A 57,671-nucleotide genomic window follows, 5' to 3' on the forward strand; every position below is an offset into this window, starting at 1 on the left:
CGGCGCCACACGAGAATTCAGCTACAACCCCTACGGCAAAATCATCGCCGAACGCGACGAACTCGGCCACGTCACCCGCTATGAATACGCCGACGGCCTGCACCTGATCAGCCGCCGTCTCAACGCCGACGGCACCCAGGTCAAGTACCGCTACGACAACGCCCGGCTGCTGCTCACCGAGATCGAAAACGAAGCCGGCGAAACCTACCAACTCGACTACCACCCCAACGGTCTGATCCGCCAGGAAACCGGCTTCGACGGCCAACGCACCGCGTATGCCTACGACCTCAACGGCCACCTGCTGGAAAAGACCGAATACGGCGACGATAACAGTCAGCTAATCACTCGATACGAGCGCGACCACGCCGGTCGCCTCGTCCGAAAAATCCTGCCCGGTGCCAGCGTTGTCGACTATGCCTACGACCGCCAGGGCAACCTCCTCAGCGTCGAAGACGGTCACTGGGCGTTGGCCTACGAATACGACCGCCAAAACCGCCTCACCGCCGAACACCAAGGCTGGGGCACCCTGCGCTACGGCTACGACGCCTGCGGGCAACTGAAAAACCTGTGCCTGCCGGATAATAACCGCGTCACCTTCAACCACGACAAAGGCGGCCACCTCGCCACCGTCGAACTCAACGGTGAAGTGCTTACCTCGCACCTATTCAAGAGCGGTCGAGAGCATCAGCGCCAGCAAGGCCAAGTGCTCAGCCACTACCACTACGACGACCAACACCGCCTGCACGCCCACGCGGTAACGCAGCAACAAAACCACCTCTACCAACGCCAATACGACTACGACAAAAGCGGCAACCTCACCCGCCTGCTCGACACCCGCAAAGGCGAACACCTTTACCGCTACGACCCGCTAAACCGCCTGACCCACGCCGACCACTCCCAAGACGTACAGGAACGCTTCGCCCACAACCCCGCCGGCAACCTGCTGATGCAAGACCGCCCCGGCCCGGACATCGTCGCGGCCAACCGCCTGATGATCCAGGGCGACCGGCACTATGACTACGACGCCTTCGGCAACCTCATCCGCGAACGGCGCGGCAAAGGCCAGCAACTCGTCACCGAATATCACTACGACTGCCAGCATCGGTTAATCAGCATCACAAAGCCGAACGGCGAAACCGCCAGCTATCGCTATGACCCATTTGGACGCCGCATCAGCAAGACCGTAGACGGCAAGACCACCGAGTTTTTCTGGCAAGGCGAAAAGCTGATAGCCGAACACCGTGCAGAGCGCCATCGCAGCTACCTCTACGAACCCGACAGCTTCCGCCCCTTGGCTCTGTTGGAAGGTTTCGGCCCAAAAGAAACCAAGCCCTACCACTACCAACTCGACCACCTCGGCACCCCGCAAGAACTGACCCGCCCCGAGGGCGAAATCGTCTGGTCCGCCCACTACCGCGCCTACGGCCAGATCGCCCGGCTCGACGTGGGCAAAGTCGACAATCCACTACGGTTTCAAGGGCAGTATTTCGATGCGGAAAGCGGCCTGCACTACAACCGCCATCGCTACTACAATCCGGATATTGGTCGCTACCTGACGCCGGACCCGGTGAGGTTGGCGGGTGGGATCAACGGGTACCAATATGTGCCCAACCCTACGGGGTGGGTTGATCCTCTAGGGTTGAGCGCAAATTGTCCTGGCTCAGGAAAGAAAAAACCGATCTGCTCTTTGCCTGCAGAACCGGATATACCTGATGTCTCTCGTAAAGGGGCGTTCAGGCAAGCAAAAAGGGATGCCAATGTACCTATGACTCAAAACCCCGATGTGATGACACACCCGAGCTCAGGAAGAACGACACAGTACAAAATAGAAAAAATGACTGATTTGAATGATGACAATATATTGGATGAAAGCGGTAGAACCATAAATTCAAGGGTTTATCAATTCACGAGAGCAGACGGCTCGAAGGTTCTTATTCAGGACCATTCTGCCGGGCATAAATTCGGCAGACCAGACGGCATAGGTGACCAAAAAGCGCATTTCAATTTGCGACCAATAGACAAGCCTCGAAACGGAACCGTAGACGGCGGCAAGGACCATTACAACTTTAGGAGAAGTCGATGAAATACTGGAACGAACTTGATCATAATATTTTTTTTGAAAAAATTTTTAGCACGCCTGTAGAAATCGGCCAAATTGCTCTTTTTTCTTTGCAAATAGAAAATGATCGACCTTCTGTGGGATTAGGATTCGACATACCCGAATTTCCAGATACTTTGCCAAAAAAATGGGAAGGGAAAGGCTATAACACCTGCAGAATGGGCATCGATTGTCATGGCATTCGCGAATTAAAAATACACAACATCCCCATTAAAGAGGTGTTTCTTGTTGATATCACTAAGCAAAATGATCTTTTTCATTTCCAAGCAAAGAATGAAAATTCTCTAATTGAATTCAAGGCTAAATTCATTTCACTTTGCGATCCGAATGTATACATAAATGGTCCAGACGATTATTTTTTCTAGATAGAGCAAAAATCGCATAATTACTATGAGCCCCATAGCCAGCCCCAATTCGCCACCTCGCCCACCTCCACCTAAACTCTGTCCAAGTTGTTTCAACGGACAGAGGATTCACCACCATGGGCAAACGTCACCCCAATCTCCCCGCCTGGCAATGGCGTCAGTACCCACAGAACCATCAGCACCCAACCAACCTGGCGTTGCACCTGATTGCCGTGCCGCTGTTTATCGTCGGTTTTCTGCTGATCGTGTCGGGCGTGTTCAGCCTTAGCCTGGCCAGCTTCGCCGTCGGCGTGATTGGTATTGTCGCGGGCCTGGCGTTGCAGCGTCACGGCCATAGCCTGGAAGCCCAGGCCAGTGAGCCGTTCAGTGATCGCAAAGATGCGGTGCAGCGCCTGGTGGTCGAGCAGTTCGTGACCTTCCCGCGCTTTGTGCTCAGCGGTGGCTGGTGGCGCGCCTGGCGGCAGCGGCACCACCACTGACCGGCGGGTTCAGGCGAACACCACCACGGTCTGGCGGCTGAGGGCGATCAACTCGCCGGTCGGGCTCCACAAGGCAGCGGCAGCGTGGCCATAGCCGTCGCGGGCGTGTTCGATGTTGACGTGGTACTGGCACCAGTCGAGCGTAGTCAGGTCTTGCAGCGGCTGGATGAACTCGATGGTCCAGGTCAGGGTGCTGCCCGGCGCGGGCTTTTTCAGGTGTGGCAGCAACGCCGGTGGCCAGGCGTCGACCAGGGCGAGGATATGCGCCTCGGTCAGTGGCTCCTCTTTCACATCCCCCCGCAACCGTACCCAGCCGCCCATGTCGCGGGATTTATTGCCGGTAAACGGCAGGCCACCGACACTCCAGCGCATTGCCAAATGACGCATGAATTCGGGGGTAACACCCTTGATATAGGGCAGTTCCTGGCACTCATCCCAATGTTTGAATACCGGTGGCGGCTCACTTGCCACGTCAATTTCGGAGGGGCGAGAGGCGCCAAAACTGGCCTGGACCAGGGTCGCCACTTCACCGTTCTGCACCACGCGCCCGAGCAACTGGCTGACCGCCTTGCCTTCGCGCAGCACTTCGACTTGATAGCTGGCAGTTACATCCGGCGCTACCGGGCCGACAAAGGTGATGGCCAGCGAGCGCAGCGGTCGGTCCGCCGGCACCTGGGCGCGCAGCGCCTCGTACTGCAAGGCAGCGACCAGCCCGCCAAAGGTGGCCCGGCCCTGGGCCCATTCGGCAGGGATGGTGACATCCAGCGGATTGCTACGGGCAGCGTCGAGCAAATCACTAAAGCGCATGGCGACCTCACATCAAGAAAATCGTGGAGGAATCTTAACCATCGAATTGCACAGGCACAGCGCCCATTCCGGCCAAAAACCGGACCGGTTTAAAAACACTCGGCGCTGAGCGTGTCCAGCACACGGTCGGCCTTGCCTTGCGCCTTGAGCATGGTGCGCTGCCACACTGCTACGCAGGGTTGCAGGTCTGGCTCATGGCCGGCCTGGGCCAGCCACTGCCAACAGTCATGCCAGTTACCCAGCGCACTCTGGGCCTTCTTCAAGTGCGACAGGGCGTTGGTGGGTAATTTGTCCAGCTCGGGATACGCCTCGGCGGCATAGCGCACACGTTTGATCAGCAACCGTAGCCGGTGGCGGTCATGATCGGGGTCCTTCAAGGCGCCATCGAGTGCCTGCCATTGCTTGGCCAGGCGTTTCTGGATGCGCGGGCGCAAGCCCTTGAGCAGTTTCTGATGCTGGGACGCGCGGATAAACCGTGGGAACGCATCCAGAATCAGCAGCAAGTGCGCCAACTCCGGGCTTTGCGCCACCTGGCGATAAGCCTCGGGCTGCAGACGCAGGCGTCGATCAGCCGCGTCGTGATGACCGTGCTGATGCAAATACGCCGCCAGCACCTCTCGGTCGCGTAGCGGCGTAGTCAGTTGGCCAACCGTGCTGGCGGCCAATTCAAGCTGTTCGACACCGGGCAGCCCGCGCAAAGGGCGCAACAGGCTGCGCAGGCGGCGTACCGTTGTGCGCAAATCATGCAAGGCTTCATCGTCAGTGACGGCGGCGAGGCGAGCCTGGCAGCTCAGTAACCCTACTTCCAGGCCAATGACCTGAGCGACTAACTGATTGACCAACGCTGACATCCTGCCCTCACTTTCCGATGAAAAATCCTATCCGCCCTGGGTTATCGCCCGGCGCGAGACTCACGAATGTAGAACCGCGCCTTTTCGGCCTTGTTGGAGCAACCCTCGAACGCTTCAAACTGCTGCTGAGTCTTGGCGCCAGTCAACAGCGACAAAGCCTTGGAGTAGCTGACAGTGCCAGCAAAACCTTCGGCCTTGGCCAGGTCCAGCTCTTTCCAGGCGGCGTCCAATTGCGAGCCACAGCTGTCGCGATACGCGGTTTTCCCGGCACAGCCAGCCAAGGCCAACACGATCACAGGCACACAGATCCAGGCTTTCATTGATGACACCTCAAATATACAAATTCAGTCGTAGCCTGTAGACGTTGCCTACAGGGAAAAGTGCCTTGTCCTTAGCCTGAAATCAGTAGTACCTATTGCCAGAGCATACCCGAGGCTGATCGCCAGCCTGGAAAAATATTGCGCGCTGTCAGCAAGGATTGAAGCAGGCCCCTTGATGGGTGCATTGTGGGCCCCTGTTTTGCGAAGGATCTGGCCATGAAGAAACGTGTTGCCTTAGTGCTGGGCTCCGGTGGGGCCAGGGGCTACGCCCATATCGGGGTGATCGAAGAAATCGAACGACGCGGCTATGACATCGCCTGTATCGCCGGCTGTTCCATGGGCGCCGTGGTGGGTGGAATCTACGCCGCCGGCAAGCTCGACGAGTACCGCAACTGGATCGAAAGCCTGGACTACCTCGACGTATTGCGCCTGGTAGATGTGAGCTTTCGCCTGGGAGCGATTCGCGGTGAGAAGGTGTTCGGGCAAATCCGCAAGATTGTCGGCGATATCAATATCGAGGAGCTGCGCATCCCCTACACCGCCGTCGCCACCGACCTCACCAACCAACAGGAGATCTGGTTTCAGGAAGGCTGCCTGCACCAGGCGATGCGCGCCTCGGCGGCCATCCCCAGCCTGTTCACACCGGTGATGCAGGGCAACCGCATGCTGGTGGACGGCGGCCTGCTCAACCCTCTGCCCATCGTTCCGGTGGTGTCGAGCCATTGCGACTTGATCATTGCGGTCAACCTCAATGCCACCAACCAGAAACACTACCAATTGCCGGTGATTCCGCGCCCGCCGGCGTTCAAGAGCCGCTTCAACAGCCTGGCCAAGTCACTGGGCTCCCACCTGCCATTTCGCCGCAAGCAGGCCGAGCAGTTGATGAAGCTGGAACAAGAAGCCTTGCAGGCCCAGGCCGCCGAAATCAACCCGTGGCTGGAGTCTGCCGAACCCGAAGCCCAGCAACCTGCCGCGGCGCCCGAGAAAGCCGGTGCACCGAAGTCGGCCACCGGCTCGTTCATCATCGACAACGTCGGGCCAGCCTCGTTGCTGGACCTGATCAACCAGAGTTTCGAGGTGATGCAAACCTCATTGGCACAGTACAAGATCGCTGGGTATCCGCCCGATGTGCTGATCAACGTGCCAAAGCGGGTGTGCCGCTTTTTCGAGTTCTATAAAGCGCCGGAATTGATCGCTTTGGGGCGGGAGATTGCCAGTGATACGTTGGATCGGTATGAGAGTGAGCAGAGTTGAGCGTGTAAGTGTTGCGGATGGCCTCATCGCGGGCAAGCCCGGCTCCCACAGGGAAATGCATTTCAGCTGTGGGAGCTGGCTTGCCTGCGATGGCGCCAGCACAGGCACCAAACGCTCAGGCACTTAGCAACCGATACCCCACCCCCGCCTCAGTCACGATAAACCGTGGCTGGGTCGGGTCATCCGCCAGCTTCTGGCGCAAGTGCCCCACCACGATCCGCAGGTAGTGGCTGTCCTCGGTATGGGTTGGCCCCCAGATGTCCTTGAGCAGTTGCTGTTGGGTAATCACCCGCCCCGGGTGGCGTGCCAACTGCGCCAGCACTGCGTATTCCTTGCGGGTCAGCGCCACTTCGGCACCGTCCAGCAAAACGCGGCGATAGGCCAGGTCGACCGTCAGCGGGCCAAAACTCAAGGCGGCTTCCTGAGCCTCTCCGGCCGGTGCCTGGCGCAACAGCGCACGCACCCGGGCAAGAAACTCCTGGATGCCGAACGGTTTGGTCACGTAGTCATTGGCGCCACCGTCGAGGGCCTCGACCTTCTGACCTTCGCTGGCCCGCACCGACAGCACCAGCACCGGCACGCTCGACCACTCGCGAAACTCGCGCAGCACCTGTTGGCCGTCCATGTCGGGCAGGCCCAGGTCGAGTACCAGCAGATCCGGTTTGCTCAAGGCCGCCTGCGCCAGGCCTTCGTTGCCGGTGCCGGCTTCGATTACCTTATAGCCTTGGGAAGCCAGGCTGATGCGCAGGAATTTGCGGATCTGCGGTTCGTCATCAATGACAAGAATCGTCGCGGTCTGGCTCATGGTGTCTCATTAAAATCCATTAAAAAATCACCCTCTCTGTAGGAGCGAGCTTGCTCGCGAAAAACCTCTAGGCAACGCGTGCATTCAGGAAGCCATCATTATCGTTAACGACCTTCGCGAGCAAGCTCGCTCCTACAAGGTTTACTCCAGGGCAGGTTGTGTGGGCAGTGGTAAAAACAAGGTGATGCAGGTGCCCCGCCCGTCAATGCCATCGGCCACGCTGATATGCCCACCGTGCGCACCCACCATGCCCTGGCAGATCGCCAAGCCGAGGCCGGTGCCCTGCCCGCCTCGATCACCGCGGGCAGCGGTGTAGAACATGTCGAAGATCTTCGCACGCTCCTCCTCGGGAATGCCTGGCCCTTCATCCGCTACGGCAAAAAACAACTGCTCATCCTGCACGCCCGCGCGCAACTGCAAGCGGCCCTGGGGCGGCGAAAACCGTGCGGCGTTTTCCAACACATTGACCAGGGCCTGCTCAATCAGCGCCGCATGCACATACAACAAGGGCAGTTCCGGCGGCACATCGGTGCTCATCTGCAACGGCGCCAGCACGGCGCGCAATCGCCCAAGGGCACTGCCGACAATATCGCCGGGCGACACCCAATCGCGTGCCAGTTTCAGCGCACCGTGGCCCAGGCGTGTCATGTCCAGCAGATTCTGGATATAACGGTCGAGGCGCTCGGCCTCGTCGCGAGTGCCTTCGAGCAATTCGCGGCGATCCTCCAGGGGGATGGCTTCACCAAGGGCCAGCAGGCTGTCGATGCTGCCGCGCATGGAGGTCAATGGCGTGCGCAAGTCGTGGGACACCGACGCGAGCAAAGCGCTGCGCAGTTGTTCGGTTTCGCCGTGCAGGCGCGCCGATTCCAACTCCTGCCCCAATTGTGCCCGCGCCAGTGCCTGGGCCAGCGGTTGGCTCAACGCGGTGAGCAAGCGTCGACGTTGCCCGCTCAATTCCAGGCCAGGCTTGGCACTGACACCCAGCAACCCCAAGGGCCCCTCTTCACCCGACAGCGGCCACCACCACCAACGCCCAAACGGCAAGGTGCCGGTGCCCATGCCGGCCGGCTGATCATGCTGCCAGGCCCAATCGGCGGCGGCGCGTTCAGCTTCGGTGAGGGTCAACGGGCCACCGGTCTCGACCTTCCAGCCGCCCTGTCCATCGCGATTGACCAGGCACAGATCGAGCTCGTTCCAACCTTGCAGATGGTGGGCGGCGGCACTGATGACAGCTTGGCGGTCGGTGGCAGCGGTGAGCTTGCGCGACAGGTCGAGCAGTTCGCTGGTTTCTTCCTGGGTATCGCGCAACGCCTGCAGCTGGCGGCGCTGGCGTGCGGCGAGGTTGCCGGTCAACGCTGCCATCAACAGGAAGAACAACAGGGTCAACACGTCTTCTTCGCGCTGGATGGCGAAGGAAAAATTCGGCGGAATAAACAGAAAATCGTAAGTCAAAAACGACAGTGCCGCACACACCAGGGACGGCCCCAGGCTGCTGCGCACCGCCACCAACAGCACGGCGGCAAGAAACACCAGCGAGATGTTCGGCAGCGCCAACGCACTGGACACGGCCCAGGCCACTGCGGCAGCGGCGAGGGTCGCCACCACCGCCAAGGCGTAATCGAACCACACCAACCCGCGCATCTCCGGCAGGCGTGGCGGTGCAGGCATGTCATCGCTGTCGAGGACGTTGATTTCCAAGCCGCGGGCATTGCGCAACAGGCGTGCCGCCAAGCCGCCACCGAACAGGCGCCGCCGCCAGCGCATCCGTGACTGCCCCACCAGAACTAAACTGGCACGGCGTTCGGCGGCGTGCTGGATCAGGGTCTTGGCCACTTCCCCGGCGCGCAGCAACACCACTTCCCCGCCCAGCCGCTCTGCCAGTTGCTGGGCGTTTTGCAGGCGCAGGCGCGATTGCTCATCCCGCGCACGGCCGTTGTCGATGTGCACCAGGCTCCAGGGCAAATGCCGACGCTGAGCCACGCGGCTGGCATGGCGCACCAGGCGTTCGGCTTGGGCATCGCCATCCACACCGACCAACAGGCGCCCACGCACTGCCGGCGCGGCCTGGCCGAGTTGGCGGTAACCCTGGGCCAGGTCATCGTCGACGTGGGCGGCGGCGGTTTGCATGGCCAGTTCGCGCAGGGCCATGAGGTTGGTCTGGGTGAAAAACGCATCGATGGCCGCACGCGCCTGTTCGGGCACATACACCTTGCCGTCACGCAGGCGCTCGAGCAGCTCGCGAGACGGAAGGTCGATCAGCAGCAGTTCGTCGGCCTCTTGCAGCACCCAGTCCGGCAGGGTTTCGCGCACTTGCACGCCGGTGATACCACGCACTTGGTCGTTGAGGCTTTCCAGGTGCTGGACGTTGACCGTAGTGAACACGTTGATGCCGGCGGCGAGCAGTTCCTGGATGTCTTGCCAGCGTTTTTCATGACGACTGCCGGGAGCGTTGCTGTGGGCCAGTTCGTCCACCAGCACCAGCTTGGGCTTGGCGGCGAGCAGGCCGTCGAGGTCCATTTCTTCGAGCATCACGCCACGGTATTCGCTACGCAACAGCGGTTGTTGCGGCAGGCCGCTGAGCAAGGCTTCGGTCTCGGCGCGGCCGTGGGTTTCAACCACCCCAGCGATCAGGCGCACGCCCTGGCGCAGTTGGGTATGGGCCGCCTGGAGCATGGCGTAGGTCTTGCCCACACCGGGCGCGGCGCCAAGGAAGACTTTGAGCCGGCCACGGCCGTCCCGGGGCAGATCGGCTAACAGGGCATCGGCGCGGCCGGCGTCGCTCATGCTCGGGGGTTCCTTCAGGTATTGATAGAGAGTCTTCAAGGCCGCCATCGCGGGCAAGCCCGGCTCCCACAGTGGAATGCATTCCAAATGTGGGAGCCGGGCTTGCCCGCGATGGCGATCGCCTGGCTTACAAAGCTTCCAAAGCCATGTTCAAGGCCAGTACGTTTACTACAGGCGGGCCTACCAGAGGGCTTTCGATGTGCTCATCCAGCAACCGCTGCAAGGTCGACACCGGCATATTTCGCGCCGCCGCCACTCGCGCCAGTTGATAGGCAATCGCCTGCGGTGGCAAGTGTGGATCAAGGCCGCTGCCGGAGGTTGTCAGCGAGGCCAGTGGCACCGGGCCCTGGCCAGGCACTGACTGTTTGCCGGCATCCTCGAATATGCGTGTCGCCAAGGCCGGATTGCTGGGGCCCAGGTTACTGGCACTGCTGGACACTGTGGCAAAAGCACCGGCTGACGGGCGTGGGTGAAACCAGCTGTCGCCGGTAAAGTCCTGGGCGATCAGGCTGGAGCCGCGCACCTTGCCGCTGGCGTCGCGCACCAGGCTGCCATTGGCTTGATCGGGGAAGGCCACTTGGGCCACGCCAGTGACTACCAGCGGGTAGGCCACGCCGGTGATCAGGGTTATGAGTACCAGCAGGCTCAGGGCTGGGCGGATGATGTTGGACATTTCAGACTCCTCAATTCAGTGGTGCGGTGGGACGCGGAGCGTCCGGGGTGGCATTCCCACGCGGAGCGTGGGAACGATCAGCGGAGCGTGGGAACGATCAGCGGCCAGGTCAAACCAGGTGCAGCGCGGTCAGTAACATGTCGATGGCCTTGATCCCCACGAACGGCACCAACAATCCGCCCAGCCCGTAGATCAGCAGATTGCGCCGCAACAACGCCGCCGCACTCGCGGCCTGCACGCGCACGCCGCGCAGGGCCAACGGGATCAGCACCACGATAATCAGCGCGTTGAACACGATAGCCGAGAGGATCGCGCTCTGTGGGCTCTGCAAGTGCATGATGTTGAGCACGCCCAGTTGCGGGTAGATCGAGGCGAACAACGCCGGCAGGATCGCGAAGTACTTGGCTACGTCGTTGGCGATGGAAAAGGTCGTCAGCGCGCCGCGAGTCACCAGCAACTCCTTGCCGATCTGCACCACGTCCAGCAGCTTGGTCGGGTCGCTGTCGAGGTCGACCATGTTGGCGGCTTCGCGCGCGGCCTGGGTGCCGTCGTTCATCGCCATGCCGACGTCAGCCTGGGCCAGCGCCGGGGCGTCGTTGGCGCCGTCGCCGCACATGGCAACCAGGCGACCATCGTTCTGCTCATGGCGAATACGCGCGAGTTTCTTCTCTGGCGTGGCTTCGGCCAGCACATCGTCCACACCCGCTTCAGCGGCAATCGCGGCGGCGGTCAACGGGTTGTCGCCAGTGACCATCACGGTGCGAATCCCCAACTTGCGCAACTCGGCAAAACGCTCACGAATACCTGGCTTGACCACGTCTTTGAGATGGATCGCCCCCAGTAACTTGCCATCGGCGCACACCAGCAAGGGCGTGCCGCCGCTTTGGGCGATCTTGTCGATTTCCCGCGACAACGCAGGCAGCAGGTCGCTACGTTGCTGGCCGATAAACGCCAGCAGCGAGTCCACCGCGCCTTTACGGAACACACGGCCCTGATAGTCGACACCGGACAAACGGGTCTCGGCGCTGAAGGGCACGGCGGTCAACGCATCCAGGCTCGGCTCGGCCTGGGGGTGCAAGGCGCGCAGGTATTCAACGATGGACTTGCCTTCCGCCGTGTCATCGGCCAGGGACGCCAGCAACGCGCCTTCGGCCAATTCGCGGCCACTGACACCAGGTGCAGCGACCACGGCCGAGCAACGACGGTTGCCGAAGGTGATGGTGCCGGTCTTGTCCAGCAGCAACACATGCACATCCCCCGCCGCTTCTACCGCGCGGCCAGACTTGGCGATCACGTTGAGGCGCACCAGGCGGTCCATGCCGGCAATCCCGATGGCCGACAACAGGCCGCCAATGGTGGTGGGAATCAGCGTCACCAGCAGTGCGACCAGGAACACCAGCGGCAAGCTGCCATTTGCAAAGTGGGCGAACGGCTGCAGGGTCACGACCACCAGCAGAAAGATCAGGGTCAGGCCGATCAGCAGGATATCCAGCGCGACTTCGTTGGGGGTTTTCTGGCGTTTGGCGCCTTCCACCAGGGCGATCATGCGGTCCAGGGTGGACTCGCCCGGGTTGGCGGTGATGCGGATGAGCAGCCAGTCCGACACCAGCCGCGTGTTGCCGGTGACGGCCGAGCGGTCGCCGCCAGACTCGCGGATCACCGGGGCGGATTCGCCGGTAATCGCCGCTTCGTTGACCGCCGCAATCCCTTCGACGACCTCGCCGTCACCGGGGATCATTTCCCCGGCGGCAACACGTACCACATCGCCCTTGCGCAGGCTGGTGGCCGGCACCACCTTGAAGCTGCCATCGGCTTCCTGGCGTCGGGCGCTCAAGCCTTCGCTGCCAGCCTTGAGGCTGTCGGCGCGGGCCTTTCCGCGGCCTTCGGCCAGGGCTTCGGCGAAGTTGGCGAACAGCACGGTGAACCACAGCCACACGGCGATTTGCACCGCTACAAAAGTGGGCACGGTGGTGTCGGGCACGAAGCACAACACGGTGGTGAGGATGGCGGTCAGTTCGACCACCAGCATCACTGGCGAGCGTTGCAGTTGGCGTGGGTCCAGCTTGATGAACGCCTGGACCAGCGCCGGGCGCCACAGGGCCGAGATGGCGGTTTTGGCAGGCTCCTGGGGTTTGACCGGGGCCGCGTTTTTTGCAGGCATATTCATTTTCATATCCCTTAACTAGAAGCCCATGCTCAAGTGTTCAGCGATGGGGCCCAACGCCAGCGTCGGCAGGAAAGTCAGGCCGCCCACCAACAAAATGGTCACGGTCAACAAGGTCACGAACAGCGCGCCATGGGTGGGGAAGCTGTTCTGGCCAATCGGTGCGGCCTTCTTCATCGCCAGGCTGCCGGCCAGGGCCAGTACCGGGAGGATGTAGCCAAAGCGGCCGATCAACATGCCCAGGCCGAGCATCAGGTTATGGAATGGGGTATTGGCGCCGAGGCCGGCAAACGCCGAACCGTTGTTGGCACTGGCCGAGGTATAGGCGTAGAGCAACTGGCTGAAGCCATGGGGGCCAGGGTTGCTGATGGCACCTGCCGGGCCGGGCAGGCTGGCGGCGATGGCACTCAAGACCAATACGCCGACCGGCATAACCAGCAGAGTCACCACCAGCAATTGCACTTCCTTGGCCTGGAGTTTCTTGCCCAGGTATTCGGGGGTGCGGCCGATCATCAAGCCGGCGAGGAACACCGCGATCAACACGTTGAGCAACATGCCGTACATACCGGCACCCACGCCGCCGAAGATCACTTCGCCGACCATCATGTTGACCAGCGCGACCATCCCACTCAGGGGGCTGAGGCTGTCCTGCATGCCATTGACCGAACCGTTGGACGCCGCAGTGGTGGTCACCGACCACAGCACGGTACCGGTGGTGCCGAAGCGTGTTTCCTTGCCTTCCAACGGTGCGGTTTGCTCCACCGCCGGGTTGTTAAGGGTTGGATTGGGCTGGTACTCGGACCACAGCGACGTCGCGCCGCCGATCAGGAACAACGCCAGCATGCACGCGAGGATCGCCCGGCTCTGACGCAGGTCTTTGACGTAATGGCCGAAGGTAAACACCAACGCTACCGGGATCAGGATGATCGAGGCCACTTCAAACAGGTTGGCCCAGGCTGTCGGGTCTTCAAACGGATGCGCCGAGTTCACGCCGAAGAAGCCACCGCCGTTGGTGCCCAGTTGCTTGATCGCAATCTGGCTCGCGGCCGGCCCCAGGGGAATCACCTGATCCACGCCTTGCAGCGTGACCGCATCAACATAGTGGGCGAAGGTTTGCGGTACGCCCTGCCACACCAGAAACAGCGCGAGCACCAGGCACAACGGCAGCAGGCCGTAGAGGGTGGCGCGGGTCATGTCGACCCAGAAGTTGCCCAGGGTCTGGGCAGATTTGCGCCCGATCCCACGGCACAAGGCGACCAGGACGGCGAGACCGGTCGCCGCACTGACGAAGTTCTGCACCGTGAGGCCGGCCATCTGACTTAGATAACTTAGGGACGCTTCGCCGCTGTAGTTCTGCCAGTTGGTATTGGTCATGAAACTGACGGCGGTGTTGAACGCCAGGGTCCATTCCTGGCCCGGCAGTTTCTGCGGGTTCAGTGGCAGGGAGCCCTGAAATAAAAGGATCGAGAACAACAACGAGAAGCCCGCCAGGTTGAATGCGAGCAAGGCCAGCATGTATTTCTGCCAGCTCTGTTCCTGCTGCGCATTCACGCCCGAGAGGCGATAACAGGCTTTCTCGACAGGCCCCAGTACCGGGGTGAGCCAAGTGCGCTGGCCTTCCATCACCTTGTAGTAGAACCGCCCCAAAAAGGGTGCCGGCACCAGTACCACGGCAAAGAAGGCGATGATCAGCCAATAGTCATAATTGTGCATAGCCCGCTCCTAGTTCCGATCCGCGCGTAACAGCGCAACCAGCAGATAAATGAACAGCGCCACGGCCAATAGCAGTGACACTCCGTCCAGAACGCTCATGGAAATTTCCCCGTCTTGCGGCGATTGCCGCGTGTGGGGGCATTGTCCGCAGGAGCGGTGTAAAGGAACGAGAGCGAGGCGCCGGGCGGGGCGTAAAGATGGCGTAAAGAGTGGGTTTATGCGGGGTTTACAGCGGGGTTTGCCGTGGCTGGGGGGCCTCTTCGCGGGCAAGCCCGGCTCCCACATTCGACTGCGTTCTTTCAGTTAAAACTCGGTCAAGTGTGGGAGCGGGCTTGCCCGCGAAAGCGCCCGCCATGTCACCACCGCACTTATGTGGTGCAGCTCATGCCGCATTCAAACGCCCAACCGTCCCTTCGGCGACATAGGCATTGCTTTACGACATAGTTCTGAGGCTTGGCATAGCCACTGCAACACCTTGAATCATTCCAAACAGTTCAAGGAGCGCAGCACAATGAACACACAACTCAAACCCACATTGGGTACCTTGCATCTATGGGGCATTGCCGTGGGGCTGGTGATCTCCGGCGAGTATTTCGGCTGGAGCTACGGCTGGGGCGTCGCCGGTACCTTGGGCTTTCTGGTGACCTCGTTGATGGTCGCCGCGATGTACACCTGCTTCATCTTCAGCTTCACCGAACTGACCACTGCGATTCCCCACGCAGGAGGCCCCTTTGCCTACAGCCGTCGCGCCTTCGGTGAGAAAGGCGGCTTGATTGCCGGCCTGGCCACCTTGATCGAGTTCGTCTTCGCCCCGCCCGCGATTGCCCTGGCCATTGGTGCGTACCTGAACGTGCAGTTCCCGGCACTCGACCCCAAGCACGCCGCCGTCGGCGCTTATATCGTGTTCATGGGCCTGAATATCCTCGGGGTGAAACTCGCCGCCACCTTTGAGTTGGTCGTCTGCGTGCTCGCCGTCGCCGAACTGCTGGTGTTCATGGGGGTGGTCGCCCCTGCGTTCAGCTTCAGCCACTTCGCCCTCAACGGCTGGGCCGGTTCCGACACCTTCGGCGCCCCGGCAATTGCCGGGATGTTTGCCGCCATCCCCTTCGCCATCTGGTTCTTCCTCGCCATCGAAGGCGCTGCCATGGCAGCCGAAGAAGCCAAGGACCCCAAGCGCACCATTCCAAAAGCCTACATCAGCGGCATCCTCACCCTGGTGATCCTGGCCATGGGCGTGATGTTCTTCGCCGGTGGTGTGGGTGACTGGCGCACCCTCTCGAACATCAACGACCCACTGCCCCAAGCGATGAAAACCGTGGTGGGTGACAGCTCCGGCTGGTTGCACATGCTGGTATGGATTGGCCTGTTCGGCCTGGTGGCAAGCTTCCACGGCATCATCCTCGGCTACTCGCGCCAGTTCTTCGCCCTGGCCCGTGCCGGTTACCTGCCGTCTTTCCTGGCCAAACTCTCACGTTTCCAGACACCGCACCGGGCCATCGTCGCCGGCGGCGTGGTGGGCATCGCCGCTATCTACAGCGACGGCCTGATCAACCTGGGCGGCATGACCCTGACCGCCGCGATGATCACCATGGCGGTGTTCGGTGCCATCGTCATGTACATCATGAGCATGCTCAGCCTGTTCAAACTGCGTAGGACCGAGCCGTTGCTGGAGCGCACCTTCCGCGCACCGGGCTACCCCATCGTGCCCGGCATTGCGCTGGTGCTGGCGGTGGTATGCCTGGTGGCGATGGCCTGGTTCAATGCCTTGATCGGGCTGATCTTCCTGGGTTTTATGGCAGTGGGCTTCATCTACTTCCAGCTGACCGCACAAGACCGTGTCGATGCGCCGGCAGATGCGATGTTGACCGGACAATAGCGCCTATGAGGCAGAACGGGCCTACACTGAACTACTCAGAAAGCCCGTGACTCAAAGCAGTCATTACCGTGGGAAGCTTTCCCACGGACATCTGCCTCAAGGAGAGCCTTATGCCGTGGTATGCATGGTTGATTATGGTAGTCGCGATCGGGTCGATCGTCGGTGGCCTGATGATGCTGCGTGACAGCGCCAACAAAGTCGAACTCACCGACGAACAACGCAAACGCGTGGCCGAGCGAAATGCGCAGGCGGACGCCAAGGATGCGCAAGACAGATAAAACGCGTGTAACCCCGTGGCGAGGGAGCTTGCTCCCGCTGGGCTGCGAAGCAGCCCCCCCTACTCCCAATCCGCCTTGGCAATATGCAACCCATGTTGCCCCTTATAGGCAGCACGCTCCGGCTGGCTCCAGCCACTGAGCAACTCATCCTCCAGCCTATAGATCTCAACCCCTAACGGACGACACACCGTCAGCGGGTCCTGCGCCTCCGGCCCCCACATCGGCAGCGACAGATCCCCGCCAGGGCACGTCGACAATGCACACAACAAATCAATCTCGGCAAAGAACTCCAGGTAATCGCCCTTCTGCGCCGGACAGGCCTTCATAAAGTACATGTCATCGTGATTGAGCCCGGTGCACTGGAAAATATTCAACACGTCATGCACATCGAACTCCGTCAGTCCGTGGGGCAATACCGCACGGGTCAGGTTCGAGTGGCAATGGTGATTAAAGTCCTCACCGGTCAACATACGGTTCACATAGGGGTCGCACCGCGTGCCCAACAAATCATGCAAACGCCCACCGTGCTCATCAATGCAGTAGCTGGCCAGGCTGTCATCGGTGATCGTGACCAAGGGCCTTAAAAAGGGCAGGTTCGACCACAACCGATCATGGGTGCTGACATGAGCGCCTTGCAGCTGACGAGTGCGCGCAGCCCACAAACGTTCGCGCGGATCGTTGGCGTTCCAGACATTAAAGTCCCCCACCTGCGGGCCCACCGGCGTGGTCACCCGAAACACATGCCCGGCCGGCACCTTCCAAGCCCTCCCCGTGCGGATCGGCACCTCGAACTGCTCGATCAACGTGCGCTGGGTTTTCTGATCACGAATACGCTCATAGAACGCCCTATCCACCTGCAATGCTGAGCCTTTGCTGACCTGGTACGCGGCCGGGTAGTCTTTGTACATGGGGCAATCCTCTATCAAGGGTGATCAAACAGGGCGAGGGAAAGGTGTTCTGAATCGTCCAGGTACAGGCTCATCGCCTCGCTGGCGGCCTGGGTTTGGTTGCGGGTTAGTAATGTGTATATCTCATGGTCACGCTCCAGCCAGGGCGACTGGAAACGCTGCTCGTCAGGCGCGGCGCAGAACACCAGACGCAACTGAGCAATCACCTGAGCGAAAAACTCGTCGAACAATGGGCTGCCCATCAAGGCGACGATCTGCTGGTGGAACATAAGACTGTGGGTGGCCACGACTCGCCAATCTTCGCGCTCCCGGGCCAAGTGGGTGGCGTCAATGGCGCTTTGCATACGCGTCGATTGGACGTCCGTCAGCGGCCCGCTCTGGGCAATCGCCTGCAACTCCAGGGTGCGGCGGACGACAAAGAGGTCACGCACTTCCGCCCGCACCAAGCGCCGAACCATCACGCCCTTGTTGCGGACATAGCGAGTAAGGCCCTCCTGGCCCAGACGATGCAGCGCCTCGCGAATCGTATTGCGGGATGCGTTGTAGGCTTTGACCAGGTCCACCTCGATCAGCGGCATGCCTGGTAACAGCCGGCCGCCTATGATGTCGGCGCGGAGTTCCAGGGCGATTTGGTCGGCTAAAGATAAAGTGAGTGGCATTGTTACCTCGAGATTGTTGAACAATCACTGAATTAGAGGTAACCACGTTTCGTGCCAATGCCGCCGGCGAGGGGAATTCGCAAGGCCGTATAAGGAAAGGCCGATCATCAACCGGCCCTTCGCGCTGTTTTCAGATACTCAGTTAATGACCAACCTGTCGCGATTTTTCTCCAGCAGTGCCTTGCCGATGCCTTTTACCTCGAGCAGCTCATCCACCGCAGTGAACGGGCCGTTGCTTTCGCGATAGGCGATGATTGCCTTCGCCTTGGAAGCGCCGATACCGAAGAGATCGCGACGCAGGGTTTCGGCGTCGGCGGCGTTGAGGTTGACCTTGGTGGATTGCTCGGTCTTGGTCATTTGGGTGGAGATCGGGGTTGGGGGCTCTGGCTTGATGGACGGCGCAGCGGTGGTGGCGACGGAGAGGCTGGTAAGGAAGGCGAAGATGTGGGATGAGATGTAGAGGTTTTGCATTGGTGACGCTCCATGATATCGGTGAGGGAAAGCAGCTTTTCCGAAGCTGCTTTTCTAACTTAGGCGAATGTTGGAGCATGTCAAAAGCCCGTGAGTAACAGAGTATGAATGACGCCTAATAGATGATTTTCACAACGGTTCATGGCCCAATGATAAAGTTGCACCTGATTGTGAGACTCTGACCAAGGACTGCACGGTGAAAAAGCAATATTTAAACCTGATCGGATTGGCACTTTTCATCCTGTCGATGGTATCGGTTTTCTCGTTTTATCCCGGTGCGATGACATGGGACAGCATGGAGCAGCTCAGACAAGCGAGAGCCGGAGAATACAGCGATTGGCAACCGCCCACGATGGCTTACGTATGGAGTTGGTTATTGCCCTTTACAGATGGTCCGGGAGGGATGTTCCTATTGCAGTGCAGTCTGCTATGGGCAACCGCGCTGATTTTATATAAAGCTTGCATTAGAGAGGAATACTCCTATGGCATGCTTTTCTTGCTGATTCCTATTGCCCCATGGATCATGAACTTCGAATTTACCCTCTGGAAAGATGTGGCCATGGCTTACTCCTGGGGCTTGGCTACTGCAATCTGCTTATATTATAGAGATTGTCAAAAATTCCCCAAGGCTGCTGCGCTGCTTGTCTCAGTATTATTTTTGTACGGCGCGCTAGTGCGAACCAACTCTTTAAGCGCCGGGATCTTTCTGCTGCCATTCTTGATCAACTCAATTTTAAAAATCCATACCATCAAGAGCACAATATTTTTTATATTCATCAGTGGCGCGATAATTGGTCTGGCGCATTTATGCGTTACCCCCTTGATTGGGGCGAAAAAAGCCAATTCAGTTAGTTATGTGATGTTCGATGATATCGTTGCACTCAAGGTCAGAGGCGTCGAAGTGCCTGTAAGCTTTTTGAGTCCAGACGACATGAATGCCATCAAACAGTGTGAGTACCTGAATGTTCATGAAGTGGGCGCCGCCTTTTGTCTGAGCAATGAAAAATTCACCGATATCACCCAAGCGCATTACCAGGAACTCAAAGAAGCGTGGACCCGGTATGTACCGCGGAATATTCTGACGTATGGAGAATTCCGATTGAATGCTTTTTTGAATTTCATACGCTCGCCCTCCCTCCCTCCTTATTACCCTACTGAATTTCGTGTCATGAATCAGCCGTATGAGCCCAATGCAGGAACCAGATCGGTCTCGTCGATAGAAAAACTTACCGCTGGTTACGTTACAACCTCGATAGAAATACTTCCCGAGCTCTTCAAACCTTATAGCTGGCTTATCATATCCATACTATTGATTGGCGCATTTCAACTCAGCCGACAGTGCAGGGCACATTCACTCTGGCTTTTACCCATGTCGGGGCTTTCCTACACGACAAGCTATCTACTCATCACACCAGCCAGCGATCTGCGGTACGCCTACTGGATGATTTTTATAGCCACTCTTTCAATCGTTCTATTCATAAATATCCACTTTAAAAAACCGGCCACATCCAGTTGAGTCGAAAGCTGAACTTCCCCTCGGCCCACGATATTTCTTGCAACAGAGCTAAGGAGCGCTGCCGGTATAGCCTGCGGCAGCCCCGATTCGAGAACGAGTGCTCATCCAAGCCAAAAGCTCTCTTCACGTACCCATCGTGAAGGCTTCAGCACGAGCACGGATCCGGTAGGGTCGGTGAAGGCTAGCGACTCATAGCGTCAAACCACATCGAGGTCGACATACCTCGTGATCGAACGGCCTGCACGTAGGACAGATACCATCCTCATATGATTTAATACGTCACTACTTAGACCGAATTCAGCGTTCGGTAGTGTTTCCAGGACAAATGCAGATAACTCTGCCTGAACCAAAAAACCAAAAAAATGGACAGTTAGTGATGCAAAATTATCAGACTCACGGAATTGGCATTGTTAATATTGGTAAAAACTGCTCGATAGGCAATAACGTAAAATTCATCTTCAAGACCAACAGAACGCTAACCCTGGGCGACTATGTCACCTTGGGCGATGGTGTAAAAGTCATCATTGAAGACGGTGATGTATCGATTGATGATTGGACCACCCTACACTCGGACTGCCTTGTATTAAGTACAAAGGGTGTATCGATAGGACAACACTGCTGGTTTGGCCAAAACTGTGTGATTGATGGCACAGGCGGCCTGACGATCGGCAATGGCGTTAGAGTCGGCATGTATTCGCAAATTTGGACGCACATAGCCGCAGGTGAACAGATTGAAGGCTGTCTCTTCTACTCCGCCGACCCGGTAGTCATCCAGGACAATGTCTGGTTAGTGGGCTCATGCACTGTCGGCTCTGGTGTCACGATTGGTAAGAGGGCCGTGTGTCTCAGCGGCTCGAACATTATCAAGTCAGTGCCAGAAAATGTCACGGTTGCCGGCGCCCCCGCCAAAGTCAAAGAGCATATCAATGCTTACACGCACAAGTCGCTGGATGAGAAATTTGAAATGCTTCGCGGTTGGATCAAGGACTTCTGCGATGAATCCAACCATGCTTTCGCGTTCAAAAACGAAGACAACGAAAAGCTGACAATTCATTCAACCAGCGACTTGAACGACCAGATAATTATGTTCAAGTACACTGAAAGCTACAGCGCTGCGGCTAATCAAGAATTCAAATCCAAAGCGTGCATCGAAACCAAAACCTACACCAAAGGATTTACGCTATCCGAAGAAAGGGTGATGCGTTACCTGTCCGGCAACAAAGCACGTTTTCTAAGGGATTAACTAAAGCCGGCGTGCTTATCACCGTCCAGTGATAAGCACCGGCTTCACCCCGACACAGACCACCGAGCCAGCCACATAAACGTTACATTCCGATTCGTCCTCATCAGGCGAACTGCCCACATGAAAAAACCATGGCATATCGGCCTGCTAACGCGGATTGTAATTGCCAAAACATGACTTAAACAATATCGTCAAGACAGACAGATTCCCCCTCACACTGCTAATTTTTGTCGGTACTTCACCCTTAGGGTATCGCCGCACGGTAGGCAACTCAGCACAACGATATCCCAACCTTGGGGCCCGACATGACAGGTAAGCGAGTAATTCATACGTGATAAAGACATCACGGAACACAGCCAACCTGGAATCCAATAGCATTTTCCGGCTATACGCCCGAAAGCCCTGAGTCGTGTCAGTCCACTTGAACCCCGAGAACATGCTCAACATCGGAGCATGGATAAAGCGGATGGCAAAGTCTCTTGATTTGGGGGTATTTTCAGCCACGCCCCCTGCAACGAATCGCGAAGCTTGTACAAAATCAACGCCCTGCTCCAGCGCTGCTATAAAGCGCGGAATGGCTTCTGGATCATCTTTATCATTACCATCGATGGTAACGATGCCCTCATAACCCTGATCGAGCGCAAAGGAGTAGGCGCAACGAAGCTGTGCACTAAGTTTTCCTGCTGCTGTCTTGACCAATAGCCCCCGCACGCCAAGCGGCTTCAACTCGTGCAACTTCAGGGAACCGTCCGTGGTGCCGCCATCGACAATGATGATGTCAGCAATATTCTCGACGTGAAGTACGGACATCCTCGCGAGTAAATTTTTAATTCGTTCACCTTCGTTAATGACAGGGATTACGACGCACCAGGAGTGTTGGCGTCCAAGCCAGAGTGGGGTGTCATGCGCTGGCACTTCCCATGTTGCGCGAACGGCAGCAATATCCGAAAGGATCATTTGGGTTTCCATCAAGTCACGCGAGCTGTGATCAGCCCGACGCCGGCGATTATCAGTACGATTCCGACCGCTGTGGTCCAGTGGAAGGATTCACGAAAAAAAACAACCGAAAACACAGCAACGGTCGCAATCGCTCCAGCCGTCAGGACCGGGTGGGCAACATTCATCGGGAGCCGCGCCAATGCCGCTGCGTAAAGAACAAAGGCCCCACCATACAAACCGAGCCCTAGCCAAAATGGCCAATTACTCAACGCGCTCATGGGGTCGCTGGGGGACGGAAACTTACGTGGTGGAGTCATGGCCATCTTCACCAATACGCTTGCTGACGCATTGCAGAGAATACCAAGAATGAGAATGAGCCATTTCATATTCATACACTGACCCCACGGTAACGAAGAGTGGCTACCTGGATAGCGCGTTTAATCGACTCTAAATGTGGCTCATTCCCAGTTGCTACCATTTCGATGGACACGAGATGAGCCGGCAGGTAGCGCCCCAGTGCAGCGGCCATTGCCACATGGTCAGTACTGCCATCGCCCAAGGGTAAAAGATTCGGCTCGCTGGCATGCACATGCCCAATCAATTGAGCACAATCTGCCAGGACTTCCAGCGGATCTTCCTGGTTAATCGCGAGTGCGCCTGTGTCAAATTGCATACGAATAGAAGGATGCGCAACAGCACGAACCACTCTGGCAGTCTCAACACTGGTGGTCATAAAGTTCGCGCCGTAACACGCAGGGTTGGGTTCCAGGCAGAGTGTCACGCCGCACGCCTGAGCGAGATCGCCCAACTCACGAAAAAAGGGAATCGCAATGTCCAGCGCCTCTTGATCATTCAGCCCACTGCGATCCCGATTCTTCGGTGAGCCAAAAACTATTCGCGTCCCGCCCAAGCCTGCACCGATTCGACATATTGCGGCCAAGTGTGTAAGCAGATCCGCCCGGCTCCGAGCACTACCAAAGATATTCAGCCCCTTCGTACCAAACAACAGCGCCTGCATACCGGTGATTTCGACTCCTCGCTCAGCCCACCAAGCTTTGACTTGAGCGATATCTTCCCCTGTCGCTTTGGTAAGTTCAGGAAAATACTTTCCAGGGGCAATATCTATCGCATCCACCGAGAACTGCTGAAGCAAGGCAGCGACGGCCTCATCCTCGCAAATGTCCCACGCAATGTTGGATATAGCCAACCTCATGCCTTCAACCCTGTTTCAGGTTTAATCGTGCGGGACTCAGACTGCGCGTATGCCCTGACCGCCAGGATTGTTTCGCGAACACTATTTTGATAGAAGCCAGCAGAATCGAATACGTGAGCGTATTTGGTACGCAAGTCATACGACGCAGGCGAATGGCTCAAGGTATTGGTAAAAGGCAGACCAAAACCTTGCAGCGAGATCTGCTCCACACTGACGGGTGCCGCCGTCAGGTGGACCAACTTGAGCTTGGCATCAAGCGCTGTTTGGATGTCATGCCAGAGGTTAACCATGGGATAAAATTGGAAAACGCCACGGCTGTCAATTGTGTGAAGGTTGTTGTCATTCAAAAAATCAAAAATCACGTTCTTACGTAGCCCCGGGCCTACGAGTCCCGGCAAACGCACAACAAGACAATTCGAAAAATATTTCTCAACAAATATTTCCAATTTCCGGCGATGCAAACCGTAAGCGTGCAAACCTGATTCATCTACAGAGGCATCCTCATCGACCCCTATAGGGTGCTTGAAAACATCTACCGTACTAATCAAAATAAAGGTCTTGCATTTTATGGTTTTAAGATGACCAATCAATGTCTCAATTTTCTTGAGGTCATCTTCAGGTTCCCGGTTAGCGAGCCATTTTTGCGCGGAGGCAGCCGCACACACGACGGTATCGAATGACTGATGATCGATGTCACCGATATTCGTTGAGCGGTACAACGACGCGAAGGCAGTTTGCTTGAGGAGTGTGCCCCCTACATACCCAGAATATCCAATTAGCGCGCTACGCATCCGTACCTCCAGACATCGACGTGGTTTGATCGCTGCCGGTGAAGAAACTCTCAGCATCCAGCTTTTCAAGCACGTCATAAATATTGTCGATTTTACCACCCAGCACTGAGTAGGCGCCTGGCAAACCGGTGTGTTTCTCAAATAGAATCGGCCTTCCGTCGTCGCCTTCATTCTTCAGCAAAACGGTTTTAACCTCAAATAATGAGTCAACATGTTTGGCTTTTAACACTTCAGGGATATAGCGACCTACGTCCCTGAGCATCTTATCAACGCGCGTGGCACGATCATATTGGCCAAGTTTCTGATAAGGATCTAGCCCTTGCAGATCATTCCAATGAAGGTGCGGTGTATAGCGCACATGAGACAATGTATGGAGCCCACGTGCGGGAAACGGCATCATAGAAAAGAACGGACCGTCCATGACTGTAACACCCACATTTTCAAGTGCGGGCGGCATCTGGAGCAGGGCCATTTCTGTAATCTCTTGTTTTAGGCCTAAACCGACGCCTGGAAAGTCTCCGCCAAATTGGTTTAGCCCGCTATAGGTACAGTTGAATACATAGCGGCAGGAAAAGGCTTGCTGCTCTCCCTGCGCCAGGTCGACTACCACCTCCAGTGGTGCCAGCCGCCCCTTTGAAATAGCCACGACGCGGGTTTGATAGTGAACCTGCACACCACTCTCTTTAAGTTCTCGCGAAGCCCAAATGGAAAGTTGCGAGGTGTCAAATGCGCACTCATTGACCCAATATACTTGCTCAATCAATCGAGGTTCAAACAACGCACGTAAAGAAGGCTCAGCCGGTTTGATCCCTGCACCGATCTCTCGGCAAAACCGTTCAAACTGTTTAGCCGTAACTTTGGAGTTGCGTCGGGCAATAGCATAGAGCTTGGTGAAGTCTTGCTTTATGGCGAGCGGCCAATCCCGAACAAATTTCGGCAAGTTCACTCGACTGCGATAGGCAGTGGTAAAACTGCGCGGGTAATGGTAGCCGTTATGGACGCGTGCCTGGTTATTATAAGACGCACGCATCAATAACGCCGATTCGCGCTCAATTAGTAAAATACGCTTGAATCCCCGTTGTCTGGCCAGATAAATAGCGATAGCAGCGCCGTAGAACCCACCCCCGATGACTACCGCATCGTGGCATATTTCGCCTTTGTTAAGCCCCGACATCAGGCACGGTCACTGGTCGGAATTTCCTTATCCGCCGACTCTGATGCCCACTCTTCAACATTCAACTTTTCACAACGGGTCATCCGCGCACTGGTGAACTCTTGCGCAACATGATAAAGCGGCCCCTCGTTCGACAGGCTTGCCATGTTTAGAATGTATTCACCCAACACCAACAACACCAGAGAGATGAGAAAGAACATGCCAGATTGTTGCAATGAGAGACTGATCCAACCTGGAGCAACATCAGTTTTTAAAATGCCCACGGCAATGACGTAGATGCAGTACAGCAGGTTTGCAACGGCCCCAAACAGCGAGAGAGACGTGACCAATCGCATTGGAGCGCGCGTAGTCGAAATCAGCAAGCGCATGCCGCGATCAATGCTTTCACCCAGGCGTTTACGCTGTGAGGTTTGCGGGGGAGAACTGTAATTCAAATAAGCTTTGGCAAAACCACCCGTTGCGGGTAAGTGCCTATAGGTCATTACAGGCTGCGGATGCTGAAGAATGAAATTGATTACTCGTTTGCTCAAAATGCGATACTGCGGCGCCTCTCTGGCCAGATGCACGCCATTGAACCGATTGTAAAGGCTATGGAAAACAGAATTAGCCGCACGGTACATTGGCCCCTGCGCCGGCTTCATCGCGTTATTCGCAAATACAACATCAGCGCCGCTAAGCGCCTGATCAAGCATAGTCGGGATAAAAGCTACATCATCGGCTAACGGGTCAACTACAACGACGAAATCTCCCAGTGCGTTTTCCAGGCCAACCCAAAATGCGGTGTCCGTATCCACTTCCTTGGTTAGCGCATATACCTGCAGATTCGCGAGTCCATTTTCAGCCGTGAGTCCTTTCAATATCGACACGCTGTCATCGTCGGAGGCGTTATCCACCACAATCAATTCATAGTCCGCGACAGTATCAGCAATGATAAGCGCTGCATCAGCGAGAATTCTCTCGACACTGGCCGACTGATTTCGTGCCACGAACACGACAGACAAAAAACAGGGGAAATAATCCATGCTTGCTCTCAAAAGCTAATGCCGAAGCCGAGATCTAAAGGGACGACTAATCCGCCCTCCACCAGCGTGTCCGAGATGGCCGCATACCATGGCCATCGCTTTCGGCCTGGGCGCATCACCTCAGCTCACTTGAGCTTCATTCTACGCTGCTGGTGAACCCAATCGACGATATCGCCATCCGGCGCATAACCGCTTACGGTCTCGCGTAGCAATTGGCGTACCTTAGCGTAGTCATGCACTTCTATCGCGGAAAGCAGATCTCTGAGGACCCCTTTCAGTAGATCCCATTCGAGATAGTCTTCAGAAGCACTCATAATCATTGGATGCTGGGTGGGGGCAACGTTATCGCCAATCAACAGCTCTTCATAGAGTTTCTCGCCTGGCCGAAGCCCACTGAACTCAATAGAAATATCACCATGCGGGTTTTTCTCGGAACGAACACTAAGCCCAGAAAGATTGATCATCTTTTCAGCCAACTCCACGATTTTGACCGGTTCGCCCATATCCAGAACGAACACGTCGCCGCCCAAGCCCATCGATCCTGCCTGAATGACAAGTTGCGCAGCTTCGGGAATGGTCATGAAGTATCGAGTAATTTTCGGATGCGTCACTGTCAGGGGGCCACCTGACTTGATCTGTTTGTGAAAAAGCGGAATGACTGAGCCTGAAGAACCCAATACATTGCCGAAACGTACCATCGTGAAGCGCGTTTTGTTAGGCATGCCTACAGCCGCTAAATCACCGTGCAATTGCGGATTATCTTCACGACTAAGCGCCTGGAGTATCAGCTCGGCCAACCGCTTTGTACTGCCCATCACGTTAGTAGGACGCACCGCTTTGTCCGTTGAAATGAGTACGAAGTTTTGGACTTCCGCCTTGAGTGCCGCCTGCGCCGCACTCAGAGTACCCATCACATTGTTGAGTATGCCTTCAGCGATATTGTGCTCGACCATCGGCACATGTTTATAGGCCGCAGCGTGATAGACGGTATTTACGTTCCAAGACTTCATGAGGTTGAACAGCTGACCTTCGTTGCGCACCGACCCTAAAATCGGAAGCAACAATACAGACAGCGACTCACGGGAGACCCGCTGCTCCAGCTCGGAAACAATACTGTATAAGTTGAACTCGCTGTGTTCAAACAACAACAGTGTAGACGGACGCAGCGCCAGTATCTGCCGGCACAACTCAGACCCTATCGAGCCGCCCGCGCCGGTCACGAGCACTACTTGACCTTTGATACAATGTTCGAGCAATTCCCCTTGGGCAGGAACCGCGTCACGTCCCAGCAAGTCGGCAATATCCACCTCTTGGATATCATCGACCTTAACCCGTCCGCTGGCGAGATCCATAAATCCCGGAACACTACGAACATGCAACGGAAAGCCCTCCAGAAACCCCAGGATTTCCCGGCGACGGGCTCTGTTAGATGACGGGATAGCCAAAAGAATTTCTTGGGCACCCGTTGCGTCAATCATCCTCTGGATGTGTTTGGACTTATAAACCTGCAAGCCGGAAATAACACGATCGGAAATGCTGACATCGTCGTCAATAAAGGCGACAGGCCGCATCACACGCCCCATCCGCAATGCCGCAACCAACTGATTACCCGCGGCGCCTGCGCCATAAATTGCAACCCGTGGCAGGCCATTGTCGCGACTGGTAAATGGCACATGCTGAGCAGCAGAGAACCAGTCGCCCAGGAAGAACTGCCGCATGGCGAGTCTCAACCCTCCGACCATGATCAGGCTCAACCACCAGTAATTGAAGATAATAGAACGAGGCACGACGTTTTGGTGGTTGCTGTACCAGTACACAACGACACCCAATATCAGCGCTGACAGGCTCACGGCTTTGACAATAGCTATCAGCGCATCATTGCCAAAGTAACGCATAACCGCTCTGTACATGCCAAACCGTACATAGAGCGGTATAGCGACAATCGGCGCACACAGGAAAAGCCAGGTATGGGCAACCAAGGGGTTAACAAAATCCTCTACACCCAATCGTACAATGAACGACAGCCAGAGCGCAGTCCATACAAGTAATACATCTACGGAAACTTGAATAAGCCGTTTTTGCCGCCGTGGCAGATCAACTAAAAATGCACGAACCCTATCCATACCTACCTCTGAAGCACCGCATTGTTCAAAAAAACAGTCGCTTGATCTTTCAAATACGCTCCATCCTATCGACAGAGCAACAAATGTTATTCGCTGGCTTCCAACGCACCCGCCCTGAACCTCCAGGCTAACAATATCAACGGCGTATACGCGATGATCAACGCGACAATGCCATCAAGCTGTTTAGTCGCGACCAAGCAAGCTAAAGGCAATAACCACAGAATGTTAATGAGGGCAACAGCTACAGTTACAGGAATATGCGATCTAAACTCGCGTGAGGCGAATTGATAGGCATGGCTGCGATGCGCCTCATATAGTTTGTCACCGCGCAGGGTACGCCGACACAGTGTGAAAGTGGCATCAACAATAAACACGCCCAGAAGAATCAACCACCCCCAGAAAAGGTCAAACGACATCCAAGCTCCCTGTATCGCCAAGACACCCAAGGATATGCCAAGGAAGCCGCTGCCAGCATCGCCCATGAAAATTCGTGCTTTGGGAAAGTTCCAATACAAGAAGCCAGCCACCGCAAAACCAAGAAGCAATGGCACCCAGGCGATGATGGGCGTCGCGCAGAGCCAGTAGAGCAAGGCTGCGCCGAAGCAGGTGGTGATGGCCTCAACACTTGCCAGGCCATCAATTCCATCCATGAAATTGTAAAGGTTGAGCATCCATACCAGGTAAAACGCAGCCAGTATGTGGGCGAACCAACCTAAATCCACCACATAGCCAAAAGCCTCAACAGGAGGTAGGCCGTGACTCCATATCAGCACCCAGACAGCAGCGGTGAAATGGCTCAATAATCGCCAGCGGGCTGGAATATGCCCATGGTCATCGAGGAAACCGACGATCGCAACCAGCAGGCCGGCGCCGAATAGCGCCATGAATGCGTCAAAAGAAAGTACATCCCCGATCCAGAGGACGGGAAGGAACGCGAGAAAGCTCAAGACGATCGCTACCCCCCCTCCCCGCGGAGTTGGGACAACATGAGAGCTACGACCATTCGGAAGATCAATGAGATTGTTGTTAAGAGCGTAGCGGCGCAGCGCTCCTGTGAGCACCAACGCCAAAATCAAAATGGCAGGAAACAACCAAAATAATGTCATTCAAATTTACTCTCGAGATAAGCGTTGGCCGTTTTTTTGAGGGACGCATCGAGAGTGACAGGAGGCAACCAACCCAATAGCTGATGATTTTTCGAAATGTCCACTTGCAGTGAACCGAAGAGTCGGGTTGCTACCCCTTTCTTGCCAACAAGCGTGGCCAAAAACATCAATAATTTTACTGGAAACGGGACCAACACCGCCTTAGTTCCAACCGAATGCGCGACCTTGCGTAAAAGCTCTGTGGTGGACACGTCATTGCCATCACTCACCAAAAAAATCTGGTTGGCTGCGGCAGGATGCACCATACAGGTTTTGATCAAGTCGACCAAATTGTCCAAAGCAACAAGGCTGCGTTTATTATTGACCGAACCCAGCGGCAACGGAATGGAAACTCCCTTCGCCAGGAACGCCATCATATTGCGGAAATTCGCCTTCACACCTGGCCCGTAAACGAGAACCGGTCTGATGATCACAATGTCCATGCCGGTACTCTTGGAAAGGGCCAACAAACCATTTTCGGCTTCCAGCTTGGAAATGCCGTACGGGTCTACCGGGCATGGAGAGTCATTTGCCGTAAAAGGCCTGCCGGGGAGCGTGAACTCGCCGTTTACCTTGATTGAGCTGATAAATACGAAGCGCCGCACCCCGGAAGCCGCAGCTTGGCGCGCCAGGTTCAACGTACCGTCCACGTTGACCTTACGAAACTCTGCCAAAGGATCTGCGCTGTTATCGTTCATCACATGCACGCGAGCAGCGGCATGAACAACTACATCAACATCCTGGGCGAGAGATTCCCAGCGGGCATCACCACCCAGATCGCCCATGGTGATGTACTCGACATCAGGGTGCTCGGCCACACCGATATTGCGAGCGCAGGCGCGTACCTGATAGCTTGCGCTACCAACCAGAGAGTCCAAAAGCGCCCGCCCCACAAAGCCGGAAACGCCCGTCAGGAGCACGACTTTCTTAGTGCCTTCCATAATCCACCAGACCTATAATACAAAAAGTTCAAACGAGATAAGTCATCAAACGCTGATTAACAACGCCAGCGTCAAATTTCTCCTGCGCCATCGCATGGCTTGCCAACCCCATTTGGACTATATCGTCTGGGTGTCTGATGAAATGGATCATCTTGTCAGAGAGTTCTTCCGCAGACCAAGGTGCAACCAAGTAACCGTTGACCCCGTCCACCACAGTGTCCCTACAACCGGGCACATTCGTAGTCAGGATCGCACGGCCAATTGCCATTGCTTCCTGAGTGCTCCGGGGGACGCCTTCACGATAATAAGACGGGAGAACAAAGACACTGGCACCGGAGACCCAGCCAACAACATCAGACACGTGCCCCGGATGCTCAATCACGCCTTCCATCTTCAGTCGCTCTAAATCGTGCGCCTTTAGTCCACCTGGATTCGACTCGTCAATCCCCCCAAGCATCACGAATCGCGCCTCGGGAAATTGTTCTTTCACAATCCGCGCCGACTCGATAAATATATGCACACCCTTTTCCGCCAAGAGTCGCCCGACAAATATGAAGCTCACGGGAGACACGGGAGGTCGGGAATAGGGGTAGTCACTCAATTTCAAGCCGATTCCGCCGAGCACTGAAATCTTATTGACCTTCAGACGATACTTATCAACCAAGTCAATCTGGTCATCTTTGTTCAAGAGGATCAATTGCTCAAGAAACGGAAACGCCATTCGATAAAGTGAAACTTGAACCCACTTTAACAGCTTGCGTTTAAACCCCATCCCCTCAGGGAGCTCCGTAAATACGTAGCCGAGGCCTTCCAACATTCCAACCCTGCGTTTGACACCTGCCAACACAGCCGCGAAAGTACCGAATATCACAGGCTTTGCAAAATATGAAAAAACCATGTCTGGCGCGATGGAGCGAAGAATTCTGGATAATTTCAGCGTCGAGGCAAGGTCATTTAACGGGTTTAATCCTGCCCTGCTAATGTGATAATCCATTGGAATGCCGCCCAACGCCCTGACGCCCTCGCGACTTGCACTGTCGTAGTCCAGAGCGAATGCGTAAACAACGTGGCCTTGCTCCGTCATCGCACGGATTAGATCAGCACGAAAGCCCAACACACAGGCAGCAGTAGTTCCTATCAAAGCAATTTTCATTTGGACTGATATCCATCCGGGTTGCTCTGTAACCATCTCCAAGTATCCCGCATCATATCCTCAAGGTCTAATTCCGCACGCCACCCTAGTTCTCTCAACGCCTTCGAGGGGTCAGACCAACATTCGGCAATATCTCCCGGCCTGCGCTCACAGATTTTCTGGGGGACTTCCACTCCTGACACTTTTTCAAATGCAGCGATCACTTGCAAGACAGAATAGCCCACGCCGGTGCCTAAGTTCCAAGCATGTAACCCAGTCTTCTCTGCTATATACCGCAATGCGCTAATGTGGCCGTTCGCCAAATCAGCAACATGAATGTAATCGCGCACGCCCGTTCCATCACACGTTGGATAATCATTACCGTAGATGGACAAATAGGGCAGCTTACCGGTTACTACTTTACTGATATACGGCAGTAAATTATTAGGCGTGCCATTCGGGTTTTCCCCAATCAGCCCGCTGGGATGAGCCCCCACCGGGTTGAAGTACCGAAGTGTCGCTATCGCCCATCGATCATCGGCGCGAACCAGGTCTTCGAGTACCTGCTCAACGATAAGCTTGGAACGACCATAGGGGCTTTTGGGCGCACCAACGGGATATTGCTCAGAGATAGGCATGACTTCTGGCTCGCCATACACTGTTGCCGACGAACTGAACACAAGCCTGAACACGCCCGCTGCCGCCATGGCAGAAAATAGTGAAAGGCTGCCCGCAACATTGGTTTGGTAGTATGCAAGGGGGTCTTTAACGCTATCCCCAACAGCTTTCAACCCAGCAAAATGGATTACGGCATCGAATTTATGCTCGCGAAAAAGCGTCGCGAGGAGTGCCTCGTCCAGAATGTCGCCGAGGACAAATAATGGCTCGCGTCCAGCTATCTGGGCAATCCGAACCAAGGAGACCTCGGAGCTATTAGCCAGGTTGTCAAGCACGACAACGTCCCAACCGACGCCCAGTAACTCGACCACCGTATGAGATGCTATGTAGCCAGCACCTCCAGTTACTAATATCTTCACAACTTCGTCTCCAACGGCCCTTCACGACCGCATGAATATAAAATGATCGAGAGCCAGATACACGCTCTGCTGCTGTTCACTAGATGCAGAATGAGGCTGCCTCTCTAATCTCCATTGGGAAAGCCGATAAAATGATAAGGCATGAACGGAGAGGGCCCAATACCCTCCTCGGCTACAAAATTCCTGTAGCCACTCGCCGCGCTCAAAACGCCCGCCATAATGAAGGCGAGTTTGATTGTTGTGTCAAATTTCAAGGCCAGACGGCTATAGGTCAAGAGAATCGCAACGGGAAAGGCGAAGGATATCAAATCCAAAAATCGCAAACCGGCATACGACACCGCTGACACCAACCAAAAAGAAATGGTGAAACCAGCGCCTAACACTATGAGTTTGGTTTTTTCCGCATTTGGAAGTTTTGAAAAGAACAACGCTGCCACGAACAGCAATAATACCCCGACCTTACTCAGGCCCGACAGCGGATTTGGAGACTCTGAATCCTGATAAGACAGCAATTTGGCGAGAAAGTAGTCACCATTCAAACTCAGTAAAAACAACAATGCACATACTACAAACGGGACAACCAAGACATTACTTGTCTTCAGCCAACGAGACCACGATGCCCAGATAAACAGCAACGACACCAGAGACGAGTAGTGAAACAACAGGGCAGATACCGCCAGCACCATTCCAGATTTATACCTAAGCTGACGCACGTTCTGCGTGGCCAGCAACAGCAACATTGCCGCCAGTCCAATTCGTAACCCGTTCATGCTGTACTGATAAACAAAGGTCGGCAAAATATAGGCGATGAGCAAAAAACGTTCGTTCTTGTCGGCACGACCCAAGTATAGAAACAACATCGCAAAAATCAGAAAGCTGAGCACCCTCACTGCGATGACGCCTGAGTCTGAAACAGACAATAACGCTTTACCCAATAATACGAAACCCGGCTCCATGCCACCCCAGACATAGTCTGCCGAAAAGCCTTCAACGATCAACTCGTAGTTGGCCGTGTCTGTGCCTACGGCACCGCGCATGACCGAAAACACCATAAATACAATCAAAGATATTGCGATAAACAGGCGCGTCCTGTTACCCGCCAACCCGGTCAGGAAAAACATGAGATACAGTATGCCCCAGCCAATTAGATATATCATCCCAGGCTTGATCCCAACTTAATCTTAAGCACTCTGCGTATATAACGCATGACCGACCACCCTTTTAGGAGACACCGACGGACAGATCCAATTCGACCCTCACGAAAAAGATGGTCATAGACATCCAGCTCCCCCTTTTCCATTGCCCACATATTACTGCTCAGTCCGGCATGCCCATAAATGGGCTTGTGGCAAAACGTCAAGGGCAACTCAAATGAATAGCCGCGAGCGCCACTACCCAGCAACTCGCACCACAGCAGGTAGTCCTCGCAGAACCTCTTATCCGTTGAAAAACGAAAAGCCACATCTTTCTTGATCATGACCGAGGGCGTTGAAAATCTATTGGATTTCAATAAAGCCGGGAAGGTAACTTGATAGAATCCTGCCTGCGAAGCGTTATAAACTTGATGCGGCATCGACTCCGAACTCAGCGTCTCACAGATCTGTCCGGTTAGCGTCACCTCTGGATTTTCCAGCATCCAGCCATACTGAAGCTCGATTTTCTGTGGGTGCCAACTATCATCGGAGTCTAGAAACGCAATATAGGGCTGCGACGCCATTTCCCATGCCGTGTTGCGAGCCGCTGCGGGTCCTGCGTTTTTTTCCAACGCGCAAACCCGCACCCAGTCCTCCGGGTACTCTGTGACCAATGACTGAAGAAAGTCTAGAGTGCCGTCCGGACTTGCGTCGTCGACCAGCAATACCTCGGCCGGTCTCAGCGTCTGGGCAAACACTGAATCAAGCGCACGCCGAATTGTTCCCTTGCAGCGATAACAAGGAATCACAACGCTCACGTTAGCAGACGTGGCGCTACGGGCGCCCTTTTCACACAGCATGTTCTGGCTCACACCTTCGTAATTATGAAGTAACAGAAGTTCACGAATTTGACTCAGGAAAATTGATCTTCGAGCCGCGCGCATCTAAGACTTCACGTAGTTTTTCGCTGCCGATCAACGTGTTGTTGAGCTGATCAAAAACCTCGACATTCTTCTCGACGTATCGTGCACGAACCCGGTTAATTATCCTTGACAAGCCCCATACAAATTCTGAACACACTGAAAATACTAACTGTGCAGTAATCTTCAGAATACCAAATTCTGCGCAAGCTGCCTTCAGGGAAGCCAATGTATATTTATACGAGCCTGGAAAGTAAACGAAACACTTCAATAACAACCTGCCAAAATTCGGATTCAGGCTCTTACCGCCTTGGGACTGAACTCTCTCGACGGCCTTAAGCAAAGAATACGACCACACCGTGGGAACCGAATAAAATTCGGGTATTCGGGCATCCCACACCAAGTTTTTGAACGGCGCAATATGAGCATTATCTCTTAACGCTCCGTAGTGCCCGCCCGTTACGCTCTTGCCTGAAGTACTTTGACCCGAGGCGCCTGGTACGATGACCGGATAATCGACCAGCACGCACGAGGTGGACTCAGTGGCGATCAGCAATGAACTGTAGATATCAGGACTGACGCCGCCAAACAGCGCGCCGTACTTCCCCTCAATCCTCTTGGCCAATGTGTTTGAAATCATACCTGCATACGCTCGCGGCATACCAAATACGCCACCGCCAAAATTATCCAGAGCGTAATTGACCGACGCTTTGACGTCGTGTCGAACCACATCACCTGTGAACGGGCTCATGTGCAGCGTGCCAAAATAAGAATCGCCACGGGTTGAATGTTTGAAATCATCCCAGTAGTACAACGCAGGAAAATTGAATTTCAGCGCATCAACATCGTGTTTTTTAGCCCAATGGGCAACATCAATTATTTCCTTCGCGACGAAATCATCATCGCCGATGAAAACTAAATAATCACCATCTGCCGACTGCAACCCAAGGTTGAAGTTATCGACCACACTGATGCCCTCAGTCGAACGAACCAACTTCAAGCGTGTTTCTGGATATAGACCTTTAAAGGCTTCTGATATTTCGTCAACCGGGCTTGAGTCACAAACCACTACTTGAATTTCTTCCGACAAATCCAATATAGATCGGATTGACGGAATCGCGTAGCGCGCCCGATTATGCGTAGGGATAATGACACTCAGAATGCTCATACTATTGACCAAGACTGTGCTGAATATAGGACAATGTCATGAGCAACTTCTTAATATCTTCGCCTTTCAGCAATTCTGTATTGTGCGACGTATAGTCGTCGATTGCGTTTGCCTCTGGCTGACCTTCAATAATAAATTTATCATAGTTCAGGTCGCGGTTATCCGCCGGAATTCGATAGTAACGTCCCATGTCTTTGGCTTTGGCCATTTCTTCTCGAGACACCAAAGACTCATAGAGTTTTTCGCCGTGTCGAGTACCAATAATATTAACCGGCACGTGGCTATCAAAAAGCTCCTTCAACGCGTTCGTCAGATCACCGATGGTACTGGCCGGCGCCTTCTGCACGAAGATATCACCCTGCTCGCCATGTTCGAACGCATGCAATACCAAGTCCACGGAGTCTTCAAGACTCATGAGGAACCGGGTCATGTTCGGGTCAGTCACCGTGAGAGGGACACCCGCTTTGATTTTATCCACGAACAACGGAATGACCGAGCCACGGGAGGCCATTACATTACCGTAACGGGTTGCGCACAACACTGGGCCGCCGTCGCGGACTGTCCGCGACTTTGCGATCAATACCTTCTCGCCCATCGCCTTGGAAATACCCATAGCGTTGATAGGGTAGACCGCTTTATCTGTACTCAGCAGAACAACGCGTTGTACTTTGTTATCAATCGCCGCATTGAGTACGTTCTCTGTACCGATGATATTGGTCAATACAGCTTCCATCGGGTAAAACTCACAAGACGGCACTTGCTTCAGTGCGGCAGCATGAAATACGTAATCGACCCCGGCCATTGCGCGACTGATGCTCTCGTAATTTCTCACATCGCCAATGTGAAATTTCACCTTGGGATTGTTCAGTGCAATCCGCATGTCTTCCTGCTTCTTCTCATCGCGACTGAACACGATGATCTCCTTAACCGCAGTGTCGAGAAAACGCTTCAGGACAGTATTACCGAATGAGCCTGTGCCACCGGTGATCATCAAAACCTTATTGTCAAACATACCTTCACCAATCAAACCAAGAAGAAAAACAGCAGCGCTACCACCGCTACAAACAACAGCACTGCTGAAGACACCAATAGCGCCGAAACTCTCGCGTACCCTTTTACATCCGGCAGGGTCATCGCCCTGCCCCACGAAACCATAGTCGATGACGCATGATAGGCCGAGTACACATAACAGATTGCTTTTACGTCGCCAGCGGAGGCGGCCAATATCGTCATGACCAGCGTGGCGATCGTCAATAAGCCTGACATGGTCGCCTGAAACCTGAAGTCTTTGGCATAGATTAACAGGCTATAAGGGATAAATCCGAAAGCCCCGATCGCAACACCGGGTAAAAGTATCGCGAGATAGGCTGAAATCAGCTCGTTATTGGCACCTGGCCCCACCCAAAGCGTGATGAGAGGTTCACGGAACCACCAGAGTACAAAGGTCGGTAGTGCGGTCACTACGAAGACCGAGATGGTGAACCTGATAATTATCTTACGTGCGTCACTGCTCACTCCGCTCGCTGCTGTACGCAGCATGATCGGTTGAAAATACTGGCTGACTGGCCCTGCGAGAATCGAAATCGGGGCCATGCAAAGCAAGCTGGCGAGGTAATAGGGCGCGACACTGGCAGCAGAAGTAAAAAATGAGATGATTGGTTTGTCGAGCTGCGTCACCGCGGCACCCGCCGCAGAGAAGATTACCAGGGCACCACCAGCCTTCGTGAGGTTGAATGCTTCGGAAAAAGATGGCCAATCAGCCTTCTGGACCCCGAGTGCTGTGTCCGACAGATCTTTTATCAAGATCAGTCGAGACACCCACCAATGAATAATCGTAGTTACCAGTTGGGTGTATATGAACACATCCAGAGTCGCTGAAAACACGTACATTGCAATGACAGTCAAGGCCGCTCTCAGCGACACACCTATCACCTGCAAAGCGCTACCCGATATATATTGCCTGTTGGCGATCAGCATCGAATAGTAAAGATTTTGCAGCACCAAGAACCAAAACAGCAGGACTACCGCAGCGATCGCGCCCCAACTGATGCCCAGCTCAGCAATAAACAGCTTGACGCCCACTGCAACAAAAAACAAAAACCCATAAAATCCGGCGAGACTAAGCTCCGCACTTCTAAGTAACTTGATTAAGGGGGCTTTATCTTTGCCCGATACAGAAACCTCCCTTCCCAGCAGCGTTGACATCCCCAAGTCCATCATCACCAGAAGGGCTTGAAAGGACAGAATCACCGCGATGCTGCCAAACTGGCTCGCACCGAGCATACGGCTATAAATAGGTAAAAAAACAAAAGCTACCAATAGGCTGGACGATCGCCCAGCGTACAGCATCAGCATCCTGCTAATAACGGACATATTCATCATTTTGCACAATCGGTCATAGTACCCACAGCGCCTCTCAGCGCACCCTTCAAAGACGCTGTGACCGTCAGCAGGTCATCCTCATCGAGCCACCAACCACACGGCACACCTATTATATGATGCTGAAGGAAATCGGTATTCGGCAGATATTGCGGCGCCGCGTCAAACCCACTGTAGGTGTCGTTTCTTTGATGAATACTTGAAACCATGACTCCGGACTGCTTGAGCCGGCAAATCACTTCATCTCTATTTTCAACAAAAAACAATAACACCCAATAGGCGGATTGATCACCCTCCAATACAGGCACAGGTGTCAAACCGTCTATATCTCTGGTTAACCCCAGCAACGCTTTGGCATTAGCCTGTGTAGCTGCCTGCCGGGACTGCAAGGATGTCATTTGAGCATATCCCATCGCCGCGCACATATTATTCAGCGTCATGCTCCAGCCAATTTCTGGCACATCCGAGCTGCTATTTATCTCGCCAATAGCTGATCGAAAAGTGCCGAAGTCGATACCAAAGCGCCGTAGTTTGCGGGCTCTATTCGCCATGTCAATACTTCGGCATGCCAGCGCGCCACCTTCAGTGGTATTGATCTGTCGGTTTGGATAAAACGAATAAATGGCAAAGTCACCGTAAGCGCCAACCGGTAGCGAAGCGTGCATAGCAGACAAAGCGTTATCACAGTCTTCTATCAAGACAAGATTATGCTTCTTGCATATTTCTGCTATTTCACGGGCTGGCCCAGGATAGCCAGCAACATGATATAGAATAACAGCTCTAGTCTTTGGCGTGATCTTCGATTCGAGGTCTGCAACGTCCATGGTAACCGAGCGCGGGCTAACATCCACCCAGACAGGAACCGCTTTACTCTGTGCAATTGCTGAGTTGGTGGAGAGACAGGCAAACGCCGTGGTGAGCACCTCATCCCCATCCTTTACACCAGCCAAATACAGAGCAAGATATAAAGCCGTCGTCATATCGATGGTAGAAACTACATGGGGCAAGCCGGCAATTTTTTCCAACTCGGACTCAAACTTTTCCACCCACTCTCCGCCCGCGATTCTCCCGGAACGTAAAACTTCCACAGCAGCCTGCTCCATTTCAGGAAGCATGACCGAGTTATACAGAGGGACGTTGTTGAGCATAGTCAAATCTCTAATCAGCCGCGTTTCAATGCCGTAACAATTTTCTCACGATCCTCATCCGAGACCCACCAACCGCAAGGTACATGAATCAATTTTTTATAGAAAGCGTCCAATTGTGGCATCGGCCTCACGAACTCTTTGAATACCGAATGAAAGTGATTGGGACGGTGCAACTTCGACGCCATTACGCTCTCTTCAGCCAAGATACGCTCAACATCATCCGAATCATCCGCTAGTAGCGTATAAAGCCAGTAGGCAGACTGTGCATTGGCTTCATACTTAGCTGGCTGAAGTCCAGGGATATTCTGTAATGCCTGATCCAGGTATCGGCCGTTAGCTTGATGCCGCTTCAACAGTGGCGTTATATATTCAAGTTGCTTGAGCCCGATAACGGCCGCCACGTTATGCATGTTGTATTTGTAACCCACGCGCGTTATATCGACTTCGGTGCGAGGAACGCCCTTGGCCAATCCAAACCAACGCAAGCGACGCGCCTCTGCAATTTTCGCAGCATCCTTCACCACCAAGGCACCGCCGTCCACGGTAGTCATGTGCTTGATCGCCTGAAAGGAGAAGATCGAATAATCACCAATCGTTCCAATGGACTGATTTCCATAAGACGCGCCCAGTGCATGGGCGCAATCTTCTATCAGACAAAGCCCGTGACGATCGGCTATGGATCGCAGCTCAGTCAACCGCGCAGGATATCCGGCATAATGGACAACACAAATAGCTTTTGTATTCTCTGTAATCAGGGCTTCCACAGCTGAGGGGTCAAGATTACCTGTCAGACTGTCAACGTCTGCGAAAATTGGCTTGGCACCCATTTGTAGAATCGTCGTATTCGTCGGCTCAGCCGTCATTGAGGTGGTGATGACCTCATCCCCAGGCTCGATCCCGCCAAGCAGCATAGCCAAGTGCAAGGCGGCCGTACCGCTGCTCGTGGCGACTACATTCTGGAGACCAAACAATTGCGCAAATGCCGCTTCGAATTGATAAACAAACTCGCCCTCTCCAATCATTCCGCTATAGAGCACCGCTTCCAAGGCGGGCATCAGTACCTCTTTGGGAGGCATTGCGACCTTAACAATAGGTAACATTGGAAGACTACTAGACATTCATTTAGATCCGATCAATAAGTTTAATAGGGTGCACTTTCAAGGGACGGCTTGTTAACCACTTGATCATTCGAACCGCTCCCGGCACAAGATCAACTCTGAAGCCTCTGTTAGTCAACTCCGCCACCAATGTACTCTGTGCGCAGACATTGATGACCCAAGGCTCTGCTATAACAGCCTGGATCAAACTCGCCACCTGCGAGTCCTCCCCTTGCCACTCGGCCAAGGTTACGCGATTTGCTCCGCCTAAAAGAATCAACTCAGCGCATTCGCTTTTAATCCGTTTCCCATGTAAAGCAAACGGCGGAAGACCACGTTCTCGGTCGTGCGTATCCGAGCCAGGCCAGTCGCTCGTTACGTATTCAATATTTTCAGCACACTCGCTAGGGAGATAGATCGACCCTATTGAGTCTTGCTCGTCAAAACGGAAGCCATGCCGGTCGTAGATGCCTGGTTTCTGAGTCCAGAGCACCAATGCGGATAGACCATTATGCATAGCATGGTCCATCGCAGCCGACATCAATTCAACACTCAAGCCTGCCCCCCTCCACTCCTCATGTACGCAGACTAAGCCGATCAGTCCTACCGACTCACCGGTGGGTAGCTCAATTACCCTGATAATCAGAGCGGCTATGGCAGACTCCAGGTTGGAGGGGTCTCTGATTTCAAGGCAAGTCACTTCCCGATCATTTTCCAACCAGGGAAAATGAACCTGCAAGCTAACCCCACGGCCACGAGAGGAAAAGAAAACATCCCAGAATAGCGCTCGGGCAGCCTCAGAGGCCCCAGCACGCGCGATCACATCAGACATTATGAGTGCCCGACCTTTGAGTGACGATCGGCCACTCCACAAGCGTCGCCAGCCAGATAAACTTCACAGGCAGCACATTCGACACCATTCTCGCTCCCTCAAAAACTGCTTAGAGAATTCCCCTGACCATTCTCAACGTTTAAACATCAAGAGTGATAGCAAGCGGTATCCAATTTTGAACCAACACTCAGTGTAGCGGGTGAAAAAAACAGTCAAATTTACTGATCGGGTGCCATTTGATAGAAGTTTAAACAGGAGCCGACCAAACCTGCACAGGGACGGTGCCAGGCCAGCAAGCGTAAAGCGCGCCCGAAACAGAGCAAAATGCGATGATCTCGGCCTGTCGGATTGGATACGACGCGAACGAGCGAGTTCCGAAACCAAACCAAAAAGTCGCTCTCACCCTCACAATTGCTCAGTGACTTTAATGCCTGGCATTGCTCGCCCCTCTCTACAGTGCTTACGGCACTATTTTTCTCGGCTCGCAATCGACAGTTGGGCGCCCGCAAGTGAGCTTGACGCACGCAGCCTATTCCGCGAGTTAATCCCTGAGGTTTCGAAAAGATAACGGCCCAACACTACTACCAATCCTAACAGGAGGCCAAGTGCCAGGCCTGCAAGAATGATCAGTGTCTTTTTAGGCCGAATTGGCGCCAAAGGCTCCAGTGCTCGTTTATCCACCGTCACCAGCTTGAGCCGGCTTATGTCGATACTGAGTGCGGACAGGCGGGCCTCTTCGGCCCTGAGAGACTCCACACCACCTAGAAAAATATCTTCATTATCGCGCCGGCCCAATACTTCTGCCTCGCGGTTAGCCTGCAGCAGTTGAAGCTCTTTTGCGATCTGGGCAATTCGACCATCGGTAAAATCATCAGACTTACGCTGCGCCAACGCTGAGCGCTCAGCCTCGAGAGCTTCGACACCCATGAAGTACAACGGAATCTGCTGATTATTGATTTCAGTACGCATGGTCCCAGTCGAACTGGCTCGATCCGAGTCGCCAAGCGATGAGGGCGTAGTAGGCTTGCGTATCCCAAGTGACTTGGCAATGCCGATCGCCTCCGTAAGCTGTGCGATACGATCCCCACGCAACGCCTTTAGCTGCGCACGCAAAGCCTTGAGCTCATCCTGCAATTGCGCGCGGCGCAAATTATCAGTCTCTCGCAAAGCCGCAATCTTGGCCTCTTTTCCAATTTGGTAACTGGAACGAGCAGCCTCCAACTTGCCCTTGAGCTCACTCAAGCGATTTTTAACGATTACACGCAGATCGCCAGCAATTTGGTCTCGCTCAGTGGCGATGGCGTAATCAACAAAACCGTTGATAATCGCGACACCATCAACCCCCTGCGGGTATGTCATCTCGACGCCAATAAAGGAACTGAGAGCATCTACCTTTTTTGGATCAGTGAGAATAAGACGAATGGAGTTGCGATTAAACTCTTCGAAGCTTTGCTCCAACGTTCTGCCGGGGCGCTCAAACGCCTGAAAGAGCTTTGGATTGGAACGGAAAAACCCCAACCGGGTGTCGTAGGACTCCAGAGAAGCCCCCACCCTGATGAGTGCTGCACTAGGCGGCAGTTGATAAATTTCCGAGCGATTAAGCGCGTCGAGTTCGTTGATCGCAGCAGGTCGCAGCACGCTGCTGACCTCATACTCCGGAACCACTGAATAGGCATAAAAGCCAGCCAGCAACCCAAAAACAATGGACGCGCCTAAAATTAATTTCTTATGCAGCCAGGCAGCGCGCATGAGTTGCGCAAGATCAATTTCGTCGGACGGGGGTACCGGCGGAGCGCGGAAGCTACTACTCACAACAAAAACCTGCCTTCAAAGAGAAACTGCGGGCTCGTTATGCAGACAAGATTGTGTGTGTACTTTTATTTTAGTTGGATGACCGCTAAAAACTCAGCGTCTCTGCCAAATTTTTAGCGCACAAAATGCCCGTTATCGAGAACAGATTCCATTTTGCCATCTCCCAGCCATAATACAAGTCTTGAATTCCTATAGGAACTTTCCTAAAATTCGAAAGAAAAATCGCTTTAGCCCCTCTCCCAGACACAAACATGAAAAAAATTCTAAATCAGCCCCACGCCATTCAATAAAATGGACACGCACGCCCCCTCCCTTGATTCAGCATCCCGATCAAATGCGGCGTGAAAAGCTTTGTGGAAGATATTTATCTGACAGGCGGTAAAAGCTGCAGCCTACAAAGCCGGTGAACGAGCTAGTGACAATCCACTCTAAACCCGCTCTGCCCTCATCGCCCCACCTCTTCTACCGCGGATGAAGATAGCAATCAGCGGCCCAATCAACATCCCCAAAATCAAAGCCACCACCACAAACACCGCCACCGGCATCTGCGCAGTACTCCACCCCAGGAATGACAGCGCCACACCCTGCTGGTTCTCCAGCACAAACGCCAGAACCGCCAAAGCCGCAAGCACTGCAATCAACACCGCAACAACGCGCTTAACCCCACGCATACTCTTCTCCTTCCCCGAAAACACTCAGACGCCTTCTTCCTCTTCTTCGTTCACCCGATCGCGCAATTCCTTGCCCGGTTTGAAGTGGGGAACGAATTTGCCGTCAAGGCTGACGGATTGGCCGGTTTTTGGGTTGCGGCCTACGCGCGGTGCGCGGTAGTGCAGGGAGAAGCTGCCGAAGCCGCGGATTTCGATGCGATCTCCGGTGGCCAGGCATTGGGACATTTGCTCAAGCATGGTCTTGATAGCCAGCTCCACATCCTTGGATGAGAGCAGCCCTTGATGGGTGACAATTCGTTCGATCAACTCCGACTTCGTCATATTTTTCCCTTCTTTTTCAAGCAGCTAGGAAAAGCGCTCCGAAGGTTTTAGCATGAGTTGATGAATTTGAACAGCCCATGTGTCAACTTATGTGGGGCTGAATAAACACGCTCAGCGAGCGGTCAACCCCTTACTTACAGATCACCAACATGGTCCGCGTCACCGCGCCAGCAGGGTTCCAGCCGAACAGGTAGTCGCCCTCTTCGTCCTCCGCATCACTGGAGCGGGTAATGACCTTATAGCCCTGCATCTTGCACTCACGGGCGGCGCGTTTTTCGCATTTTTCCCACTTGTTACCCAGGCCAGAGCAGTCGATCTCGATGCCGCTGACGCCACGCTTGGCGTGGGTCTTGGCGCTGGTAGAGGAGCAGCCTGCAAGCGCCAGCAAAGCGAATACTACGATAATTCTGTTCATTCAAACCCTTATTGAGTCAGCAACGCGAAATAGCCGTTTTTAAAACTATAGTCAGTTCTGACATTGGGCTGAACACCTTCGTTCGGTGCAGTTGCTTCATCAAATTTCAGGCACAAAAAAGGGCGACCGAGGTCGCCCTTTTTCTACAGCTTTACAGAACTTAGTTCTGCTTGGCCATTGCCTGGCGCAGCAGTGCCGCCATGGTGGTGTCAGCAGCAGCTTCCGGAGCAGCTTCTTTCAGGCTCTGGATAGCTTCTTTCTCTTCCACTTCGTCTTTCGACTTGATGGAGAGCTGAATCACGCGGCTCTTGCGGTCAACGCTGATGATCTTGGCTTCTACTTCCTGGCCTTCTTTCAGAACGTTGCGCGCGTCTTCAACGCGGTCACGGCTGATTTCGGAGGCTTTCAGAGTCGCTTCGATATCGTCGGCCAGAACGATGATGGCGCCTTTGGCGTCAACTTCTTTCACAGTGCCTTTAACGATGGCGCCTTTGTCGTTCTCTTGAACGTACTCGGAGAACGGATCGCTTTCCAGTTGCTTGATACCCAGGGAGATGCGCTCGCGCTCTGGGTCAACCGACAGGATAACGGTGTCCAGCTCGTCGCCCTTCTTGAAACGACGAACAGCTTCTTCGCCAACTTCGTTCCAGGAGATGTCGGACAGGTGAACCAGGCCGTCGATGCCGCCGTCCAGACCAATGAAGATACCGAAATCGGTGATCGACTTGATGGTGCCGGAGATTTTATCGCCCTTGTTGAACTGGCCAGAGAAATCTTCCCATGGGTTAGATTTGCACTGCTTGATGCCCAGGGAGATACGACGACGCTCTTCGTCGATGTCCAGAACCATAACTTCCACTTCGTCGCCGACTTGTACGACTTTCGAAGGGTGGATGTTCTTGTTGGTCCAGTCCATTTCGGAAACGTGTACCAGGCCTTCCACGCCTTCTTCCAGCTCTGCGAAGCAGCCGTAGTCGGTCAGGTTGGTAACACGCGCGGTTACGCGAGTGCTTTCTGGGTAACGAGCCTTGATAGCAACCCATGGATCTTCGCCCAGCTGCTTCAAGCCCAGGGAAACGCGGTTACGCTCACGATCGTACTTCAGAACCTTGACATCGATCTCGTCGCCAACGTTGACGATTTCGGAAGGATGCTTGATACGCTTCCAAGCCATGTCGGTAATGTGCAGCAGGCCATCGACGCCACCCAGATCGACGAATGCGCCGTAATCGGTGAGGTTCTTGACGATACCTTTGACTTGTTGGCCTTCCTGCAGGGATTCCAGCAGAGCTTCACGCTCGGCGGAGTTCTCTGCTTCCAGCACGCTGCGACGGGAAACGACAACGTTGTTGCGCTTCTGGTCGAGCTTGATGACTTTGAATTCGAGTTCTTTGCCTTCCAGGTGCGTGGTGTCGCGCACTGGACGAACGTCGACCAAAGAACCTGGCAGGAACGCACGGATGCCGTTAACGTCGACAGTGAAGCCGCCTTTAACCTTACCGTTGATAACGCCCTTGACCACTTCTTCAGCTGCGAAGGCTGCTTCGAGAACAATCCAGCATTCAGCGCGCTTGGCTTTTTCACGGGACAGCTTGGTTTCACCGAAACCGTCTTCAACCGAGTCCAGAGCAACGTGAACTTCGTCACCGACATTGATAGTCAGGTCACCAGCATCGTTGTAGAACTGTTCCAGCGGGATCAGAGCTTCAGACTTCAGACCAGCGTGAACGGTTACCCAGCGAGCTTGGTAATCGATATCAACGATAACACCGGTGATGATGGAGCCTGCCTGAAGGTTCAGGGTTTTTAGGCTTTCTTCAAAGAGTTCCGCAAAGCTTTCGCTCATTTTAATTCCTGTTGATAAGGGCGAAGAATACGCCCATCTCCACACCCCAGACGGTGTGGGTCAGTTTCAGTTAAAAGAAGCCACCGCAGGACTATGACTGGTCCCCTGCGGCCTTCTTGATCACCCGGCGATATCGCGAATGGCGATTTCACTCATGATGCGTTCCAGCACCTGCTCGATGGACAGCTCCGTGGAATCCAGCTGTATGGCGTCAGCCGCCGGTTTGAGCGGGGCTACCGCACGCTGGGTATCACGCTCATCGCGTGCACGGATCTCATCTAGCAGACTCGACAGACTAACACCATCGACTTTGCCCTTCAACTGCAAGTAACGGCGGCGTGCCCGCTCCTCGGCGCTGGCGGTCAGGAAAATCTTCAGCGGCGCCTCGGGAAACACCACCGTGCCCATGTCGCGGCCATCGGCCACCAGGCCCGGCGCCTCCTGGAATGCGCGCTGGCGCTGCAGCAGCGCCTCGCGCACGGCGGGCAGCGCAGCCACTTGGGAGGCGCCCGCGCCGATACTCTCGGTGCGAATCACATCGCTGACTTCATCACCTTCCAGAATGATGCGCTGCAACTGCCCCTCGGTCGCCGCGATGAACTGCACATCCAGATGAGCGGCTAGTTTCGTCAGCAACTCTTCGTTGGTCAGGTCCACACCATGGTTGTGCGCAGCAAACGCCAGCAGGCGGTACAGCGCGCCAGAATCCAGCAGGCACCACCCCAGGCGCTTAGCCAGAATGCCAGCGATTGTGCCTTTACCCGAGCCGCTAGGCCCGTCGATGGTAATCACCGGTGCTTTGATATTCACAATTGAGCCTCTTGGGCAACACGGATGCCGACTTGGGCACACAGTGTCAGAAAGTTCGGAAAAGACGTAGCAACATTGGCGCAGTCAAGGATACGAATAGGCGCCATCGCCCGCAGGGAAGCCACACTGAACGCCATGGCAATCCGATGATCGCCATGGGCATGCACTTCACCGCCGCCCATCGGGCCACCGTCAATGATAATCCCATCAGGCGTGGGTTCACACTTCACGCCCAGGGCCAACAGACCGTCGGCCATCACCTGGATACGGTCGGACTCCTTGAGCCGCAGCTCCTCGGCACCGCGCAAAACGGTGCGACCTTGAGCGCAGGCTGCGGCAATAAACAGCACAGGGAACTCATCAATCGCCAACGGCACCAGGGCCTCTGGAATTTCGATGCCCTTGAGCGCGGCGGCACGCACACGTAGATCCGCAACCGGCTCGCCGCCCACCTCGCGCTGATTTTCGAGGGTGATATCAGCCCCCATCAGCCGCAGGATATCGATTACCCCGGTGCGGGTCGGGTTGATACCGACATGCTCCAGCAGCAGCTCGGAGCCCTCGGCAATCGAGGCCGCCACCAGGAAAAACGCCGAAGACGAAATATCCCCCGGCACTTCAATACGCGTAGCGGTCAACCCATGCCCCGACGCCAGCGACGCCGTCGCGCCCTGCACCGCCACCGGGTAACCAAAGCCGCGCAGCATGCGCTCGGTATGGTCGCGGGTCGGTGCTGGCTCGGTCACCGAGGTTTTACCCTCCGCGTACAACCCCGCCAACAACAGGCAGGATTTCACCTGGGCACTGGCCATGGGCAGTACATAGTTCAAGCCTTTGAGCGACTGCCCACCACGAATGCTCAGTGGCGGACGCCCGTCCGGCCCGGTTTCGATGATCGCGCCCATTTCCCGCAGCGGCTTGGCTACGCGGTTCATCGGGCGCTTGGACAGCGAGGCATCGCCGGTCAGCACGCTGTCAAAGCTCTGCGCCGCCAATACACCGGCCAACAGGCGCATCGATGTGCCGGAATTACCCACATAGATCGGCCCCGGCGCAGCCTTCAGGCCATGCAGGCCGACACCATGAATGGTCACGCGCCCATGGTGCGGGCCCTCGATCACCACGCCCATGTCGCGAAAGGCCTGCAAGGTCGCCAGGGCATCTTCACCCTCAAGGAAGCCCTCCACCTCGGTCACACCTTCGGCCAACGACCCCAGCATGATCGAGCGATGAGAGATCGACTTGTCACCCGGCACGCGGATGCGCCCGCTCAAGCGGCCACCCGGGCTGGCGATGAAGGTCAAGTCATCGGTGCTCACTGCGGTTTCCATGTAGGCCCGGCGCGCGAGGATCTTGCTGAAATGTTCACGCGCCACCCGCGCACGGGTGAACACGCCCAGCAGTTGATGGCCGTCTCCCGCATCCACCGCGTCGCGCAAGGCGTCGAGGTCACTGCGGAAGGTGTCCAGAGTGCGCAACACCGCTTCGCGATTGGCGAGGAAGATGTCGTGCCACATCACCGGATCGCTGCCGGCAATCCGCGTGAAATCGCGGAAGCCGCCGGCGGCGTAGCGGAAAATCTCGAGGTTCTCGTTGCGCTTGGCCAACGAATCCACCAAGCCAAATGCCAGCAGATGCGGCAAGTGACTGGTCGCTGCCAACACTTCGTCGTGACGCTCGACCTGCATATGCTCTACATCCGCGCCCAGCTCGCGCCAGAGACGATCCACCACTGCCAACGCCGTGGGATCGGTTTGCGCAAGCGGCGTCAGGATGACCTTATGCCGACGGAACAGCTGCGCATTGGATGCCTCCACCCCGCTCTGCTCGGACCCAGCGATTGGATGGCCCGGCACAAAGCGCGGCGGCATCCCACCAAACGCCAATCGTGCCGCACGCACCACGTTGCCTTTGGCGCTGCCCACATCGGTAAGAATCGCTTGCCCGAGGTCCATACCAGCCAGTACCGCCAGCAATTTCTCCATGGCAAGGATCGGCACGGCGAGCTGGATCACATCCGCGCCCTGGCACGCAACGGCCAGGTCCGCTTCACAGCGGTCCACCACGCCCAACTCCACCGCCAACGTGCGCGACTGCGGGTCGAGGTCCACGCCCACCACTTCGCCACACAGCCCGCTTTCACGCAGGCCCTTGGCGAAGGAGCCACCGATCAACCCCAGGCCGACCACCACCAGGCGACCGATCATAGGCACAGCAGGTTGCAATGCAGTGACATCAACCACGGGCCAGAACCTTGGCCAACGCCTCAAGGAAGCGGCTGTTCTCAGCCGGCAGACCGATGGTGATACGCAGATGGTTCGGCATGCCGTAGTTGGCCACCGGGCGCACGATCACGCCCTCGCGCAGCAAGCCCTGGAACACCGGCGCAGCCACCTGGCCGAGGTCGACGCAGATGAAGTTGCCCTTGGACGGAATCCAGCCCAGGCCCAGCTCACGAAAACCTTCCTGCAATTGCAGCATGCCGCTTTCGTTGAGGCGACGGCCTTCTTCCAGGTATTCGGTATCCTGCACCGCCGCACAGGCGGCCGCCAGGGCCAGGCTGTTAACGTTGAACGGCTGGCGCACGCGGTTCAGCACATCGGCTACCACGGGGGTGGACAAGCCATAACCGACCCGCAACGACGCCAGGCCATAAGCCTTGGAGAACGTACGCGACACCAGCAGGTTCGGGTAGGCCGCGAGGAAATCCAGGCCATCGGGCAGGTCGCTGCCTTCGGCGTACTCGATGTAGGCTTCGTCCAGCACGACCAGCACATGCCCCGGCACGTCCTGCAGGAATTCGTTCAGTGCCTGCTCGTCAAACCAGGTGCCGGTCGGGTTGTTCGGGTTGGCGATAAACACCACGCGAGTCTGGGCATCGATGGCCGCCAGCATCGCCGGCAAGTCATGGCCCCAGTCCTTGGCAGGAATCACGCGAGCATCCGCCCCCACCGCCTGAGTCACGATCGGGTAGACCGCAAACGCGTGCTCGCTGAACACCGCATTCAAGCCTGGCGCCAGGTAAGCACGGGCGACCAGCTCAAGGATGTCGTTGGAGCCATTGCCCAGGGTCACCTGGTTCAGCTCGACCCGGCATTTGTCCGCCAGCAAAGACTTGAGCGCAAAACCGTTGCCATCGGGATAACGGGTCAGTTCGGCCAGCTCTTCACGAATCGCCGCCAACACTTTGGGGCTCGGGCCCCGCGGGTTTTCGTTACTCGCCAGCTTGACGATTTTGGACGGGTCCAGATTCAACTCGCGGGCCAGTTCGTCCACAGGCTTGCCTGGAACGTAAGGCGAGAGTTGTTGCACGCCCGGCTGCGCCAGGGCGAGGAAGTTGCCACTCATGTCAAAGCCTCACAAAACCGCTTTCGGGTAAGAGCCCAGCACCTTGAGTGCCACGGCTTCCTGACTGATTTTCTCCAGCACGCCCTTGACCAGAGGGTCGCGGTGATGGCCCATGAAGTCGATAAAGAATACGTAGGTCCACTTACCGCTGCGCGAAGGACGAGTCTCGATGCGCGTCAGGTCAATCCCGTTGTCGTGGAATGGCACCAGCAGCTCATGCAGCGCCCCGGGCTTGTTGCTCATGGAGACGATGATCGAGGTCTTGTCGTCGCCGGTCGGCGGCACTTCCTGGCTGCCGATCATCAAAAAGCGCGTGGAGTTATCCGGGCGATCTTCGATCTTTTCGGCCAGGCGCGTCAGGCCGTACAGGCCGGCAGCCATATCGCCGGCAATCGCCGCCGAGTTCCACTCACCCTTGACCCGCTTGGCCGCCTCGGCGTTGCTGGACACCGCAACGCGCTCTACATTCGGGTAATGGGCGTCCAACCACTTGCGGCACTGGGCCAGGGACTGGGCGTGGGAATAGATACGGCTGATGCTGTCGGTCTTGGTGTTTTCACCCACCAGCAGGTGGTGATGGATACGCAACTCCACCTCACCACAGATGACCATGTCGTGTTCGAGGAAGCTGTCCAGCGTGTGGTTGACCGCGCCTTCGGTGGAGTTTTCCACTGGCACCACGCCAAAATTCACCGCACCGGCCGCGACTTCACGGAAGACTTCGTCGATGGCCGCCATCGGCTTGCTGATTACCGCATGGCCGAAGTGCTTCATGGCTGCCGCCTGGGTGAAGGTGCCTTCAGGGCCGAGGTAAGCCACTTTCAGCGGCTGCTCCAGCGCCAGGCACGAAGACATGATTTCACGGAACAACCGCGCCATCTCTTCGTTGCCCAACGGGCCCTTGTTGCGTTCCATCACACGCTTGAGCACCTGGGCTTCACGCTCGGGCCGGTAGAACACCGGCACTTCGCCTTCCGCCAGGGACGCCATTTTCACCCGGGCCACTTCCTGGGCGCAGCGCGCGCGCTCACTGATCAGTTCCAGGACCTTCTCGTCCAGACTGTCAATGCGTACGCGCAGGGCCTTGAGTTCTTGCTCAGACATTAGCCGTGTTCCTTCTCGAACTCTGCCATGTAGGCAACCAGCGCATTGATGGCGTGGATGTCAACGGCGTTATAAATGGAGGCGCGCATGCCACCCACCGAGCGGTGGCCCTTGAGGTTCAGCAGGCCGCGCGCGTCGGCGCCGGCCAGGAACGGCTTGTCCAGGCGGTCGTCGGCCAGGCGGAACGGCACGTTCATCCACGAGCGGTCGCTGAGGTTGATCGGGTTGCTGTACAGGCCGCTGGCGTCGATAAAGTCGTACAGGACGCGCTTCTTCTCTTCGTTGAGCTTGCCCATGGCCGCCACGCCGCCCTGCTCCTTGAGCCATTCGAACACCAGGCCCGACAGGTACCAGGCAAACGCCGGCGGGGTGTTGTACATCGAGCCGTTATCGGCCGCGACCTTGTAGTTGAGCATGGTCGGGCACACCGAGCGGGCGCGACCCAGCAGGTCTTCGCGGATGATATTGACCAGGATGCCGCTCGGGCCGATGTTCTTCTGCGCGCCGGCGTAGATCATGCCGTACTTGGACACGTCGATCGGGCGCGAGAGGATGTCCGAAGACATGTCGCACACCAGCGGAACGTCACCTACTTGCGGCACCCAATCAAATTCCAGGCCGCCGATGGTTTCGTTCGCGACGTAGTGAACGTAGGCCGCGTCCTTGGTCAGCTTCCACTCGTTCTGACCGGGAATGGCGAAGTAGTCGTAGGGCTTGGCGGTGCCCGCCACGTTGACATGGCCGTAGCGCGAGGCCTCCTCAATGGCCTTCTGCCCCCAGATACCGGTGTCGATATAGTCGGCAGTGCCGCCTTCGGGCAGCAGGTTCAGCGGTAACTGGGCGAACTGCTGGCTCGCACCACCCTGCAAGAACAGCACTTTGTAATTGGATGGGATGTCCAGCAGGTCGCGCAGGTCCTGCTCGGCCTTGTTGGCGATAGACACGAACTCATCGCTGCGATGGCTCATTTCCATCACGGAGAGGCCTTTTCCATGCCAGTCGAGGAGTTCACCCTGCGCACGCTGCAGGACTGCTTCAGGAAGCGCCGCGGGACCGGCACAGAAGTTATAGGCTCTCTTGCTCACATCCAATCTCACTCTGATCTGGTGGGGCTGCAATCATGTCAGCAACGCCCTCGTTCTGGAGCGGACATCTGTGGGAGCTGGCTTGCCTGCGATAGCTGCGCCGCGGTGTCACTTAATGACCGAGGCGCCTGTATCGCAGGCAAGCCAGCTCCCACATGGACCGCGTCCAGGCAAAGGGCGCTGTATTTCATACGGGACAAACAACAAGGGGGCGAATCTTCATCCGCCCCCTGTGTGTCCGCTTATTCCTGCGGTTCTTCTTCGTCTGCGGCAGCGTCGAGGGTTGGCTCGTCAACGTTGTCATCGCCAGCTGCGATCACCTCGCCTTCAAATTCCTCACCTTCGAGTTCTTCACCTTCGACTTCCGAAGGCTCCTGCACACGCTCCAGGCCGACCAGTTTTTCGTCCTTGGCCAGCTTGATCAGGGTCACGCCCTGGGTATTACGGCCCAGGCTCGACACTTCCGCCACACGGGTACGCACCAGGGTGCCCTGGTCGGAAATCAGCATGATCTCCTCGCCATCGAGCACCTGCACCGCGCCGACCAGACGGCCGTTGCGGTCGTTGCTGACCATGGCGATCACGCCCTGGCCGCCACGCTTGTACTCCGGGAACTCACTGATGGCGGTACGCTTGCCATAACCACGCTCGGAAGCGGTGAGGATCTGGCTGCCTTCTTCCGGGATCAGCATGGAAATCAGCTTCTGCCCTTCCGGCAGGCGCATGCCGCGTACACCCCGGGCGGTACGGCCCATGGCACGCACGTCGGATTCCTTGAAACGTGTGACCTTGCCGCCGTCGGAGAACAGCATGACTTCGCGCTCGCCATCAGTGATGGCTGCGGAAATCAGCACGTCGCCTTCATCCAGCTCCAGGGCGATCAGGCCCACGCTGCGTTGACGGCTGAAGGATTCCAACGGGGTCTTCTTCACGGTACCTTTGGCGGTGGCCATGAAGATGAAGTGGCCTTCGGTGTATTCCTCGACCGGCAGCATGGTGGTGATGTATTCATCACTGTCCAGCGGCAGCAGGTTGACCAACGGACGGCCACGGGCAGCGCGGGAGGCTTCCGGGATTTCGTAAGTCTTGAGCCAGTACACCTTGCCCTTGCTGGAGAACAGCAGCAGCGTGGTGTGGCTGTTGGCGACCAGCAGGTGAGCGATGTAGTCCTCATCCTTCACGCCGGTAGCCGATTTACCTTTACCGCCACGACGCTGGGCCTGATAAGCAGCCAGCGGCTGGGTCTTGGCATAGCCGCCGTGGGAGATGGTCACCACGCGCTCTTCTTCCGGGATCATGTCACCCAGGGTCAGGTCCAGGCGCGCATCGAGGATTTCGGTGCGGCGCACGTCGCCGTATTCGGCGCGGATCACTTCCAGTTCTTCGCGGATCACTTCCATCAGGCGCACGGCGCTGCTGAGGATGCGGATCAACTCGCCGATCTGGTTGAGGATCTCCTGATACTCGGCCAGCAGCTTCTCGTGCTCCAGGCCAGTCAGGCGGTGCAGGCGCAGTTCCAGGATGGCCTGGGCCTGTTCTGGCGACAGGAAGTACTTGCCTTCACGCAGACCGTATTGCGGGTCCAGGGTCTCGGGGCGGCACGAGTCGGCGCCAGCGCGCTCAACCATCGCGACCACGGCGCTGGATTCCCAAGGTGTGCTGATCAGCGCTTCCTTGGCTTCCGACGGGGTTGGCGAGGCCTTGATCAGGGCGATCACCGGGTCGATGTTCGACAACGCAACCGCCTGGCCTTCCAGGATATGGCCGCGCTCGCGGGCCTTGCGCAGTTCGAACACGGTACGGCGGGTCACTACTTCGCGACGGTGACGCACGAAGGCTTCCAGCAGGTCCTTGAGGTTCAGGATGCGCGGGCGGCCGTCGATCAGGGCAACCACGTTGATACCAAACACGCTTTGCAGCTGGGTCTGGGCGTAGAGGTTGTTGAGGATCACCTCGGGCACTTCGCCGCGGCGCAGCTCGATGACCACGCGCATACCGTCCTTGTCGGACTCGTCGCGCAGCTCGGTGATGCCTTCCAGCTTCTTCTCTTTAACCAGCTCGGCGATCTTCTCGATCAGGCGTGCCTTGTTCAGCTGGTAAGGGAGTTCGGTGATGACGATCTGCTGGCGGCCACCGACCTTGTCGATGTCTTCGATCATCGAGCGGGCACGCATGTAAATGCGCCCGCGGCCAGTGCGGTAGGCTTCGATGATGCCGGCGCGACCGTTGATGATCGCGGCGGTCGGGAAGTCCGGGCCCGGGATGTATTGCATCAGCTCATCGACGGTCAGCTCAGGGTTGTCGATAAGGGCCAGGCAACCGTCGATGACTTCACCGAGGTTGTGCGGCGGGATGTTGGTGGCCATGCCCACGGCGATACCGCTGGAACCGTTGACCAGCAGGTTGGGAATCTTGGTGGGCATGACAGCCGGGATCATTTCGGTGCCGTCGTAGTTCGGCACCCAGTCCACGGTTTCTTTATGCAGGTCGGCCAGCAGCTCGTGCGCCAGCTTGGTCATGCGCACTTCGGTGTATCGCATGGCCGCGGCGTTGTCGCCGTCCACCGAACCGAAGTTGCCCTGGCCGTCTACCAGCAGGTAGCGCAGGGAAAACGGCTGCGCCATCCGAACGATGGTGTCGTACACCGCAGTGTCGCCGTGAGGGTGATACTTACCGATCACGTCACCGACAACACGGGCAGATTTCTTGTACGGCTTGTTCCAGTCGTTACCCAGCTCGCTCATCGCGAACAGCACACGCCGGTGCACGGGCTTCAAGCCATCGCGCGCATCAGGCAGTGCCCGACCGACAATTACGCTCATCGCGTAGTCGAGGTAGGACTGTTTCAGCTCGTCTTCGATATTGACCGGGAGGATTTCTTTGGCCAGTTCGCCCATGAGAAGCCTGATTCCTTTTTCGGGTGAAACCTCGTCACATCCATTCGGGACGAACGAAGCTCGCCGCTGCCGGCACGGTGCCTGACAACGACTTACGACAAATCAACGAGTTATGACACGGATCTGCACGTTATAGGCAACCCCTCGGGGCAGCCCTGGAAACCGCCGGATGTTATCACAATCGCCGCCACGCACCTATCCCCCTGATGCGCATGGAGGCTAGTAATTTGACGGATGACAGGCTTGAAGGGGACGAGAGGGGCTCAGAGGCGCGATGGTGGTATTTTTTGAGGATGGATCCAGCAGTTTTATTGACCTTAACGGCCAATCGCAGGCAAGCCAGCTCCCACCTTTGATTTGTGAATACAGTTAAAGGTGGGAGCTGGCTTGCCTGCGATGGCGCCCCCACAGGCACCCACACACTCAATGCAGCCGCTTACGGCACATCAACTTGGCCAGTTTGGCAGTGTCTGGCCGCTCGACAATGCCTTTTTCGGTGACGATCACGTCAATCAGGTCCGCAGGCGTCACATCAAATACAGGGTTAAGCGCCGCGATATCCAACCGCTGCCCATCAACCTCAAGCAACTCACCCATATCGCGCTGCTGCAGCGCAACATCCTCCCCCGTAGCCATCATCAAATCGAGGGTCGAACTTGACGCCACCACCATAAAGCGCACGCCATGGTGCATGGCACAGACGGCCAGTTGATAAGTGCCGATCTTGCTGACCACATCGCCATTGGCCGCAACACAGTCAGCACCCACCACCACCCAGGTCACGCCTTTGGTCTTGAGGATATGCGCGCCCGCGGAGTCGGCATTCACCGCCACCGGGATGCCCTGGCTCGCCAACTCCCACGCCGTCAGACGCGAGCCTTGCAGCCATGGACGGGTTTCATTGACATAGACCTGCTCGACCAACCCCTCCAGATACGCCGCGTGAATCACCCCGAGGGCTGTGCCAACGCCGCCGGAAGCCAACGCGCCGGCATTGCCATGGGTAAGGATCGCCTGGGCATTGCCCTGATGCTTGCGAATCCGCTCCATACCCAACTGGGCCATGACCACATTGGCTTCCCGATCACTCTCATGGATCGCGACGGCTTCGGCCTCCAACACCACCAGCGGGTCGGCGTCCTGCTTGAGGCGATCCAGGCGGTCGCGCATGCGCTGCAAGGCCCAGAACAAATTCGATGCGGTCGGCCGAGTGTGGGCCAGCAAGGCGTAGTCTTCTTCCCACGCGGCCTGCCAGTCACCGCCCTCGGCGATGCGCTCGCGGGCGGCGAGCACCAAGCCATAGGCAGCGCAGATGCCGATGGCCGGTGCGCCCCGCACCACCATGGTGCGAATGGCGTCAGCCACCGCTTCAACGGTACCGCAGGCCACCCAGTGCTCCCGGGACGGCAAAACACGCTGGTCGAGCAGGTGCAGCGCGCCATCACGCCATTCGATGGCCTTCACGTTCTCTGCAGCCAACAGTCGGTCGCGCATCCCTTACCCCGCACTCATGAACAAAAGCCGCCGATTATAGCGATCCGCCAGCCGGGACGCTCGGGTATACTTCGCCCTTCTTTTATAGCTGCCTGGGAAGAAGCCTGCGATGACCTCCACTGCCGCCCCGCTCGACTTGTTGCTGCTGCCGACCTGGCTGGTACCCGTCGAGCCCGCTGGGGTGGTGCTCAAGGAGCACGGCCTGGGTATCCGCGATGGCTGCATTGCCTTTATCGGGCCACGGGACGCGGCGTTGAAGCTGGCGGCGCAAGAGGTGCGTGAACTGCCCGGCATGCTGCTCAGCCCCGGCCTGGTCAATGCACACGGCCATGCAGCCATGAGCCTGTTCCGCGGCCTGGCCGACGATTTGCCACTGATGACCTGGCTGG

The 57,671-nt window shown here is 56.0% G+C and carries 52 protein-coding genes (1 of these 52 running past the window's edge); 9 read left to right on the plus strand and 43 right to left on the minus strand.

All coding sequences use genetic code 11. The annotated features are described in order from the left end of the window. From BT204_RS10090 to BT204_RS10100, 3 genes are all read left to right on the plus strand, one after another. Positions 1-2,083 (plus strand): RHS repeat-associated core domain-containing protein (locus BT204_RS10090; protein ID WP_175550964.1); only part of this gene is annotated, 2,083 nt, incomplete at its 5' end. Further along, on the plus strand, positions 2,080-2,484 hold the full coding sequence (locus tag BT204_RS10095; protein ID WP_034126716.1) for an Imm50 family immunity protein: 405 nt from the start codon (positions 2,080-2,082) through the stop codon (positions 2,482-2,484). The genes BT204_RS10090 and BT204_RS10095, both read left to right, overlap by 4 nt. Positions 2,485-2,600: 116 nt before the next feature. Further along, the gene (locus tag BT204_RS10100) at positions 2,601-2,963 is read left to right on the plus strand and encodes an Mpo1-like protein (RefSeq protein ID WP_003189844.1); all 363 of its coding nucleotides are present in this window, start codon (positions 2,601-2,603) and stop codon (positions 2,961-2,963) included. A 9-nt stretch (positions 2,964-2,972) separates the two neighbouring features. Here BT204_RS10100 and BT204_RS10105 read toward each other — a convergent pair whose 3' ends face one another. The 3 genes from BT204_RS10105 to BT204_RS10115 form a co-directional block, all read right to left on the minus strand. After that, positions 2,973-3,770 (minus strand): acyl-CoA thioesterase, encoded by a 798-nt coding sequence (locus BT204_RS10105; protein WP_034126715.1) that lies wholly within the window; start codon positions 3,768-3,770, stop codon positions 2,973-2,975. A gap of 89 nt (positions 3,771-3,859) precedes the next feature. Beyond that, a complete protein-coding gene (locus BT204_RS10110) occupies positions 3,860-4,621 on the minus strand; it encodes a CHAD domain-containing protein (protein ID WP_054921818.1) in 762 nt (253 codons plus the stop codon). A 41-nt stretch (positions 4,622-4,662) separates the two neighbouring features. Then, positions 4,663-4,941: a hypothetical protein gene (locus BT204_RS10115; protein WP_003189839.1), complete on the minus strand. Its 279-nt coding sequence runs from the start codon at positions 4,939-4,941 to the stop codon at positions 4,663-4,665. Between the two features lie 216 nt (positions 4,942-5,157). On the opposite strand from BT204_RS10115, the gene BT204_RS10120 reads away from it, so the two are divergent. Beyond that, the gene (locus BT204_RS10120; RefSeq protein ID WP_054898472.1) at positions 5,158-6,195 is read left to right on the plus strand and encodes a patatin-like phospholipase family protein; all 1,038 of its coding nucleotides are present in this window, start codon (positions 5,158-5,160) and stop codon (positions 6,193-6,195) included. Between the two features lie 115 nt (positions 6,196-6,310). Here BT204_RS10120 and BT204_RS10125 read toward each other — a convergent pair whose 3' ends face one another. The 6 genes from BT204_RS10125 to kdpF form a co-directional block, all read right to left on the minus strand. Further along, entirely contained in the window at positions 6,311-7,000 is a 690-nt protein-coding gene (locus tag BT204_RS10125) for a response regulator (RefSeq protein ID WP_034126713.1), read from the minus strand. Between the two features lie 141 nt (positions 7,001-7,141). Continuing rightward, positions 7,142-9,784: a sensor histidine kinase gene (locus BT204_RS10130; RefSeq protein WP_072446709.1), complete on the minus strand. Its 2,643-nt coding sequence runs from the start codon at positions 9,782-9,784 to the stop codon at positions 7,142-7,144. 127 nt (positions 9,785-9,911) lie between these two features. Then, positions 9,912-10,457: a potassium-transporting ATPase subunit KdpC gene (gene kdpC, locus BT204_RS10135; protein ID WP_072446712.1), complete on the minus strand. Its 546-nt coding sequence runs from the start codon at positions 10,455-10,457 to the stop codon at positions 9,912-9,914. Between the two features lie 109 nt (positions 10,458-10,566). Continuing rightward, entirely contained in the window at positions 10,567-12,624 is a 2,058-nt protein-coding gene (gene kdpB, locus BT204_RS10140) for a potassium-transporting ATPase subunit KdpB (RefSeq protein WP_175550965.1), read from the minus strand. Positions 12,625-12,639: 15 nt separating this feature from the next. Continuing rightward, positions 12,640-14,334 carry a potassium-transporting ATPase subunit KdpA gene (kdpA, locus tag BT204_RS10145; RefSeq protein WP_072446716.1) on the minus strand — a complete coding sequence of 565 codons (1,695 nt, stop codon included), beginning with the start codon at positions 14,332-14,334 and terminating at the stop codon, positions 12,640-12,642. Between the two features lie 9 nt (positions 14,335-14,343). After that, a complete protein-coding gene (kdpF, locus tag BT204_RS10150) occupies positions 14,344-14,433 on the minus strand; it encodes a K(+)-transporting ATPase subunit F (RefSeq protein ID WP_003218754.1) in 90 nt (29 codons plus the stop codon). 412 nt (positions 14,434-14,845) lie between these two features. Between kdpF and eat the strand changes: the two genes are divergently transcribed. After that, a complete protein-coding gene (gene eat, locus BT204_RS10155; RefSeq protein WP_072446717.1) occupies positions 14,846-16,210 on the plus strand; it encodes an ethanolamine permease in 1,365 nt (454 codons plus the stop codon). A gap of 110 nt (positions 16,211-16,320) precedes the next feature. Next, positions 16,321-16,488 carry a DUF2897 family protein gene (locus BT204_RS10160; RefSeq protein WP_003172675.1) on the plus strand — a complete coding sequence of 56 codons (168 nt, stop codon included), beginning with the start codon at positions 16,321-16,323 and terminating at the stop codon, positions 16,486-16,488. A 59-nt stretch (positions 16,489-16,547) separates the two neighbouring features. Here the strand turns inward: BT204_RS10160 and BT204_RS10165 are convergent, their stop codons facing one another. The 3 genes from BT204_RS10165 to BT204_RS10175 all read right to left on the minus strand — a co-directional run bounded on the left by BT204_RS10165 (position 16,548) and on the right by BT204_RS10175 (position 18,526). Next, a complete protein-coding gene (locus BT204_RS10165) occupies positions 16,548-17,396 on the minus strand; it encodes an urea carboxylase-associated family protein (RefSeq protein ID WP_072446719.1) in 849 nt (282 codons plus the stop codon). 14 nt (positions 17,397-17,410) lie between these two features. Beyond that, a complete protein-coding gene (locus BT204_RS10170) occupies positions 17,411-18,055 on the minus strand; it encodes a GntR family transcriptional regulator (protein ID WP_072446721.1) in 645 nt (214 codons plus the stop codon). Positions 18,056-18,193: 138 nt separating this feature from the next. After that, positions 18,194-18,526, minus strand: coding sequence for a ComEA family DNA-binding protein (locus tag BT204_RS10175; protein WP_072446723.1), 333 nt, complete (start codon positions 18,524-18,526; stop codon positions 18,194-18,196). Positions 18,527-18,722: 196 nt separating this feature from the next. Here BT204_RS10175 and BT204_RS10180 point away from each other — a divergent pair, with 196 nt between their 5' ends. Together BT204_RS10180 and BT204_RS10185 are read left to right on the plus strand one after the other, a co-directional pair. Continuing rightward, entirely contained in the window at positions 18,723-20,042 is a 1,320-nt protein-coding gene (locus BT204_RS10180; RefSeq protein ID WP_054921832.1) for a hypothetical protein, read from the plus strand. Between the two features lie 376 nt (positions 20,043-20,418). Beyond that, positions 20,419-21,285 (plus strand): acyltransferase, encoded by an 867-nt coding sequence (locus tag BT204_RS10185; protein WP_054921834.1) that lies wholly within the window; start codon positions 20,419-20,421, stop codon positions 21,283-21,285. Positions 21,286-21,432: 147 nt separating this feature from the next. Here BT204_RS10185 and BT204_RS10190 read toward each other — a convergent pair whose 3' ends face one another. The 31 genes from BT204_RS10190 to mtnA form a co-directional block, all read right to left on the minus strand. Further along, entirely contained in the window at positions 21,433-22,242 is an 810-nt protein-coding gene (locus tag BT204_RS10190) for a glycosyltransferase family 2 protein (RefSeq protein WP_054921837.1), read from the minus strand. A gap of 11 nt (positions 22,243-22,253) precedes the next feature. Continuing rightward, positions 22,254-22,616 carry a DMT family transporter gene (locus BT204_RS10195; RefSeq protein WP_232241726.1) on the minus strand — a complete coding sequence of 121 codons (363 nt, stop codon included), beginning with the start codon at positions 22,614-22,616 and terminating at the stop codon, positions 22,254-22,256. After that, the gene (locus tag BT204_RS10200; RefSeq protein WP_054921842.1) at positions 22,613-23,437 is read right to left on the minus strand and encodes a sugar phosphate isomerase/epimerase family protein; all 825 of its coding nucleotides are present in this window, start codon (positions 23,435-23,437) and stop codon (positions 22,613-22,615) included. The genes BT204_RS10195 and BT204_RS10200 overlap by 4 nt, the downstream gene beginning before the upstream one ends. Further along, on the minus strand, positions 23,434-24,228 hold the full coding sequence (locus BT204_RS10205; RefSeq protein WP_054921844.1) for an NAD-dependent epimerase/dehydratase family protein: 795 nt from the start codon (positions 24,226-24,228) through the stop codon (positions 23,434-23,436). The genes BT204_RS10200 and BT204_RS10205 overlap by 4 nt, the downstream gene beginning before the upstream one ends. After that, positions 24,221-25,402, minus strand: coding sequence for an NAD(P)/FAD-dependent oxidoreductase (locus BT204_RS10210; protein ID WP_054921846.1), 1,182 nt, complete (start codon positions 25,400-25,402; stop codon positions 24,221-24,223). Before BT204_RS10210 ends, BT204_RS10205 begins: the two co-directional genes overlap by 8 nt. Further along, a complete protein-coding gene (locus BT204_RS10215; protein WP_054921849.1) occupies positions 25,402-26,424 on the minus strand; it encodes a glycosyltransferase in 1,023 nt (340 codons plus the stop codon). The genes BT204_RS10210 and BT204_RS10215 overlap by 1 nt, the downstream gene beginning before the upstream one ends. 125 nt (positions 26,425-26,549) lie before the next feature. Continuing rightward, positions 26,550-28,547, minus strand: coding sequence for a polysaccharide biosynthesis protein (locus tag BT204_RS10220; RefSeq protein ID WP_072446725.1), 1,998 nt, complete (start codon positions 28,545-28,547; stop codon positions 26,550-26,552). An 86-nt stretch (positions 28,548-28,633) separates the two neighbouring features. Beyond that, on the minus strand, positions 28,634-29,653 hold the full coding sequence (locus BT204_RS10225) for an MraY family glycosyltransferase (protein ID WP_072446727.1): 1,020 nt from the start codon (positions 29,651-29,653) through the stop codon (positions 28,634-28,636). After that, positions 29,650-30,633 carry a UDP-glucose 4-epimerase family protein gene (locus tag BT204_RS10230; RefSeq protein ID WP_072446729.1) on the minus strand — a complete coding sequence of 328 codons (984 nt, stop codon included), beginning with the start codon at positions 30,631-30,633 and terminating at the stop codon, positions 29,650-29,652. The genes BT204_RS10225 and BT204_RS10230 overlap by 4 nt, the downstream gene beginning before the upstream one ends. Positions 30,634-30,661: 28 nt before the next feature. After that, positions 30,662-31,786: a glycosyltransferase family 4 protein gene (locus tag BT204_RS10235; RefSeq protein WP_054921858.1), complete on the minus strand. Its 1,125-nt coding sequence runs from the start codon at positions 31,784-31,786 to the stop codon at positions 30,662-30,664. Beyond that, positions 31,783-32,802 (minus strand): UDP-glucose 4-epimerase GalE, encoded by a 1,020-nt coding sequence (galE, locus tag BT204_RS10240; protein WP_072446731.1) that lies wholly within the window; start codon positions 32,800-32,802, stop codon positions 31,783-31,785. The genes BT204_RS10235 and galE overlap by 4 nt, the downstream gene beginning before the upstream one ends. A 104-nt stretch (positions 32,803-32,906) precedes the next feature. After that, positions 32,907-33,923, minus strand: a complete 1,017-nt coding sequence (locus tag BT204_RS10245; protein WP_172415457.1) for an EpsG family protein — start codon at positions 33,921-33,923, stop codon at positions 32,907-32,909. Positions 33,924-33,955: 32 nt separating this feature from the next. After that, the gene (locus BT204_RS10250) at positions 33,956-34,879 is read right to left on the minus strand and encodes a glycosyltransferase family 2 protein (RefSeq protein WP_082430495.1); all 924 of its coding nucleotides are present in this window, start codon (positions 34,877-34,879) and stop codon (positions 33,956-33,958) included. After that, positions 34,836-36,023: a glycosyltransferase family 2 protein gene (locus BT204_RS10255; RefSeq protein ID WP_072446733.1), complete on the minus strand. Its 1,188-nt coding sequence runs from the start codon at positions 36,021-36,023 to the stop codon at positions 34,836-34,838. The genes BT204_RS10250 and BT204_RS10255 overlap by 44 nt, the downstream gene beginning before the upstream one ends. A gap of 1 nt (position 36,024) precedes the next feature. Further along, entirely contained in the window at positions 36,025-37,035 is a 1,011-nt protein-coding gene (locus BT204_RS10260) for a polysaccharide biosynthesis protein (RefSeq protein ID WP_072446735.1), read from the minus strand. Between the two features lie 11 nt (positions 37,036-37,046). Beyond that, entirely contained in the window at positions 37,047-38,402 is a 1,356-nt protein-coding gene (locus BT204_RS10265; protein ID WP_072446737.1) for an oligosaccharide flippase family protein, read from the minus strand. Next, positions 38,402-39,550, minus strand: coding sequence for a DegT/DnrJ/EryC1/StrS family aminotransferase (locus BT204_RS10270; RefSeq protein WP_083544064.1), 1,149 nt, complete (start codon positions 39,548-39,550; stop codon positions 38,402-38,404). The genes BT204_RS10265 and BT204_RS10270 overlap by 1 nt, the downstream gene beginning before the upstream one ends. 14 nt (positions 39,551-39,564) lie before the next feature. Beyond that, the gene (locus BT204_RS10275; RefSeq protein WP_198862922.1) at positions 39,565-40,605 is read right to left on the minus strand and encodes a DegT/DnrJ/EryC1/StrS family aminotransferase; all 1,041 of its coding nucleotides are present in this window, start codon (positions 40,603-40,605) and stop codon (positions 39,565-39,567) included. 67 nt (positions 40,606-40,672) lie between these two features. Next, on the minus strand, positions 40,673-41,479 hold the full coding sequence (locus BT204_RS10280) for a GNAT family N-acetyltransferase (RefSeq protein ID WP_072446739.1): 807 nt from the start codon (positions 41,477-41,479) through the stop codon (positions 40,673-40,675). 468 nt (positions 41,480-41,947) lie between these two features. Next, positions 41,948-43,291, minus strand: coding sequence for a Wzz/FepE/Etk N-terminal domain-containing protein (locus BT204_RS10285; protein WP_072446741.1), 1,344 nt, complete (start codon positions 43,289-43,291; stop codon positions 41,948-41,950). 428 nt (positions 43,292-43,719) lie between these two features. After that, positions 43,720-43,962 (minus strand): LapA family protein, encoded by a 243-nt coding sequence (locus BT204_RS10290; RefSeq protein ID WP_072446743.1) that lies wholly within the window; start codon positions 43,960-43,962, stop codon positions 43,720-43,722. Positions 43,963-43,986: 24 nt separating this feature from the next. After that, positions 43,987-44,283, minus strand: coding sequence for an integration host factor subunit beta (gene ihfB / locus BT204_RS10295; protein WP_003189779.1), 297 nt, complete (start codon positions 44,281-44,283; stop codon positions 43,987-43,989). 130 nt (positions 44,284-44,413) lie between these two features. After that, complete coding sequence (locus tag BT204_RS10300) at positions 44,414-44,698, minus strand: lipoprotein (protein ID WP_034126690.1); 285 nt, start codon at positions 44,696-44,698, stop codon at positions 44,414-44,416. Between the two features lie 160 nt (positions 44,699-44,858). Then, positions 44,859-46,544: a 30S ribosomal protein S1 gene (gene rpsA / locus BT204_RS10305; RefSeq protein WP_003189774.1), complete on the minus strand. Its 1,686-nt coding sequence runs from the start codon at positions 46,542-46,544 to the stop codon at positions 44,859-44,861. Positions 46,545-46,664: 120 nt separating this feature from the next. After that, positions 46,665-47,354 (minus strand): (d)CMP kinase, encoded by a 690-nt coding sequence (cmk, locus tag BT204_RS10310; protein ID WP_003189772.1) that lies wholly within the window; start codon positions 47,352-47,354, stop codon positions 46,665-46,667. Further along, positions 47,351-49,561: a bifunctional prephenate dehydrogenase/3-phosphoshikimate 1-carboxyvinyltransferase gene (locus BT204_RS10315; RefSeq protein WP_233453414.1), complete on the minus strand. Its 2,211-nt coding sequence runs from the start codon at positions 49,559-49,561 to the stop codon at positions 47,351-47,353. The genes cmk and BT204_RS10315 overlap by 4 nt, the downstream gene beginning before the upstream one ends. Before the next feature lie 28 nt (positions 49,562-49,589). Next, entirely contained in the window at positions 49,590-50,702 is a 1,113-nt protein-coding gene (gene hisC / locus BT204_RS10320; protein ID WP_072446747.1) for a histidinol-phosphate transaminase, read from the minus strand. A 9-nt stretch (positions 50,703-50,711) separates the two neighbouring features. Then, positions 50,712-51,806, minus strand: coding sequence for a prephenate dehydratase (gene pheA / locus BT204_RS10325; protein WP_032902668.1), 1,095 nt, complete (start codon positions 51,804-51,806; stop codon positions 50,712-50,714). Then, a complete protein-coding gene (gene serC, locus BT204_RS10330) occupies positions 51,806-52,891 on the minus strand; it encodes a 3-phosphoserine/phosphohydroxythreonine transaminase (RefSeq protein ID WP_054921888.1) in 1,086 nt (361 codons plus the stop codon). Before serC ends, pheA begins: the two co-directional genes overlap by 1 nt. A gap of 242 nt (positions 52,892-53,133) precedes the next feature. Beyond that, entirely contained in the window at positions 53,134-55,788 is a 2,655-nt protein-coding gene (gene gyrA, locus BT204_RS10335) for a DNA gyrase subunit A (RefSeq protein WP_032892792.1), read from the minus strand. Positions 55,789-56,211: 423 nt separating this feature from the next. Next, positions 56,212-57,282: an S-methyl-5-thioribose-1-phosphate isomerase gene (gene mtnA / locus BT204_RS10340; protein WP_072446748.1), complete on the minus strand. Its 1,071-nt coding sequence runs from the start codon at positions 57,280-57,282 to the stop codon at positions 56,212-56,214. A gap of 109 nt (positions 57,283-57,391) precedes the next feature. On the opposite strand from mtnA, the gene BT204_RS10345 reads away from it, so the two are divergent. Further along, positions 57,392-57,671, plus strand: partial view of a TRZ/ATZ family hydrolase gene (locus tag BT204_RS10345; protein ID WP_072446750.1) — the 5' end (the start) only. The gene runs 1,052 nt beyond the window's last position; the window shows 280 of its 1,332 coding nt (coding positions 1-280); it begins with the start codon at positions 57,392-57,394; its stop codon lies beyond the right edge, outside the window.

Origin of the sequence: Pseudomonas sp. NFPP02 (assembly GCF_900119355.1) — a bacterium.
In the GTDB taxonomy this organism is placed as follows: Bacteria; Pseudomonadota; Gammaproteobacteria; order Pseudomonadales; family Pseudomonadaceae; genus Aquipseudomonas; species Aquipseudomonas paracarnis.

Coding starts and splice junctions, on each gene's coding strand:
- BT204_RS10095 (WP_034126716.1), top strand. CDS start 2,080: ATGAAATACTGGAACGAACTTGATCATAATATTTTTTTTGAAAAAATT.
- BT204_RS10100 (WP_003189844.1), top strand. CDS start 2,601: ATGGGCAAACGTCACCCCAATCTCCCCGCCTGGCAATGGCGTCAGTAC.
- BT204_RS10105 (WP_034126715.1), bottom strand. CDS start 3,770: ATGCGCTTTAGTGATTTGCTCGACGCTGCCCGTAGCAATCCGCTGGAT.
- BT204_RS10110 (WP_054921818.1), bottom strand. CDS start 4,621: ATGTCAGCGTTGGTCAATCAGTTAGTCGCTCAGGTCATTGGCCTGGAA.
- BT204_RS10115 (WP_003189839.1), bottom strand. CDS start 4,941: ATGAAAGCCTGGATCTGTGTGCCTGTGATCGTGTTGGCCTTGGCTGGC.
- BT204_RS10120 (WP_054898472.1), top strand. CDS start 5,158: ATGAAGAAACGTGTTGCCTTAGTGCTGGGCTCCGGTGGGGCCAGGGGC.
- BT204_RS10125 (WP_034126713.1), bottom strand. CDS start 7,000: ATGAGCCAGACCGCGACGATTCTTGTCATTGATGACGAACCGCAGATC.
- BT204_RS10130 (WP_072446709.1), bottom strand. CDS start 9,784: ATGAGCGACGCCGGCCGCGCCGATGCCCTGTTAGCCGATCTGCCCCGG.
- kdpC (WP_072446712.1), bottom strand. CDS start 10,457: ATGTCCAACATCATCCGCCCAGCCCTGAGCCTGCTGGTACTCATAACC.
- kdpB (WP_175550965.1), bottom strand. CDS start 12,624: ATGAATATGCCTGCAAAAAACGCGGCCCCGGTCAAACCCCAGGAGCCT.
- kdpA (WP_072446716.1), bottom strand. CDS start 14,334: ATGCACAATTATGACTATTGGCTGATCATCGCCTTCTTTGCCGTGGTA.
- kdpF (WP_003218754.1), bottom strand. CDS start 14,433: ATGAGCGTTCTGGACGGAGTGTCACTGCTATTGGCCGTGGCGCTGTTC.
- eat (WP_072446717.1), top strand. CDS start 14,846: ATGAACACACAACTCAAACCCACATTGGGTACCTTGCATCTATGGGGC.
- BT204_RS10160 (WP_003172675.1), top strand. CDS start 16,321: ATGCCGTGGTATGCATGGTTGATTATGGTAGTCGCGATCGGGTCGATC.
- BT204_RS10165 (WP_072446719.1), bottom strand. CDS start 17,396: ATGTACAAAGACTACCCGGCCGCGTACCAGGTCAGCAAAGGCTCAGCA.
- BT204_RS10170 (WP_072446721.1), bottom strand. CDS start 18,055: ATGCCACTCACTTTATCTTTAGCCGACCAAATCGCCCTGGAACTCCGC.
- BT204_RS10175 (WP_072446723.1), bottom strand. CDS start 18,526: ATGCAAAACCTCTACATCTCATCCCACATCTTCGCCTTCCTTACCAGC.
- BT204_RS10185 (WP_054921834.1), top strand. CDS start 20,419: ATGCAAAATTATCAGACTCACGGAATTGGCATTGTTAATATTGGTAAA.
- BT204_RS10190 (WP_054921837.1), bottom strand. CDS start 22,242: ATGATCCTTTCGGATATTGCTGCCGTTCGCGCAACATGGGAAGTGCCA.
- BT204_RS10195 (WP_232241726.1), bottom strand. CDS start 22,616: ATGAATATGAAATGGCTCATTCTCATTCTTGGTATTCTCTGCAATGCG.
- BT204_RS10200 (WP_054921842.1), bottom strand. CDS start 23,437: ATGAGGTTGGCTATATCCAACATTGCGTGGGACATTTGCGAGGATGAG.
- BT204_RS10205 (WP_054921844.1), bottom strand. CDS start 24,228: ATGCGTAGCGCGCTAATTGGATATTCTGGGTATGTAGGGGGCACACTC.
- BT204_RS10210 (WP_054921846.1), bottom strand. CDS start 25,402: ATGTCGGGGCTTAACAAAGGCGAAATATGCCACGATGCGGTAGTCATC.
- BT204_RS10215 (WP_054921849.1), bottom strand. CDS start 26,424: ATGGATTATTTCCCCTGTTTTTTGTCTGTCGTGTTCGTGGCACGAAAT.
- BT204_RS10220 (WP_072446725.1), bottom strand. CDS start 28,547: ATGGATAGGGTTCGTGCATTTTTAGTTGATCTGCCACGGCGGCAAAAA.
- BT204_RS10225 (WP_072446727.1), bottom strand. CDS start 29,653: ATGACATTATTTTGGTTGTTTCCTGCCATTTTGATTTTGGCGTTGGTG.
- BT204_RS10230 (WP_072446729.1), bottom strand. CDS start 30,633: ATGGAAGGCACTAAGAAAGTCGTGCTCCTGACGGGCGTTTCCGGCTTT.
- BT204_RS10235 (WP_054921858.1), bottom strand. CDS start 31,786: ATGAAAATTGCTTTGATAGGAACTACTGCTGCCTGTGTGTTGGGCTTT.
- BT204_RS10245 (WP_172415457.1), bottom strand. CDS start 33,923: ATGTTTTTCCTGACCGGGTTGGCGGGTAACAGGACGCGCCTGTTTATC.
- BT204_RS10250 (WP_082430495.1), bottom strand. CDS start 34,879: ATGCGCGCGGCTCGAAGATCAATTTTCCTGAGTCAAATTCGTGAACTT.
- BT204_RS10255 (WP_072446733.1), bottom strand. CDS start 36,023: ATGAGCATTCTGAGTGTCATTATCCCTACGCATAATCGGGCGCGCTAC.
- BT204_RS10260 (WP_072446735.1), bottom strand. CDS start 37,035: ATGTTTGACAATAAGGTTTTGATGATCACCGGTGGCACAGGCTCATTC.
- BT204_RS10265 (WP_072446737.1), bottom strand. CDS start 38,402: ATGAATATGTCCGTTATTAGCAGGATGCTGATGCTGTACGCTGGGCGA.
- BT204_RS10270 (WP_083544064.1), bottom strand. CDS start 39,550: ATGCTCAACAACGTCCCTCTGTATAACTCGGTCATGCTTCCTGAAATG.
- BT204_RS10275 (WP_198862922.1), bottom strand. CDS start 40,605: ATGCCCGCCTTGGAAGCGGTGCTCTATAGCGGAATGATTGGAGAGGGC.
- BT204_RS10280 (WP_072446739.1), bottom strand. CDS start 41,479: ATGTCTGATGTGATCGCGCGTGCTGGGGCCTCTGAGGCTGCCCGAGCG.
- BT204_RS10290 (WP_072446743.1), bottom strand. CDS start 43,962: ATGCGTGGGGTTAAGCGCGTTGTTGCGGTGTTGATTGCAGTGCTTGCG.
- ihfB (WP_003189779.1), bottom strand. CDS start 44,283: ATGACGAAGTCGGAGTTGATCGAACGAATTGTCACCCATCAAGGGCTG.
- BT204_RS10300 (WP_034126690.1), bottom strand. CDS start 44,698: ATGAACAGAATTATCGTAGTATTCGCTTTGCTGGCGCTTGCAGGCTGC.
- rpsA (WP_003189774.1), bottom strand. CDS start 46,544: ATGAGCGAAAGCTTTGCGGAACTCTTTGAAGAAAGCCTAAAAACCCTG.
- BT204_RS10315 (WP_233453414.1), bottom strand. CDS start 49,561: ATGATCGGTCGCCTGGTGGTGGTCGGCCTGGGGTTGATCGGTGGCTCC.
- hisC (WP_072446747.1), bottom strand. CDS start 50,702: ATGAGTGGCAACTTCCTCGCCCTGGCGCAGCCGGGCGTGCAACAACTC.
- pheA (WP_032902668.1), bottom strand. CDS start 51,806: ATGTCTGAGCAAGAACTCAAGGCCCTGCGCGTACGCATTGACAGTCTG.
- gyrA (WP_032892792.1), bottom strand. CDS start 55,788: ATGGGCGAACTGGCCAAAGAAATCCTCCCGGTCAATATCGAAGACGAG.
- mtnA (WP_072446748.1), bottom strand. CDS start 57,282: ATGCGCGACCGACTGTTGGCTGCAGAGAACGTGAAGGCCATCGAATGG.